This is a genomic window from Rodentibacter pneumotropicus DSM 21403, from assembly GCF_000379905.1.
GTDB classification, from domain to species: Bacteria; Pseudomonadota; Gammaproteobacteria; order Enterobacterales; family Pasteurellaceae; genus Rodentibacter; species Rodentibacter pneumotropicus.
The window spans coordinates 1-57,671 of the sequence record NZ_KB904057.1; the positions used below are offsets into that span (position 1 = coordinate 1).

The 57,671-nt window shown below is 39.4% G+C and carries 52 protein-coding genes, 1 tRNA gene, 1 rRNA gene and 2 pseudogenes (1 of these 56 running past the window's edge); 29 read left to right on the forward strand and 27 right to left on the reverse strand.

What is annotated here, in order from left to right; all coding sequences use genetic code 11:
• The first annotated feature begins 129 nt into the window (after nucleotides 1-129).
• From rrf to rnd, 6 genes are all read left to right on the forward strand, one after another.
• Nucleotides 130-245, forward strand: a 5S ribosomal RNA gene (gene rrf / locus A3GE_RS0107760).
• Nucleotides 246-552: 307 nt separating this feature from the next.
• Nucleotides 553-2,466 (forward strand): DNA repair helicase YoaA, encoded by a 1,914-nt coding sequence (gene yoaA / locus A3GE_RS0107765; RefSeq protein WP_018356696.1) that lies wholly within the window; start codon nucleotides 553-555, stop codon nucleotides 2,464-2,466.
• A gap of 8 nt (nucleotides 2,467-2,474) precedes the next feature.
• Entirely contained in the window at nucleotides 2,475-3,185 is a 711-nt protein-coding gene (gene tsaB, locus A3GE_RS0107770; protein WP_018356697.1) for a tRNA (adenosine(37)-N6)-threonylcarbamoyltransferase complex dimerization subunit type 1 TsaB, read from the forward strand.
• Nucleotides 3,186-3,213: 28 nt separating this feature from the next.
• The gene (locus tag A3GE_RS0107775) at nucleotides 3,214-3,756 is read left to right on the forward strand and encodes a Slp family lipoprotein (RefSeq protein ID WP_018356698.1); all 543 of its coding nucleotides are present in this window, start codon (nucleotides 3,214-3,216) and stop codon (nucleotides 3,754-3,756) included.
• A 46-nt stretch (nucleotides 3,757-3,802) separates the two neighbouring features.
• Complete coding sequence (gene fadD, locus A3GE_RS0107780; RefSeq protein ID WP_018356699.1) at nucleotides 3,803-5,491, forward strand: long-chain-fatty-acid--CoA ligase FadD; 1,689 nt, start codon at nucleotides 3,803-3,805, stop codon at nucleotides 5,489-5,491.
• A 65-nt stretch (nucleotides 5,492-5,556) separates the two neighbouring features.
• Complete coding sequence (gene rnd / locus A3GE_RS0107785; protein ID WP_018356700.1) at nucleotides 5,557-6,711, forward strand: ribonuclease D; 1,155 nt, start codon at nucleotides 5,557-5,559, stop codon at nucleotides 6,709-6,711.
• Nucleotides 6,712-6,775: 64 nt separating this feature from the next.
• Here the strand turns inward: rnd and pta are convergent, their stop codons facing one another.
• Both pta and A3GE_RS0107795 read right to left on the reverse strand, forming a co-directional pair.
• Nucleotides 6,776-8,914 carry a phosphate acetyltransferase gene (gene pta / locus A3GE_RS0107790; RefSeq protein WP_018356701.1) on the reverse strand — a complete coding sequence of 713 codons (2,139 nt, stop codon included), beginning with the start codon at nucleotides 8,912-8,914 and terminating at the stop codon, nucleotides 6,776-6,778.
• A 66-nt stretch (nucleotides 8,915-8,980) separates the two neighbouring features.
• Nucleotides 8,981-10,186, reverse strand: a complete 1,206-nt coding sequence (locus A3GE_RS0107795; RefSeq protein WP_018356702.1) for an acetate kinase — start codon at nucleotides 10,184-10,186, stop codon at nucleotides 8,981-8,983.
• A gap of 220 nt (nucleotides 10,187-10,406) precedes the next feature.
• Between A3GE_RS0107795 and yfbV the strand changes: the two genes are divergently transcribed.
• The 3 genes from yfbV (at nucleotide 10,407) to purF (ending at nucleotide 12,966) form a co-directional block, all read left to right on the forward strand.
• Nucleotides 10,407-10,850 carry a terminus macrodomain insulation protein YfbV gene (yfbV, locus tag A3GE_RS0107800; RefSeq protein WP_018356703.1) on the forward strand — a complete coding sequence of 148 codons (444 nt, stop codon included), beginning with the start codon at nucleotides 10,407-10,409 and terminating at the stop codon, nucleotides 10,848-10,850.
• A gap of 96 nt (nucleotides 10,851-10,946) precedes the next feature.
• Nucleotides 10,947-11,438: a CvpA family protein gene (locus tag A3GE_RS0107805; RefSeq protein ID WP_018356704.1), complete on the forward strand. Its 492-nt coding sequence runs from the start codon at nucleotides 10,947-10,949 to the stop codon at nucleotides 11,436-11,438.
• Between the two features lie 10 nt (nucleotides 11,439-11,448).
• Complete coding sequence (gene purF / locus A3GE_RS0107810; RefSeq protein ID WP_018356705.1) at nucleotides 11,449-12,966, forward strand: amidophosphoribosyltransferase; 1,518 nt, start codon at nucleotides 11,449-11,451, stop codon at nucleotides 12,964-12,966.
• A gap of 52 nt (nucleotides 12,967-13,018) precedes the next feature.
• Here the strand turns inward: purF and A3GE_RS0107815 are convergent, their stop codons facing one another.
• On the reverse strand, nucleotides 13,019-14,050 hold the full coding sequence (locus A3GE_RS0107815) for a branched-chain amino acid aminotransferase (RefSeq protein ID WP_018356706.1): 1,032 nt from the start codon (nucleotides 14,048-14,050) through the stop codon (nucleotides 13,019-13,021).
• A gap of 466 nt (nucleotides 14,051-14,516) precedes the next feature.
• Here A3GE_RS0107815 and A3GE_RS0107820 point away from each other — a divergent pair, with 466 nt between their 5' ends.
• Both A3GE_RS0107820 and rlmM read left to right on the forward strand, forming a co-directional pair.
• A complete protein-coding gene (locus A3GE_RS0107820) occupies nucleotides 14,517-15,410 on the forward strand; it encodes a transcriptional regulator GcvA (protein ID WP_018356707.1) in 894 nt (297 codons plus the stop codon).
• Entirely contained in the window at nucleotides 15,403-16,491 is a 1,089-nt protein-coding gene (rlmM, locus tag A3GE_RS0107825) for a 23S rRNA (cytidine(2498)-2'-O)-methyltransferase RlmM (RefSeq protein WP_018356708.1), read from the forward strand. Before A3GE_RS0107820 ends, rlmM begins: the two co-directional genes overlap by 8 nt.
• Before the next feature lie 88 nt (nucleotides 16,492-16,579).
• Here the strand turns inward: rlmM and A3GE_RS0107835 are convergent.
• Nucleotides 16,580-16,656, reverse strand: a tRNA-Met gene (locus A3GE_RS0107835).
• A gap of 193 nt (nucleotides 16,657-16,849) precedes the next feature.
• On the opposite strand from A3GE_RS0107835, the gene mltA reads away from it, so the two are divergent.
• From mltA to A3GE_RS0107860, 5 genes are all read left to right on the forward strand, one after another.
• Nucleotides 16,850-17,971, forward strand: coding sequence for a murein transglycosylase A (gene mltA / locus A3GE_RS0107840; protein ID WP_018356709.1), 1,122 nt, complete (start codon nucleotides 16,850-16,852; stop codon nucleotides 17,969-17,971).
• The gene (gene tcdA, locus A3GE_RS0107845) at nucleotides 17,971-18,735 is read left to right on the forward strand and encodes a tRNA cyclic N6-threonylcarbamoyladenosine(37) synthase TcdA (protein ID WP_018356710.1); all 765 of its coding nucleotides are present in this window, start codon (nucleotides 17,971-17,973) and stop codon (nucleotides 18,733-18,735) included. The genes mltA and tcdA overlap by 1 nt, the downstream gene beginning before the upstream one ends.
• 177 nt (nucleotides 18,736-18,912) lie before the next feature.
• Nucleotides 18,913-19,881: a zinc ABC transporter substrate-binding protein ZnuA gene (znuA, locus tag A3GE_RS0107850; RefSeq protein WP_018356711.1), complete on the forward strand. Its 969-nt coding sequence runs from the start codon at nucleotides 18,913-18,915 to the stop codon at nucleotides 19,879-19,881.
• A 120-nt stretch (nucleotides 19,882-20,001) separates the two neighbouring features.
• The gene (rlmKL, locus tag A3GE_RS0107855) at nucleotides 20,002-22,149 is read left to right on the forward strand and encodes a bifunctional 23S rRNA (guanine(2069)-N(7))-methyltransferase RlmK/23S rRNA (guanine(2445)-N(2))-methyltransferase RlmL (protein ID WP_018356712.1); all 2,148 of its coding nucleotides are present in this window, start codon (nucleotides 20,002-20,004) and stop codon (nucleotides 22,147-22,149) included.
• 22 nt (nucleotides 22,150-22,171) lie between these two features.
• Nucleotides 22,172-22,777 carry a cation diffusion facilitator family transporter gene (locus A3GE_RS0107860; RefSeq protein ID WP_026215441.1) on the forward strand — a complete coding sequence of 202 codons (606 nt, stop codon included), beginning with the start codon at nucleotides 22,172-22,174 and terminating at the stop codon, nucleotides 22,775-22,777.
• Between the two features lie 85 nt (nucleotides 22,778-22,862).
• On the opposite strand, the gene A3GE_RS0107865 is transcribed toward A3GE_RS0107860, so the two are convergent.
• Nucleotides 22,863-23,429 (reverse strand): aminotransferase class IV family protein, encoded by a 567-nt coding sequence (locus A3GE_RS0107865; RefSeq protein ID WP_018356714.1) that lies wholly within the window; start codon nucleotides 23,427-23,429, stop codon nucleotides 22,863-22,865.
• Nucleotides 23,429-24,409, reverse strand: coding sequence for an aminodeoxychorismate synthase component I (locus tag A3GE_RS0107870; protein ID WP_018356715.1), 981 nt, complete (start codon nucleotides 24,407-24,409; stop codon nucleotides 23,429-23,431). Before A3GE_RS0107870 ends, A3GE_RS0107865 begins: the two co-directional genes overlap by 1 nt.
• Before the next feature lie 56 nt (nucleotides 24,410-24,465).
• Here A3GE_RS0107870 and A3GE_RS0107875 point away from each other — a divergent pair, with 56 nt between their 5' ends.
• The 8 genes from A3GE_RS0107875 to A3GE_RS0107910 all read left to right on the forward strand — a co-directional run bounded on the left by A3GE_RS0107875 (nucleotide 24,466) and on the right by A3GE_RS0107910 (nucleotide 31,668).
• Nucleotides 24,466-25,035 carry an anthranilate synthase component II gene (locus A3GE_RS0107875; protein WP_018356716.1) on the forward strand — a complete coding sequence of 190 codons (570 nt, stop codon included), beginning with the start codon at nucleotides 24,466-24,468 and terminating at the stop codon, nucleotides 25,033-25,035.
• 77 nt (nucleotides 25,036-25,112) lie between these two features.
• Nucleotides 25,113-26,267 (forward strand): methionine adenosyltransferase, encoded by a 1,155-nt coding sequence (gene metK, locus A3GE_RS0107880; protein ID WP_018356717.1) that lies wholly within the window; start codon nucleotides 25,113-25,115, stop codon nucleotides 26,265-26,267.
• A 56-nt stretch (nucleotides 26,268-26,323) separates the two neighbouring features.
• Complete coding sequence (locus A3GE_RS0107885) at nucleotides 26,324-26,839, forward strand: SprT family zinc-dependent metalloprotease (RefSeq protein ID WP_018356718.1); 516 nt, start codon at nucleotides 26,324-26,326, stop codon at nucleotides 26,837-26,839.
• Between the two features lie 50 nt (nucleotides 26,840-26,889).
• Nucleotides 26,890-27,399, forward strand: coding sequence for an opacity family porin (locus A3GE_RS0107890; RefSeq protein WP_018356719.1), 510 nt, complete (start codon nucleotides 26,890-26,892; stop codon nucleotides 27,397-27,399).
• A 126-nt stretch (nucleotides 27,400-27,525) separates the two neighbouring features.
• A complete protein-coding gene (htpG, locus tag A3GE_RS0107895) occupies nucleotides 27,526-29,406 on the forward strand; it encodes a molecular chaperone HtpG (RefSeq protein WP_018356720.1) in 1,881 nt (626 codons plus the stop codon).
• 66 nt (nucleotides 29,407-29,472) lie between these two features.
• On the forward strand, nucleotides 29,473-29,817 hold the full coding sequence (locus A3GE_RS0107900) for an ArsC family reductase (RefSeq protein ID WP_018356721.1): 345 nt from the start codon (nucleotides 29,473-29,475) through the stop codon (nucleotides 29,815-29,817).
• A 30-nt stretch (nucleotides 29,818-29,847) separates the two neighbouring features.
• Entirely contained in the window at nucleotides 29,848-30,987 is a 1,140-nt protein-coding gene (gene dapE / locus A3GE_RS0107905) for a succinyl-diaminopimelate desuccinylase (RefSeq protein WP_018356722.1), read from the forward strand.
• Nucleotides 30,988-31,668, forward strand: coding sequence for a M15 family metallopeptidase (locus A3GE_RS0107910; RefSeq protein ID WP_018356723.1), 681 nt, complete (start codon nucleotides 30,988-30,990; stop codon nucleotides 31,666-31,668). It begins immediately after the preceding gene.
• A gap of 34 nt (nucleotides 31,669-31,702) precedes the next feature.
• Here A3GE_RS0107910 and rapZ read toward each other — a convergent pair whose 3' ends face one another.
• From rapZ to yjgA, 6 genes are all read right to left on the reverse strand, one after another.
• Nucleotides 31,703-32,560, reverse strand: coding sequence for an RNase adapter RapZ (rapZ, locus tag A3GE_RS0107915; protein ID WP_018356724.1), 858 nt, complete (start codon nucleotides 32,558-32,560; stop codon nucleotides 31,703-31,705).
• 17 nt (nucleotides 32,561-32,577) lie between these two features.
• A complete protein-coding gene (gene ptsN, locus A3GE_RS0107920) occupies nucleotides 32,578-33,081 on the reverse strand; it encodes a PTS IIA-like nitrogen regulatory protein PtsN (protein ID WP_018356725.1) in 504 nt (167 codons plus the stop codon).
• 2 nt (nucleotides 33,082-33,083) lie between these two features.
• A complete protein-coding gene (gene lptB, locus A3GE_RS11270; protein ID WP_018356726.1) occupies nucleotides 33,084-33,809 on the reverse strand; it encodes an LPS export ABC transporter ATP-binding protein in 726 nt (241 codons plus the stop codon).
• 3 nt (nucleotides 33,810-33,812) lie between these two features.
• On the reverse strand, nucleotides 33,813-34,328 hold the full coding sequence (gene lptA / locus A3GE_RS0107935) for a lipopolysaccharide transport periplasmic protein LptA (protein ID WP_018356727.1): 516 nt from the start codon (nucleotides 34,326-34,328) through the stop codon (nucleotides 33,813-33,815).
• Entirely contained in the window at nucleotides 34,309-34,914 is a 606-nt protein-coding gene (lptC, locus tag A3GE_RS0107940) for an LPS export ABC transporter periplasmic protein LptC (RefSeq protein ID WP_018356728.1), read from the reverse strand. Before lptC ends, lptA begins: the two co-directional genes overlap by 20 nt.
• Nucleotides 34,915-35,005: 91 nt before the next feature.
• A complete protein-coding gene (yjgA, locus tag A3GE_RS0107945; RefSeq protein ID WP_018356729.1) occupies nucleotides 35,006-35,542 on the reverse strand; it encodes a ribosome biogenesis factor YjgA in 537 nt (178 codons plus the stop codon).
• A gap of 88 nt (nucleotides 35,543-35,630) precedes the next feature.
• On the opposite strand from yjgA, the gene pmbA reads away from it, so the two are divergent.
• Nucleotides 35,631-36,986 (forward strand): metalloprotease PmbA, encoded by a 1,356-nt coding sequence (gene pmbA / locus A3GE_RS0107950; protein ID WP_018356730.1) that lies wholly within the window; start codon nucleotides 35,631-35,633, stop codon nucleotides 36,984-36,986.
• A 202-nt stretch (nucleotides 36,987-37,188) separates the two neighbouring features.
• The gene (hpt, locus tag A3GE_RS0107955) at nucleotides 37,189-37,728 is read left to right on the forward strand and encodes a hypoxanthine phosphoribosyltransferase (RefSeq protein ID WP_018356731.1); all 540 of its coding nucleotides are present in this window, start codon (nucleotides 37,189-37,191) and stop codon (nucleotides 37,726-37,728) included.
• A gap of 70 nt (nucleotides 37,729-37,798) precedes the next feature.
• Here hpt and A3GE_RS0107960 read toward each other — a convergent pair whose 3' ends face one another.
• The 4 genes from A3GE_RS0107960 to moeA all read right to left on the reverse strand — a co-directional run bounded on the left by A3GE_RS0107960 (nucleotide 37,799) and on the right by moeA (nucleotide 41,506).
• Entirely contained in the window at nucleotides 37,799-38,287 is a 489-nt protein-coding gene (locus A3GE_RS0107960) for a nuclear transport factor 2 family protein (RefSeq protein ID WP_018356732.1), read from the reverse strand.
• A gap of 5 nt (nucleotides 38,288-38,292) precedes the next feature.
• On the reverse strand, nucleotides 38,293-39,363 hold the full coding sequence (locus tag A3GE_RS0107965; protein ID WP_018356733.1) for an MFS transporter: 1,071 nt from the start codon (nucleotides 39,361-39,363) through the stop codon (nucleotides 38,293-38,295).
• Nucleotides 39,364-39,557: 194 nt separating this feature from the next.
• On the reverse strand, nucleotides 39,558-40,289 hold the full coding sequence (moeB, locus tag A3GE_RS0107970; protein ID WP_018356734.1) for a molybdopterin-synthase adenylyltransferase MoeB: 732 nt from the start codon (nucleotides 40,287-40,289) through the stop codon (nucleotides 39,558-39,560).
• Nucleotides 40,289-41,506, reverse strand: a complete 1,218-nt coding sequence (gene moeA / locus A3GE_RS0107975; protein ID WP_018356735.1) for a molybdopterin molybdotransferase MoeA — start codon at nucleotides 41,504-41,506, stop codon at nucleotides 40,289-40,291. Before moeA ends, moeB begins: the two co-directional genes overlap by 1 nt.
• Before the next feature lie 181 nt (nucleotides 41,507-41,687).
• On the opposite strand from moeA, the gene folE reads away from it, so the two are divergent.
• Nucleotides 41,688-42,344: a GTP cyclohydrolase I FolE gene (gene folE / locus A3GE_RS0107980; protein WP_018356736.1), complete on the forward strand. Its 657-nt coding sequence runs from the start codon at nucleotides 41,688-41,690 to the stop codon at nucleotides 42,342-42,344.
• Nucleotides 42,345-42,410: 66 nt separating this feature from the next.
• Here folE and A3GE_RS0107985 read toward each other — a convergent pair whose 3' ends face one another.
• Entirely contained in the window at nucleotides 42,411-43,796 is a 1,386-nt protein-coding gene (locus A3GE_RS0107985; RefSeq protein WP_018356737.1) for an SLC13 family permease, read from the reverse strand.
• A gap of 191 nt (nucleotides 43,797-43,987) precedes the next feature.
• Here A3GE_RS0107985 and A3GE_RS11875 point away from each other — a divergent pair.
• Nucleotides 43,988-44,098: pseudogene (locus A3GE_RS11875) on the forward strand (50S ribosomal protein L19); the annotation flags it as partial.
• Between the two features lie 127 nt (nucleotides 44,099-44,225).
• On the opposite strand, the pseudogene A3GE_RS11485 reads toward A3GE_RS11875, so the two are convergent.
• The 6 genes and pseudogenes from A3GE_RS11485 to nrdA form a co-directional block, all read right to left on the reverse strand.
• Nucleotides 44,226-44,806 (reverse strand): annotated as a pseudogene (locus A3GE_RS11485) (NAD(P)H-dependent oxidoreductase).
• Nucleotides 44,807-44,949: 143 nt separating this feature from the next.
• Complete coding sequence (locus tag A3GE_RS0107995) at nucleotides 44,950-47,004, reverse strand: TonB-dependent receptor (RefSeq protein WP_018356739.1); 2,055 nt, start codon at nucleotides 47,002-47,004, stop codon at nucleotides 44,950-44,952.
• 91 nt (nucleotides 47,005-47,095) lie between these two features.
• Entirely contained in the window at nucleotides 47,096-48,487 is a 1,392-nt protein-coding gene (locus tag A3GE_RS0108000) for a glucose/sorbosone family PQQ-dependent dehydrogenase (protein ID WP_018356740.1), read from the reverse strand.
• Nucleotides 48,488-48,676: 189 nt separating this feature from the next.
• Complete coding sequence (locus A3GE_RS0108005; protein WP_018356741.1) at nucleotides 48,677-49,399, reverse strand: pirin family protein; 723 nt, start codon at nucleotides 49,397-49,399, stop codon at nucleotides 48,677-48,679.
• A 260-nt stretch (nucleotides 49,400-49,659) separates the two neighbouring features.
• A complete protein-coding gene (gene nrdB, locus A3GE_RS0108010; RefSeq protein ID WP_018356742.1) occupies nucleotides 49,660-50,790 on the reverse strand; it encodes a class Ia ribonucleoside-diphosphate reductase subunit beta in 1,131 nt (376 codons plus the stop codon).
• A 65-nt stretch (nucleotides 50,791-50,855) separates the two neighbouring features.
• On the reverse strand, nucleotides 50,856-53,126 hold the full coding sequence (gene nrdA / locus A3GE_RS0108015) for a class 1a ribonucleoside-diphosphate reductase subunit alpha (RefSeq protein ID WP_018356743.1): 2,271 nt from the start codon (nucleotides 53,124-53,126) through the stop codon (nucleotides 50,856-50,858).
• Nucleotides 53,127-53,607: 481 nt separating this feature from the next.
• Here nrdA and A3GE_RS0108020 point away from each other — a divergent pair, with 481 nt between their 5' ends.
• Entirely contained in the window at nucleotides 53,608-55,728 is a 2,121-nt protein-coding gene (locus tag A3GE_RS0108020; protein ID WP_018356744.1) for a DUF262 and DUF1524 domain-containing protein, read from the forward strand.
• 189 nt (nucleotides 55,729-55,917) lie between these two features.
• Here the strand turns inward: A3GE_RS0108020 and dolP are convergent, their stop codons facing one another.
• The 4 genes from dolP to A3GE_RS0108040 form a co-directional block, all read right to left on the reverse strand.
• Nucleotides 55,918-56,499, reverse strand: coding sequence for a division/outer membrane stress-associated lipid-binding lipoprotein (gene dolP / locus A3GE_RS0108025; protein ID WP_018356745.1), 582 nt, complete (start codon nucleotides 56,497-56,499; stop codon nucleotides 55,918-55,920).
• 91 nt (nucleotides 56,500-56,590) lie between these two features.
• Nucleotides 56,591-57,175 (reverse strand): D-sedoheptulose-7-phosphate isomerase, encoded by a 585-nt coding sequence (locus A3GE_RS0108030; protein ID WP_018356746.1) that lies wholly within the window; start codon nucleotides 57,173-57,175, stop codon nucleotides 56,591-56,593.
• 14 nt (nucleotides 57,176-57,189) lie between these two features.
• Complete coding sequence (locus A3GE_RS0108035; protein ID WP_018356747.1) at nucleotides 57,190-57,549, reverse strand: YraN family protein; 360 nt, start codon at nucleotides 57,547-57,549, stop codon at nucleotides 57,190-57,192.
• Nucleotides 57,550-57,551: 2 nt separating this feature from the next.
• On the reverse strand, nucleotides 57,552-57,671 hold the 3' end of the coding sequence (locus tag A3GE_RS0108040; RefSeq protein WP_018356748.1) for a penicillin-binding protein activator. The gene runs 1,602 nt beyond the window's last position; 120 of the gene's 1,722 nt are visible here — the last part of the coding sequence; the start codon falls outside the window, past its right edge; its stop codon occupies nucleotides 57,552-57,554.

Consider the following 57,671-nt stretch of genomic DNA (forward strand, 5'->3'; position numbering starts at 1 on the left):
GAAGCCAAAGTCAAAATGAAGCGAATAAAGACTAAACAGAATTAAGTAAGATAAATAAAGTAATCAGCTTGTGACCGAGAGAACAAAGAACTAAAAGAAAAGACAAATTAGACGTTATTGAAGAATTATCTTGGCGGCGAGAGTGCAGTGGACCCACCTGAATCCATCCCGAACTCAGAAGTGAAACGCTGTAATGCCGATGGTAGTGTGGGGTTTCCCCATGTGAGAGTAGGGCACCGCCAGGTTTTATTATTAAGGAATCCCCTGAATCGAGAGATTTGGGGGATTTTGCTTTTGGGGCTATATGTTATATGTGTGGAGCAGAGGTAAAGAGCTTTATCGTGACATTAAATTGATAAAAAGTGCGGTTGAAAATCAGGAAATTTTTTTATTCTTAATATAAAATTTAAGTAGCACTTTTCCCTTGCTCAAATCAAATCTTCTTTCCTTCTATTTAATTATAGATTTATTTCTACTGTATTTTTATTCATGAGTGAAATTTGTTACACTAATGTCTAATTTAAGCGGTGATATGGTTATATTTTCTTTTTGATGAATAAAGTTACAGAGTTTTTTGCTGAAAGTGGAGCATTAAGCCAGCAAATTAAGGGTTTTTCCCCACGTGCTGAACAGTTAGAAATGGCGCAAGCTATTGAGACGGTTCTTTCTGAGAAAAGTGTATTGGTAGTAGAAGCCGGTACAGGGACAGGAAAAACTTTTGCGTATTTAGCTCCGGCATTACTTTCCGGTAAGAAGACTATTATTTCTACAGGCTCTAAAAATCTCCAAGATCAATTATTTAATCGTGATTTACCTGCAATAAAAAAAGCGTTGAATTATACAGGGAAAACAGCTTTACTTAAAGGTCGAGCTAATTATTTATGTCTAGAGCGTTTAGAACGTTTAATTACACAAGGCGTATTAGGGGACAAATCGGTATTAAAAGATTTAGTTAAAGTCCGTCAGTGGAGCATTTCAAGTAAAACAGGGGATTTGACCGAGTGTACCGATCTTGCAGAAGATAGCCCTATTTTATCCCAATTAACCAGTACGGCTGAAAATTGCCTTGGATCAGATTGTCCGAATTATACTGACTGTTACGTCGCATTAGCACGAAAAAAAGCGCTTAATGCTGACATTGTGGTAATCAATCACCATCTGTTTTTTGCAGATATGGCAGTGAAAGAAAATGGTTTTGGTGAGTTGATCCCGCAAGCGGAAAATATTATTTTTGATGAGGCTCATCAGTTACCTGATATTGCCAGTCAATATTTTGGGCAAGCGGTAAGTTCCCGACAATTTTTTGATCTTTGTAAAGATATTAATATTGTGTACCACACGGAATTAAAAGATCTAAAGCAACTAAGCAGTGTAGCGGATACTTTACAAAAAACAGTACAAGATTTTCGTTTATTATTAGGGGAAGGAAATCTACGTGGTAATTGGCGTGAAATATTAAGACAAAGTGCGGTTGAAAAATCATTTAAAATTCTTGTTGAAAAATTAGCTTTTTTATCCGAAGTGATTAAATTAGCTTTAGGGCGTTCACAAGCTCTGGATAATATTTTTGAACGGGTTGAAAATCTGAAGAACTATTTACAGCGTTTACTTGAAACGGATCGTGTCGGCTATTGTTACTGGTATGAAACCTTTGCACGTCAATTTGCTTTACATATTACACCTTTAACTGTTGCGGATAAATTTGGTGAACAGCTGAAAACGAAGCAAGCCGCATGGATTTTTACTTCTGCTACTTTAGAAGTTGATGGGAAATTTGATCATTTTTATCATCGCTTAGGCATTGAAAATGCACGCCAACTTATTTTAAAAAGCCCGTTTAATTATACTGAACAAGCATTATTGTGCGTGCCTCGCTATTTGCCAAATACAAACCAAACCAATACACAAACAGAGTTGGGGAAAATGTTATTACCTGTTATTGAAGCCAATCAAGGGCGGTGTTTTGTGCTTTGTACTTCCTATGAAATGATGCGTAATTTAGCGGGATATTTTCGTTCAAATAGTCAACTATCAGTACTATTACAAGGTGAAATGCCAAAAACAACGTTATTGTCAGAATTTACCGCTGGTAAAAATACAGTTTTAGTTGCAACATCAAGTTTTTGGGAAGGAATTGATGTGCGTGGCGAGGCACTTTCTTTGGTTATTATTGATAAGCTTCCTTTTGTGTCACCTGATGAGCCTTTGCTTAAGGCGCGTATTGATGATTGCCGTTTACAAGGTGGAAACCCGTTCAATGATATTCAAATTCCTGAGGCCGTGATTATGCTAAAGCAAGGGGTAGGACGTTTAATCCGTGATGTTACGGATCGTGGGGCTGTCATTATTTGTGATAATCGCCTTGTTATGCGTAACTATGGTGAAACATTTTTAAAAAGTTTACCAAGTTTAAGGCGTACCCGTAATCTCAACAAAGTGATACAATTTTTACAAAAGAATAATTGAGAAAAATAATGACAAATTTAACTTTATTAGCATTAGATACCTCTACTGAAGCCTGTTCTGTCGCATTGTTAAACAAGGGTGAAAAAACATATTTAAATGAATTGGCTCAACGCACTCATACAAAACGTATTCTGCCAATGATAGATGAAATTTTGGCAAACTCAGGAATTCGATTAAATCAAGTTGATGCTCTTGCCTTTGGTCGTGGACCCGGTAGTTTTACAGGAGTAAGGGTAGGTGCTGGGATTGCACAAGGATTGGCTTTTGGGGCGGATCTGCCGGTTATTCCCATTTCGAATTTAACAGCAATGGCACAGGCGGCATTTGAATTACATCAAAGAGAAAATGTTGCTGCGGCCATTGATGCAAGAATGAATGAAGTTTATTTTTCTCAACTAAAACGAGAAAAAGTGCGGTCAGATTTCGGTGAATTTTTTCAATGGCGTGAAGTGATTACAGAGCAAGTTTGTCCGCCCGAGCAGGTTATTGCTCAGTTTACAGATGAGAGTGCTTTCCGAGTTGGAACAGGTTGGAATGCCTATTTGCAGTTTTCTGAAAAACGTTTCACCGGTACGGATATTGAACTACCCAACGCTCTGTATATGCTGGAATTAGCTCGAGTGAATTGGTTACAAAAAGAAGTCATTTCAGCATTAGATATTGAACCTATTTATTTGCGTAATGAGGTCACTTGGAAAAAATTGCCCGGGCGTGAGTAATTTTCTTATAGATCGGTAGGAGGAGCTTATGAGAGTAAAAACAATACTATTTTTAACCGCACTTTCTTTCTTATTAACAGGCTGTATTACATCGCCAAAAGGCTTAGATAAAAATCGATTCTCAATTACCGATTATCGTGATATTTCACCGCAGGATCTGAATTGTCACTGTAAAACTATACGTTTAGGCGGAAAAATTATTCAATCGGAAATTTTGCCGAATAAAACGAAAATTGAGGTATTGAGTTTGCCAATTTCTAATTATTCGGGTAAACCTATTGTGGAGTCACAATCCCAAGGGCGTTTTATTGCGTATTTTAACGGTTTTATTGATCCTGAAAATCTGAAAGATCGTTATATTACGTTAGGTGGAATTTTATCCGGAAAAGAAGAAGGCAAAATTGAACAAGCTAATTACTCTTATCCACTGATTCAAATTGAAAATTATCGCCTTTGGACATTGAGTAAGCATTACTATTACCCACCAAATAATTGGGATGATTGGGGATTTTGGAGTTGGCATCATCGAGCGTGGCATAACGAGCCGGAAATTCGCTATTATTTAAATTAAATGATAGAATCCGCCGTTGATTTTCCAACTATAAGGTTAATAATAAATGGAAAAAATTTGGTTTCAAAATTATCCGGAAGGTGCTGAAAAATATCTGGATACCTCAAAATATGAATCAATTTTAGATATATTTAATAAAGCAATTCGCGAACATCCTGATCGACCTGCATATATCAATATGGGACAGGTTCTCACTTTTCGTAAATTAGAAGAACGCAGTCGGGCTTTTGCGGCTTATTTACAAAATGAGTTTAAATTAAAACGCGGTGACCGTGTTGCCTTGATGATGCCGAATTTATTGCAATATCCTATCGCACTTTTCGGTATTTTACGGGCAGGTTTGATTGTGGTGAATGTCAATCCGCTTTATACCCCGCGAGAACTTGAACATCAATTACAAGATAGCGGAGCGGTGGCAATTGTGGTTGTTTCAAATTTTGCCTCAACACTTGAGAAAGTTGTTTTTAATACGGATGTAAAACACGTTATTTTAACCCGAATGGGCGATCAGCTTTCTTTTGGTAAGCGTACATTGGTTAATTTTGTGGTGAAATACATCAAAAAATTAGTGCCAAAATATAAATTACCAGATGCCGTAACTTTTCGTGAAGTATTAAGTATTGGAAAATATCGTCAATATATTCAACCGGAAGTGTCACGTGATGATCTCGCTTTTCTGCAATATACGGGGGGGACAACCGGTGTAGCGAAAGGGGCGATGCTTTCCCATGGAAATATCATTACCAATGTTTTCCAAGCAAAATGGATCGCAGAACCTTTTATCGGTGATTATGCCCGTGCCCGTTCAGCTATTCTTGCACTACCTCTTTACCATGTTTTTGCTTTAACAGTGAACTGCTTGCTTTTCCTTGAACTTGGTGTCACCGCTATCTTAATTACAAACCCACGTGATATTGATGGTTTTGTCAAAGAATTAAAAAAATATCGCTTTGAAGCCATTACTGGAGTAAATACGCTATTTAATGCACTGTTAAATAATGAAAATTTCAAAGAAGTTGATTTTTCGGCATTAAAACTTTCTGTCGGTGGCGGTATGGCTATTCAACAATCTGTCGCGACACGTTGGCACGATTTAACCGGCTGTAACCTTATTGAAGGTTATGGTATGACGGAATGTTCGCCACTTATTGCTGCTTGCCCGGTAAATGTTGTGAAACACAATGGAACGATTGGTGTGCCTGTACCAAATACAGATATTAAAATTATCAAAGATGATGGTTCAGAGGCGGAAATCGGTGAAGCAGGAGAATTGTGGGTAAAAGGCGAGCAAGTTATGCAAGGTTACTGGCAACGCCCTGAGGCAACAAATGAAGTATTGAAAGACGGCTGGATGGCAACCGGCGATATTGTGATTATGGATGAGAGTTACAGTTTACGTATTGTAGATCGTAAAAAAGATATGATTTTGGTCTCAGGTTTTAATGTTTATCCGAATGAAATTGAAGACGTTGTAATGCTCAATTATAAGGTTGCGGAAGCCGTGGCAATTGGCGTACCGAACGAAGTTTCAGGAGAAACCATTAAAATTTTTGTTGTGAAAAAAGATGAAAGCCTTACCCGTGATGAACTTCGTCAGCATTGCCGTCAACATTTGACCGGCTATAAAGTGCCGAAAGAAATTGAGTTTCGAGACGAATTACCTAAAACAAATGTTGGAAAAATATTGCGTCGTATATTACGAGATGAAGAAATTGCCAATCGACCAACACATTAAGTTTCATTATTTAATAATGGGATAGCAATATCCCATTTTGTTTTTTTAATCTAAGAGATAATGTCATGATAAAAGAATGCCAAGAACCATTGCATTTTTCATTGATCACAACAAATCAAGGACTGTGTGAAATTTGCCAATTGGCACGTCAAAAAAGTGCGGTCGCTTTGGACACTGAATTTGTGCGCGTATCGACTTATTTTCCAAAACTAGGTCTCATTCAACTTTATGATGGTGAGCGGGTTTCTCTAATTGATCCTTTAAGCATTAGCGATTTTTCGCCTTTTATTGAATTATTGTCTGATCCCAATGTGCTTAAAGTTCTTCATTCTTGTAGCGAAGATTTACTTGTTTTTTTGCAGGAATTTGATCAATTACCCCAGCCAATGATTGATACGCAAATAATGGCACGTTTTCTTGGATTAGGAAATTCAGTAGGATTAGCGAAATTAGCATTAAATTATTTGAATACTAAGGTGGATAAAGGTGCGACGAGAACAAATTGGATTAAGCGCCCTTTATCGGAAACACAATTACATTATGCTGCAGGTGACGTGTGGTATTTATTACCAATTTACGATTGTTTACAAAAAGAATTAATGGCAACCCCTTGGCAAAATGCTGTACAAGCTGACTGTGAACTTGCCTTATCAAAAACAAAGAAATTACAAGCGCGTGATGCGGAAACTGCCTATTTGGATATTCCAAATTCATGGAAGCTTAATCCATTGGAGCTTGCTCGATTAAAAATTTTGGCTCAATGGCGACAAGAAGTAGCGATAGAACGTGATTTGGCTCTTTCTTATGTCGTTAAGTCAGAAAATTTATGGAAAGTGGCAAAATACAATCCGCGTAATACCTCGGAAATGCTTGAAATGGGGCTTTCCAATAATGAGGTCAGAGTACGTGGTAAGAAAATTTTGCAACTCTTAGCGAAAGCACGCCGAGTATCGCCCTATGATTATCCGAAACGTATCCTTCGCATCGCTGATGATCCCCGTTATAAAAAGGCAATTCGCCTCTTACAAGAAAAAACTTATGAGCTAACGCCACAAGGTCTAACGCTAGAAATTTTAGCAAGTAAGCGAAGTTTGGAGGAATTAATCAAATGGGTTTGGCGACACAATGAATCGCCGGATAAATTACCCGATTTATTAGTTGGTTGGCGTAGAGAAATAGGATTACAGCTTTTGGCTTTGTTGAAATCTATTGAGGCTTAAAAATCATAAAAAAATGACCGCACTTTGTTAATCAAAGTGCGGTCATTATCATTGCTGTTTCAGATTAGCTCTGTGTTGCTTGAATTGCAGTTAATGCAATGGTGTACACAATATCATCCACTAATGCACCACGAGAGAGGTCATTAACCGGTTTACGCATACCTTGCAACATTGGACCGATAGATACCAAATCAGCAGAACGTTGTACTGCTTTATAGGTGGTATTACCTGTGTTCAAGTCAGGGAAAACAAAAACAGTCGCTTTACCGGCAACCGGCGAATCCGGAGCTTTGGAGCGTGCCACATCTTCCATGACTGCCGCATCATATTGTAACGGGCCGTCAATTAATAAATCAGGGCGTTTTTCTTTTGCGATACGGGTAGCTTCCTTCACTTTTTCTACGTCAGCACCACTGCCTGATGTACCGGTAGAATAAGAAATCATGGCAACTTTCGGATCGATACCAAAGGCTTTTGCCGAATCTGCTGATTGAATCGCAATTTCCGCTAATTGTTCTGCATTCGGATCCGGATTTACGGCACAGTCACCATAGACTAATACTTGATCCGGTAATAGCATAAAGAAGATAGAAGAGACAATTGAACTGCCCGGTGCGGTTTTAATGATTTGCATTGGCGGGCGAATAGTATTCGCAGTGGTGTGAACAGCACCGGAGACTAAACCGTCCACTTCGTTTGCTTCTAGCATCATTGTACCCAGTACCACAGTGTCTTCTAATTGTTCGCGAGCAGCTGTTTCGGTCATTCCTTTCGCTTTGCGAAGTTCAACCAAGCGATCCACATAATTTTCACGCACATCAGCCGGATTGATAATAGTAATACCTTTACCTAATTCAACACCTTGTGCTTCAGCAACACGTTGAACGGAGGCAGGATCTGCTAATAATACACATTCTGCAATACCACGTTCTGCACAAAGTGCGGCAGCTTTAATGGTACGAGGTTCGTCACCTTCCGGAAGGACAATGCGTTTTTTCGCTGCTCGAGCCAATTCGGTTAACTGGAAACGGAATGCAGGAGGAGATAAGCGGCGTAAACGTGTTGAACCTGCTACTAGGCTGTTGATAAATTCCGCGTTGAATTGTTCGCTCATATAACTTTTAATATTTTCAATACGCTCTTTATCGTCAACCGGCACTTCAAGATTAAAACTTTGTAGGCTTAATGCAGTTTGCCATGTATTGCCTTCAATACGGAAGATTGGTAGCTGAGTTGATTCAAATACATGTTGGCAAAGTTTGTTAATTTGAGCATCAATTTTGTATCCGCCGGTTAGTAGCATACCGCCAATTTCTACGCCATTTGAAGCAGCAAGTGCCGCAGCAACGATCACATCAGGACGATCTGCCGAAACTACTAATAGGCTACCTGCGCGGAAATGTTCAAGCATATTTGGCAGGCTTCGTGCACAGAATGTGATGCCACGAATACGACGGTTAATATTACCCTCATTAATAATTGCAGCACCTAAGTGTTTCACTAGATCAACCGCACGGGTTGCAATTAACTCGGCTGACCATGGTATGCAAGCTAAAAGCTTAATTGCACTATTTGAGAATAATTTAGCTAATTCGGCTTCACTGTTACGGCTATGCTGGAAAGAATCGAAAATTTCTGTTAAATCTGGGCGGGTACGACCGGATTCATCAATTGGTGCATTAAATTTATTAACGACAACACCCAATAAATTAGGATTATTTTTTCCACCGAATAATGAGGCTGCGGCTTCTACACGCTCTTTTAATTCTGCTGGGGTTTCTGTTGCCGGAGCAGCAACTAAAATAATTTCTGCATCTAATGCTTGTGCAATTTCGTAGTTAATACTATTTGCGTAAGTGTGTTTACGGGTTGGGATTAAACCTTCAACAACGATGATTTCATTATTTTTAGAAAGTTGTTGATGGTTTTCAACGATTTTTTCTAGTAGCACATCGGACTGATTTTGACCAATTAATGATTCTGCTACACTTAACATAAAGGGTTCGACGGTTTCTAAAGTCGTATTGGTACGAACGATAGAGGTTGTGCGATCTAATTGATCTTCACCGGAGTTTGGTTGAGAAATAGGTTTCATAAAACCTACTTTCGCCCCTTTTTGTTCAAGAGATTGAATGAGACCAAGACTTACGCTGGTTAGACCTACACCGGTACTAATAGGAACAAGGATAATTGTACGGGACATAATAAACCTTAACAAATTGAGTTATAAAGAAAAACTGCCGAATTTTCTCGGCAGTTTGTAGTTAACTTAAAAACTAAGTTTTGCAGTGTCTTGAGCAATCACTAATTCTTCGTTAGTTGGAAGAACGATAGCTTTAAATTTAGAGTCATCAGAAGTGATCACCCCTTCGTTACCAAAACGGGCAGCAAGGTTGCGCTCATCATCAATTTTGATACCGAATAATTTTAAGTGATTTAATGTTAATTTACGTACTTGGGCAGAGTTCTCACCAATACCACCGGTGAATGCAATGGCATCTAAGTGATCATCACCTAATATTGCCATATAGGCGCCGATATATTTTGCTAAACGATAGCTATAAACATCTAATGCACGTTTGGCTTCAGGTTTGGACTGATCTTCGTAGTTATCTTCTGAATAACGGCAGTCGCTGGTTACTCCGGTTAAACCTAAAAGACCTGATTTTTTCACTAAGGTCTCTTCAATTTGATCCATAGACATACCTAAATTCTTGTAAAGGTAGAAGATAATTGCTGGGTCAATATCACCGCAACGGGTTCCCATCACTAAACCTTCTAATGGTGTTAATCCCATAGAGGTATCAACAGATTGACCGTGGCGAACAACCGACACCGAGCCGCCGTTACCTAAGTGGCAGATAATCGTATTTACTTGCTCGACAGGTTTTCCTACACGTTTTGCTACTTCACGAGAAATAAAGAAATGGCTGGTGCCGTGTGCGCCATAGCGACGAATGCCGTTATCTTCATATAAAGAGTATGGTAATGCGTATAGATATGCTTCTTCCGGCATTGTTTGATGGAACGCTGTATCAAATACCGCAACGTTTTTATCTTTTAGATGTGGGAACGCTTTAAATGCTTCACGAATACCAATTAAGTGTGCCGGATTATGAAGTGGTGCGAATTGTGCTGCGTCCTCAATGTTTTTAATGACATCATCATTGATTAAAACAGATCGGGTATATTTTTCACCACCGTGTACGATACGATGACCAATCGCAGCGATAGAGTTTTTAAGCTCATCGGTCATAATGTTTGATGCGATAAAATCAAGCGCTTCGGTATGTGCTGCACCAGCACCTAAATCTGCGTTACCCTTTTCACCGTTAAGTTTCCATTTAATGCGAGATTCAGGAAGGAAAAAAGCTTCGGCTAAACCAGATAATTTTTCTTCTCCTGTAGCAGGATCAAGAATTGCAAATTTTAACGAAGAACTACCACAGTTAAGGATAAGAACAAGTTTTGACATAGGAACCCTATAATTTGGTTAAAGTTAATAAAAATCCAATCGAAAAGATCGGACTGTAAAGTCGTACATAGGATACACCTTTTATGCAATAAAATAAATTCATCAAGAAAGAAAAATCTGACTTCATTTAGAGAAAAATGAAATTTGCATCAATTTGATAAGATAGAAATAAGAAGTGATCTGGAGTATCATAAGTGCGGTTATTTTTAAGGGTGTTTTTATGTCGTTTTTTTCTATTTTTAAGCAAGGACAAATTTATCTTAATACTTGGCCGCAAGAAGCTAAATTAGGAATAATTTTTCCTGAACAGCGAGTTATAAAAAGCACGCGTTTTGCACAAAATGCGATGCCGTTAATCGCAGTATTTGCTGTTGTGTGGCAACAGCTTTATGCCAAGCACGATATTATGGCATTTTCTGCAGCGATTCTAACCGCACTTTTTGCCCTACTTATTCCGTTACAAGGACTATACTGGCTGGGGAAACGTGCGATGTCACCTTTGGAAGCGCAAAGCGCAACGTGGTTTTACGATATTTGTGAGCGTTTGAGGAATATACAAGAACCCTTGCCGCTTTTACAAGGTAAACCCACATATCAACATTTAGCCGAAGTTTTAAGGAAAGCGGAGCAACGATTAGAGCGTACTTTTTGGAAAGAAATTTAGTTAAATTTATATGACGCAAACGTTTTCTTTTTTACTTTATTTTTTGTAGAATACGCAGGCTGCTTTGTGCAGCTCTTTTTATTGAGAGATTTTTTAATGATCGATTACATTATTATTGGCATCATCGCTTTTTCTATTCTTGTCAGTTTACTTCGTGGATTTGTGCGTGAAGTATTATCACTTGCCAGTTGGGTTGTCGCATTTATTGTGGCAAGTCAGTTTTATCCTTACCTTGCAACCTATTTAACACAAATTGAATCTATGTACGTGCGAAATGGCACTGCAATCGGTATTTTATTTGTACTGACATTAATTGTCGGTGGTATCGTTAATTTTGTGATTGCACAGTTAGTTGATAAAACCGGATTAAGCGGGACTGATCGTGTATTAGGAGCAGCATTTGGTTTATTACGTGGTGCATTAATTGTCGCGGCGATCTTATTCTTCTTGGATACCTTCACGAATTTTGAACAAACCGATTGGTGGAAAGAATCAACATTAATTCCACACTTTGGGTTTATTATTGAATGGTTTTTCCAACAGCTTCAAGCAAGCTCCAGTTTCTTAAATTCAACATTTAATCAATAAGGGTTATGAAATGTGTGGTATCGTCGGTATTGTGAGTCAAAGTCCGGTTAATGAGTCTATTTATGCAGCATTAACGTTGTTGCAACATCGCGGACAAGATGCTGCGGGGATCGTCACAATAGACGATGAAAATCGATTCCGTTTGCGTAAAGCAAATGGGTTAGTCAGTGATATTTTTAGACATGAACATATGTTGCGGTTGCAAGGTAATGCTGGTATGGGACACGTGCGTTATCCCACCGCTGGGAGTTCAAGTGTCTCGGAAGCGCAACCTTTCTATGTGAATTCACCCTATGGGGTAACATTGGTTCATAATGGTAACTTAACCAATTCGGCAGAATTGAAGGAAAAAGTGTTTAAAACCGCTCGTCGTCATGTAAATACCAATTCTGATTCTGAATTACTTTTAAATATTTTTGCTAATCATCTTGATAATATTCCGCAAGATCACTTGGATCCACAGGATATTTTTTATGCGGTGAGCAAAACCCACAAAGATGTGCGTGGCGCTTATGCTTGTCTTGCAATGATTATCGGACATGGTATGGTCGTGTTTCGTGATCCCTTTGGCATTCGCCCTCTTGTGTTGGGGCAGCGTGAAGAAAATGGCAAAACAGAGTATATGTTTGCTTCGGAAACAGTCGCTTTGGATGTAGCAGGGTATGATTTTGTTCGTGATGTTGCACCGGGTGAAGCAATTTATGTTACTTTTGATGGTGAACTTTACGCACAACAATGTGCTGAAAGTGCGGTCTTAAATCCGTGCGTTTTTGAATATGTCTATTTTGCTCGTCCTGATTCTATTATGGATGGAGTTTCTGTCTATGCTGCACGCGTTCATATGGGGGAACGTTTAGGCCAAAAAATTGCGCAGGAATGGAAAGATGAATTAGACAATATTGATGTTGTTATTCCCGTGCCGGAAACCTCAACGGATATTGCGTTACAAATTTCTAACGTGCTGAATAAGCCTTATCGCCAAGGTTTTGTGAAAAACCGCTATGTGGGTCGTACCTTTATTATGCCGGGGCAAGCGCAGCGTATTAGTTCTGTTCGCCGTAAACTCAATACGATCAAAGCGGAGTTTAAAGATAAAAATGTGCTATTGGTAGATGATTCTATCGTCCGTGGCACTACATCAGAGCAGATTGTCGAAATGGCTCGGGCTGCTGGTGCGAAGAAAATTTATTTTGCCTCAGCCGCACCGGAAATTCGTTATCCGAACGTGTATGGCATTGATATGCCAACGAAAGATGAACTTATTGCGAATGGTCGTAGCGTAGATGAAATTGCGAAATTAATTGGCGTTGATAAATTGATTTTCCAAGATCTTAATGCCTTAACCGAATCTGTTCAGCAAGAAAATCCGATGATTAAAGGATTTGATTGCTCTGTTTTCACCGGCGAATATATCACAGGGGATATTACACCTGAATATTTGGATAGCATCGCCTCACAACGTAATGATTCTGCAAAGAAAAAGCGTGAAAAAGACGCGACAAATTTAGAAATTCATAATGAGAGATAAAAAATAAAAAAGTGCGGTGAAAATACACCGCACTTTTTTTGTTCAATTCTTATTATTCAACTTTCACAATCCAGCCTTCCGGTGCTTCAATATCACCGAATTGAATACCGGTGAGCTCATTGTAAAGTTTACGGGTAATAGGCCCCACTTCGGTTTCGGAATAGAATACGTGGAATTTGTCTTTATGTTGAATACCGCCAACCGGTGAAATGACCGCCGCTGTACCACAAGCACCGGCTTCGACAAATTGATCAAGCTGATCGATATACACATCTCCTTCAATGGCTTCCATACCCAAACGTTCTTTCGCAATATAGAGCAAAGAGTATTTTGTGATACTCGGTAGGATGGATTCTGATATTGGCGTGATAAATTTATTGTCTTTGGTTATCCCGAAGAAATTTGCTGCCCCCACTTCTTCAATTTTAGTGTGGGTTTTCGGATCAAGGTAAATCGCATCGGCAAATTTGCGTTCCGCAGTTCCCTGTTCTGCCGCTAATTCATGGGGGAGCAAGCTGGCGGCATAGTTGCCTCCGACTTTCACTCCACCGGTTCCCATTGGGGCAGCACGATCGTACTCGGTTGTGATGAAATTAGATGGCGTTAATCCGCCTTTAAAATAAGCACCCACCGGACAGCAGAATACGGAGAAAATAAATTCCGGTGCCGCTTTTACGCCAATGTTTTCTCCTACGCCAATGAGGAATGGACGCAAATATAAGGTTGCACCGGAACCATAAGGAGCAAGCCATTCTTCATTTGCTTTGACAACTTCTTTACAGGCACGAACAAATAATTCCGTAGGAACTTGTGGCATTAAGAGACGGTTTGCCGTGCGTTGCATACGTTTTGCATTTTCTTGTGGACGGAATAAGTTAATCGAACCATCTTTACAGCGGTAGGCTTTCAATCCTTCAAAACATTGTTGACCATAGTGAAGTGCGGTTGAACCTTCGTGAATATGCAAGGTATTGTCAGTGGTGAGTTTGCCTTCATCCCATTTACCATTTTTCCAATGAGCAATAAAACGGTAGTCGGTTTTAATATAATTGAAACCAAGATTATTCCAGTCTAAGTTTTTCATTTTGCTTTCCTTAATATGATGCTGTTAGTGAACCGCTATTAATCTACATCATTATTTTGAGTATTTAAACCTTAAAACCTTAATTTTTTGTGATTTTTCAAAATTTAGTTAGTTATTTTAAACATAATCAAGTAAAACAAGAAAAGAGAGTTGTGGTATAATTCTGAGACGAAAAAAACGCCACTCAAAAAGGGTGGCGTTTAACCAAAAGGTTCAAATTATAGGAAGTAAATGAGTAACTTATTGTTACCCAAGTTCAGTTACCTGAACTATATGCAAACACAACATCATACTTAAGTCCGAAACTCATTAACTCGTAAAGAATTACCAACTACTAAGTATACGTGTATTGTAAGAATTGAAAATAAGAAGAACAAATGACGTTTTTTTATTTGAAAGATTAAAAAAATTAATCTGAGTTGAAACTGTCTAAGTATAGACGAAAAAATTATATTTTGGAAGAACTATGTATAAACGTTTGCCTCCCTTGAATTCATTGAAGTCTTTTGAATCTGCATCACGACACTTAAGTTTTACAAAGGCGGCCGATGAGCTCTTTGTTACTCAAGCTGCTGTTAGCCATCAAATCAAATTATTAGAAGATTTTTTAGGTATTGAGCTATTTAAACGTAAAAATCGAGCTTTAGAATTAACCGAATTTGGTAAGACCTATTTTGTCGATATTAATAAAATTTTACGTAAACTTAATGAAGCGACAGAGCGATTATTGACGCTAAAAGATGATCTTCACTTAAGCATTAGTGTACCTCAAACTTTTGGTATTCAATGGCTTGTACCACATTTAAGTGACTTTAATCGGCTTCATCCTGAAATTGAAGTTCGTTTAAAAGGCGTGGATCAAGATGAAGGCTTATTAAATAAAGAAATCGATCTTGCCATTTATTACGGAAAGGGAGATTGGCAGAATTTACAAGTTGATTGTCTAGGCAAAGAAAACTTATTGATTTTAGCCTCACCGGAGCTGCTTGCCCAAAAACCGATTCGTGATAAACAAGATTTAAAACATCATACGCTACTCCATACGCATACGCGTGATAACTGGAGAATTATGGCAGATTATTTAAAACTTGAAGATTTGAATATCCAGCAAGGTCCTTTATTTAGCCATACATTTATGGCATTGCAGGCGGCAAGCCATGGACAGGGTATTGTGTTGGCTAATCGTTTGATCTCGTTGCAGGAAATTGAGCAAGGTTCACTTCAAGTAGTATTACCGACAAATTTACCCGATCCTAAATCTTTTTATGTGGTGAATCATCTTGATCGCCTTGATGATGAGCAAATTCAAGCCTTTCGCCATTGGATTATTAATACAATAAAAAAAGAAGAATATGAATAAATTAGCATTATATTGCCGTCCGGGCTTTGAAAAAGAAGTGGCAGCAGAAATTACGGATCATGCTGCAAGCCTAGGCATATTTGGTTTTGCCCGGGTTCAAGAACATTCGGGTTATGTGATTTTTGAATGTTATGAATCCAATGAAGCAGATCGTTTAGCACGTGAAGTGCCCTTTAATCAGCTAATTTTTGCCCGCCAGATGTTGGTGGTATCAAATTTATTGGAAAATCTTGATCCTGCCGATCGTATTAGCCCGATTCTCTCGGCATTTGAGAAATTGTCAGAGCAAATCAATTTTAAGCAATCAACCACACTCTTTGTGGAAATGGCGGATACGAATGAATCCAAAGCGCTTTCAACTTTTTGTCGAAAGTTTACCGTGCCATTACGTCAGGCATTGAAAAAGAAAGGTTGCTTAATGGCTAACACGCCTCAAAAGTGCGGTCTGTTTTTACATTGTTTTTTCGTGAAACCGAATTATTGTTATGTGGGTTATTCCTATATCAATAACCATTCAGAACACTTTATGGGGATTTCTCGTTTGAAGTTTCCCTCTGAAGCACCAAGTCGTTCTACCTTAAAATTGGAAGAGGCGATTTTAACATTTATTCCTAAAAAGGAAGAAAAAAAGCGGCTCAATGAAAGTATGACAGGTGTCGATCTTGGTGCTTGTCCGGGTGGTTGGACATATCAATTAGTCAAACGTGGCTTATTTGTTTATGCCGTCGATCATGGAAAAATGGCTGATAGTCTGCATGAAACCGGTCGAATCGAACATTGTGCTGAAGACGGTTTTAAGTTTCAGCCACCAAAACGTAAAAAGGTTGATTGGCTGGTGTGTGATATGGTAGAACAGCCAAGCCGCATTACCAATCTGATTGGCAAATGGTTGGTGAACGGTTGGTGTCGTGAAACGATTTTTAATTTAAAGTTACCAATGAAAAAACGTTATCAAGAAGTGATGCAGTGCTTGGAAAATCTCACTGATATGCTGAATAAACAAAATTTGACCTTTGAGATTCAGGCAAAACATCTTTTCCACGATAGAGAGGAAATTACTGTTCATATTGCTATTAAATGAGAAAAAGCATTTTTCCCCACTGAGGAAAAATGCTTTTTACCGATGAGACATATGAAAAAAGCACCGATAAAATCGATGCTTTAAAAACTGGTTGCGGGGGCCGGATTTGAACCGACGGCCTTCGGGTTATGAGCCCGACGAGCTACCAAGCTGCTCCACCCCGCGTCTGATGGGGCGTACTATACTGCATTCAAGAAATTTTGCAAGTATTAAACAAAAGTTTATGTCGCGTTTGTTAATAAAATAACCAAAACGAATATAAATTAAACGCTATTGAGGAAATAGTGCTAGTGGTTTCAGACAATTTTTGATAGCGTATGCAGCCTCATAAAATTCATTTTTTGTTTAGGAATAAGATATGAAATTTTGTAAAAATCTCGGTATAAAAGTTTTTTCTCTTTTCGCAATCACATCAATTTTGGTAGCCTGTGGTGGTTCATCACACAAATCATCAAATAACGGTTCGCCTATTCTCACACCAACAGGCGATGATCCTCAAAAATTTGGTGCAAAATACAATGGACGTCCCTATCAACAAAGTATTTTATCGCCGGTTGCTCGTGTGGAAAATCAAAGTGCGGTCATTAATCAAGGTGATTTTTTAACTCAACTTTCTAATATTAAAGCTTACTCCGACAGACTATCCGAGCGTTTTTATGGCCACTATCAAAAAATTACGAATTGGGTGCTTGCCGGTGCGGATGTGCGTGAATTGTCGCAATACGGTATTTCTTCACAAATTATGAAAGGCTTTGATGGTTATCAAAATGTATTGATGACGGGCTATTACTCTCCGGTAATTCATGCCCGCCGTACACCACAAGGGAAATTTCAACACCCAATTTATGCCATGCCAACCTATAAACGTTTGTCTCGTGCGCAAATCTATGCAGGGGCATTGGAAGGGAAAGGTTTAGAATTGGCTTATAGTGATTCTATGATTGATAACTTCTTGTTAGGTGTACAGGGAAGTGGTTATGTTGATTTTGGCAACGGCAATTTGAATTATTTTGCCTATGCCGGACAAAATGGTTTTAAATATCAAGCAGTAGGGCGTTTGTTGGTGGAAGATGGGGAAATTCCAAAAGAGAAAATGTCAATTCAAGCCATTCGTGATTGGGGAAAAGCGAATCCTTCACGAGTGCAAGGCTTATTAGAGCGCAACCCATCCTATGTATTCTTTAAAAATGATCCAAGTGGAAAAGTAAAAGGTTCCGCAGGAGTACCTCTTGTACCAATGGCGGCGGTGGCTTCCGATCGTAATGTGATCCCATCGGGTTCCGTTTTATTGGTCGAAGTGCCGGATATTGATAATGACGGTAATTGGAGAGGTTCGCATAAATTACATTTAATGGTGGCATTAGATGTGGGTGGCGCGGTAAACGGACACCATTTTGATTTATACCGTGGAATCGGCGAGCAAGCAGGGCATATTGCCGGACTTTCAAAACATTATGGTCGTGTTTGGGTATTGCAATAATGGCACGTACGGATAACTACGAACAGCGATTTGGTGGTATCGGACGACTTTATACGCCCGAGGGCTTAGCCCGTCTTCGACAAGCGCATATTTGTGTGATCGGTATTGGTGGAGTCGGCTCATGGGTGGTGGAGGCGTTAGCCCGTTCCGGTATTGGGCAGATCACCCTGATTGATATGGACGATATTTGTGTGACCAATATCAACCGCCAACTTCCTGCATTGAGTGGTAATATCGGTAAGCTCAAAACAGAAGTGATGGCAGAACGGGTAAAACTGATTAACCCAGAGTGTATCGTCAATATTATTGATGATTTTATTTCGCCTGATAATCAGGCAGATTATCTCAATCGTGGTTATGACTATGTGATTGATGCCATTGATAATGTTAAAACCAAAGCGGCAATGATTGCCTATTGCAAACGCAATAAAATTAAAATTATCACTGTGGGGGGAGCAGGCGGACAAACCGATCCCACACAAATTCAAATTGCCGATTTAAGCAAAACCATTCAGGATCCCTTGCTAGCAAAAGTGCGGTCGGTTTTACGCAAGGATTTTAATTTTACTCAAAATCCGCAACGCAAGTTTGGCATAGACGCAGTATTTTCTACTCAGCCGTTGATCTTCCCTAAAATGGGTGAAGGGTGCACCGTCTCCGCTACCATGAACTGTGCCAACGGATTTGGGGCTGCCACAATGATTACTGCAACCTTTGGTTTTTTTGCGGTCTCAAGAGTCATTGATAAATTGTTGAGAAAATAAAATATCAATCTTTCATCTAGGGCAACGTAGGTTGCCTTTTTGTTACAGAAAATTCCATTTATTTTTCCAATGAAAAAATCTCATTAAGTATCCATATAAAATTATTGCAATTTATTTTAAACAGTGTAGGCTTTTGTCTCTTCTTTGAGAATCATTATTAACAATAGAGGAGACAAAATGAAAACTATATTAAAAATGAGTGCAATTTCAACCGCACTTTTAACCCTTCCTATGATGGCTAATGCGGATGTATTGGCATCGGTAAAACCCCTTGGTTTTATTGCTTCAGCCGTTGCTAATGGTGTAACCGATACACAGATACTTGTACCGGCAGGTGCTTCTCCCCATGATTACAGCTTAAAGTTATCCGATATTCAAAAAGTGAAATCGGCGGATTTGGTATTGTGGGTGGGCGAAGACGTTGATTCATTTTTAGAAAAACCGCTAAGTCAAATTGACCGCCAAAAAGTGATTACTATTGCTGACCTCGCTGAGGTTAAACCCCTATTAATCCAAGCCCATCACGAACATTTCCATGAAGAGGGGGAGCACGATCACAAACATGACCATAAACACGAACACAAAAGTGGGCATGAACATGATCACGATCATGAAAATCACGAAGGATTAAGCACCAACTGGCACGTTTGGTACTCACCGGCTGTAAGCCAGATTGTTGCACAAAAAGTGGCGGATAAACTGACCGTGCAATTTCCTAATAAAAAAGAACTGATTGCAAAAAATCTTGCAGATTTCAACCGCACTTTGGCGGAGCAAAGTGATAAGATCAAAGCCCAACTCGCCCCTTTTAAAGAAAAAGGTTTCTTTGTTTTCCACGATGCTTACGGTTATTTCAATGATGCTTACGGTTTAAAACAAATGGGTTATTTCACTATTAATCCACTGGTCGCACCCGGTGCGAAAACCCTTGCACATATCAAAGAAGAGATTGCCGAACATCGTGTAAATTGCTTGTTTGCGGAACCTCAATTCACACCAAAAGTGATTGAATCTCTAGCAAAAGGCACAGCGGTGAATGTAGGGCGTTTAGATCCGATTGGTGATGGGGTAGAGCTAGGGGCAAATTCCTACGCAAATTTCCTTCAGGCAACGGCAGACAGTTATGCGCAGTGTTTGAGTAAGTAATTGTCATGTTTTGAGAAATGGTGGGAAAACCCACCATTTTTTGTTTGTGAAATCTATGCTCGCCTAATTTGACTGGAAATTTATGCTATAATCGCAAAAATTTTTTTCTTGAGATCCCAAATGAAACAATTATTCGCCACAACCTCTCGTGGTTTTGAAGAACTCCTAAAAGTTGAGCTGACAGAACTTGGAGCCCTTGATACCAAAGTGGTACAAGGCGGCGTACATTTCCAAGCCGATGATGAAAGCCTTTATCGCACCTTGCTTTGGTCACGCCTTGCCTCACGCATTTTACTGCCATTAATCGAAACCAAAATTTACAGTGATTTAGATCTCTATGCGGCGGTTTCCACCTTTAATTGGCTTGAACACTTTGATGAGCGTGTTACTTTTTTTGTGGATTTCAATGGCACGAACCAAGACATTCGCCATACTCAATTTGGCGCAATGCGAGTGAAAGATGGTATCGTGGATCACTTTGAACGCAAGGGCAAAATACGTCCGAATGTAGATAAAGCCCAACCGGATGTGCGTATCCATGCCTATTTAAACCGAGAAGAATTAGTCATTTCTTTGGATTTGAGCGGAGAAGCCTTGCACCTGCGTGGTTACCGTGAAGAAACGGGACAAGCCCCCTTACGTGAAACTTTAGCGGCAGCTATTGTGTTGCGTTCCGGTTGGAAAGCGGGTATGCCATTGGTTGATCCTATGTGTGGTTCAGGCACATTGCTTATTGAAGCCGCACAAATGGAAGCCGGTATCGCCCCTCAATTGTATCGTTTACATTGGGGCTTTGATTTTTGGAAAGGGCATAATCAAACGGCGTGGGAAAAAGTTAAGAATGAAGCCATTATTTTAGCAGAAGAAAAACAAGGCAAAATTCAACCGCACTTTTATGGTTTTGATCTCGATCATCGCGTGTTAAAAAAGGCGCAAAGCAATGCGAAAAATGCCGGTGTCGACCACTTGATAAAATGGCAGCAAGGTGATGTAGCAGCTCTCACTAACCCAAGCCCAAATGAAGTGGGAACAGTGATTTGTAATCCGCCTTATGGCGAACGTTTAGGCACGACGCCGGCGTTGATTGCCCTTTACTCCGTCTTTGGACAGCGTTTGAAAAAAGCATTTGGTGGCTGGAATGCCTCAATTTTTAGTAGTGAATCCACATTGCTGGATTGTTTGAGAATGCGGGCAAACCGTCAATTCAAGGCAAAAAATGGACCGCTTGATTGTGTTCAAAAAAATTATCAGATTTCTGCTCGAATTAGCGAAGAAAGTGCGGTGGAAAATTCCCTTGAATTTAACCGCACTTCAGAGGTGGCGGTGGATTTTGCCAATCGTTTACAAAAGAATATCAAGAAAATTGAAAAATGGGCGAAACAACAAGGGTTAGATGCCTATCGTCTTTATGATGCTGATTTGCCGGAATATAATCTTGCGGTGGATCGTTATGCCGATCATATTGTGGTACAAGAATATGCTGCGCCTAAAAATATTGATGAAAATAAAGCACGTCAACGTTTATTGGATACGGTGACGGCAACGTTAAACGTGACCGGCGTAGAAACCAACAAGCTGATTTTAAAAGTCCGCCAAAAACAAAAAGGCACGAATCAATATGAAAAATTAGCCAATAAAGGCGAGTATTTTTATGTGAACGAATACGGCGCACAACTTTGGGTAAATTTAACGGATTATTTGGACACCGGGCTATTTTTGGATCATCGCCTTACCCGAAAAATGGTGGGGGAGTTGGCAAAAGGGAAAGATTTCTTGAATTTGTTTGCCTATACGGGCTCAGCTACCGTTCATGCCGCATTGGGCGGGGCAAAATCCACTACGACGGTGGATATGTCGAACACTTATCTCAACTGGGCGGAACAAAACCTGATTCTCAACGATCTTGAAGGCAAGCAACATCAACTCATTCAAGCGGATTGTTTGCAATGGTTGGAAAAATGTGATCGTCAATTTGATTTAATTTTTGTGGATCCGCCTACTTTTTCCAATTCAAAACGAATGGAAACAAACTGGGATGTTCAGCGAGATCACATCAAATTAATGGGAAATTTAAAACGTATTTTACGTCAGGGCGGCACCATTGTTTTTTCTAATAATAAACGGGGCTTCAAAATGGATTTTGCCGGGCTGGAGGCATTGGGGTTAAGTGCAGTGGAAATTTCCCACAAAACCTTACCACTGGATTTTGAACGCAATAAACAAATTCATAATTGTTGGTTGGTTACTGAGAAAAACTACGCTAGCTAATTCTAAATTCACGGAGATTACAATGTCATGCTCAAACTGTTGTCATTCAACACCTGTTCACATCTCTTCAGAATACCGTAAAGCTCTATGGATTGCCTTTGGGCTAAATTTCGCAATGTTTTTTGTGGAAATTCTCGTAGGTATAACATCAAGATCAACGTCATTATTATCTGATAGCTTAGATTTTTTTGGAGATAGTGCCAATTATTTAATCAGTCTATATGTTCTACCGATGGCGTTGGTTCATCGTGCCAAAGCCTCTCTAGTAAAAGGGGTAACAATGGGGGGATTCGGTATGTTCATTCTTTTTACTACTATATACCGTTGGTTCTATGGCGAAATTCCTCACTATAGTCAAATGAGTATTGTTGGCTCCCTTGCATTATTGACTAACCTTGTTGCGATGTGGGTTCTCTACCGTTTCCGAGAAGGAGATAGTAATATGCGTGGTGTTTGGCTTTGTACAAGAAATGATGCAATGGGGAATCTGGTGGTTATTTTGGCAGGTGTAGTGGTTTATTTTACACAATCCAAATACCCTGATTTAGTTGTTGCTTTTATCCTCTCATTTCTTGCGATTCAAGCGTCTAAAGCGATTATCTTACAAGCTTTGGGGGAATTAAAATAGCAATCGAGGGTTGTGAAATATTGTTTCATGAATAAAAAATATTTCTTACATGGGTGAATGATACACTCTATGGATATAAAATAGCTCACAACCCATTCATCGCATTAATCAGCCTAATTTCATCATATTTTTCAATATCTTGTGCATAAATTGTGGTTTCTCTAATTTTGCCTTGCTGCAATAATTTTTCCCGTTGTGTACCGGCTAATAATGGCGTATCCGATGTGAGCCATTGATCGCCTTGACGAAAAATAAGATTACCGATGGAGCAATCCGTCACTTTTCCGTTTTTAATAATTATAATCTCATCGCACTTTCCCCGCTGAGCTAAAAGGGAATTGAGTAAATCCCGATTGGCATATTTCAGACTGTAATCAATTTCGTCACAGACAATTGGTTGAAAAGTGCGGTAGATTTTCCGTGTGTATTCAACGTACTGAATTTGGGTGCTTTCGGCATTGTAATCAACACGACAACGTACAAGATGATTTTGTAAGTGGGGCGGCACTTGGATTAATTCAAAAAGATTAAAAATATTGACCGCACTTTTGCCGTAAAATTGTCGTAAGCTCTGTTCATAACGGGTTTGATGGTATTCAATATTTTGAATTTTGCCCTTTTCAACGGCAAGGGTTTCAAAGAGGGGAAACATTAGTTTTTCTCCTCGGTTCGATAAAAAGACGGTAGATAGACTTTTTCGAGTAATTCTTGATATTCATCTTCCAAACGGCTTTGAATCGTAATACCGCCACCGCTGTGAAAATAATATTTCTCCCCCACTTGAGAGATAAAGCGAATGGCGACCGCACTTTGTAAGTTTTTACCATCAAAAAGACCAAAAATACCGGTGTAATAACCTCGAGGTTGGTGTTCGGCCTGCTGAATAATTTGCACTGTTTTTTCTTTTGGAGCGCCGCTAATCGATCCTGCCGGCAATAAAGTGGCAAGCAAATTACCAATATTTTCTTGCCATTTTTCATCAAGTTCACCACAAATCTCGGAACTTGTTTGCAAAATCTCGCCTTTTTGTGTGGCAATGCGATCCACATAACGAAATTTTGTTACCTGAATATTGGTCGCCACCATGGCTAAATCGTTTCGCATTAAATCTACAATGGTGTAATGCTCACGCAGTTCTTTTTCATCATTTAGCAGTTGCTGTTCTGCATTGGGGAGGGCGGAATTAATTGTTCCTTTCATCGGATAAGTGAAAATTTTGTTATCTTGAATATTGATAAAACATTCCGGTGAGAAGCAAACAAATTGATTTTTTAACCATAATTTATAAGGGGCGACAGCTTGATAAAAAAGGGATTCAAAATCAATATTTCCCGTAATTTCAGTGGGATAGGTTAAGTTTAATAAATAAGAATTGCCTTGTTGTAGTTGTTGTTGCACCAATTCAAAACTTTGCCGGTATTGGGTGAAAGAAACGGGATATTTTTCAATAGAGATGGCTTGATAAGCCTGACCAATATAATTGGTTTTTCCTTGAATATCAAAATAAATGCCTTGTTTTGATGCCTCTTCTAAAGGAAAAATTAACGGTTTTTGTTGTTCAAAATCAATCAAAAAAAAGAAAGGGAGAGATTGTGCCCCATAACGATTGGCTTGACGGATAAAATGTTGCATTGTGCTATTTCTAATTTCGAGTAAAATTGCCCGATTATAACGAAAGCCAAGCAGTTATGAAATTACTCATTATTGATAATCACGATTCTTTTACTTTCAATTTAGTGGAGCTTGTTCGCCGCCTTGGTGTGACTTTTGATGTGCTAAATGTGGAAGATTTGCAGGAAAGTACGCCTGAATTTTATAGTCATCTCTTAATTTCGCCGGGGCCTGACGTGCCACGGGCGTATCCGCAGCTTTTTGAGATGTTGGAGCGGTATCATCAGAAAAAATCAATGCTTGGGGTCTGTTTGGGGCATCAAACATTGTGTGAGTTTTTTGGTGGAAGGCTTTATAACCTTGATCAGGTTCGCCACGGGCAAAAACGGAGGGTAAAAGTGCGGTCAAATTCGCCGTTATTTTCAGGTTTACCGGTGGAGTTTGATATTGGCTTATACCATTCTTGGGCGGTGCAGGATGAAAATTTTCCTGAGGAATTAGAAATTATCGCCATGTGTGATGAGAATGTGGTGATGGCGATGCAGCATAAATTTTTACCGATTTATGGTGTCCAGTTTCATCCGGAATCCTATATGTCGGAATACGGTGAGCAAATTTTGCGAAATTGGTTAAATATTAATCCATAATAGTGCTTGATTCTTCATCTAAAATTCGTATTATAGCCGTCTATACGTCAATACATCCAAATTAAAAGAGAGAAACTATGTCTAGTTATTTATTTACTTCGGAATCTGTGTCTGAAGGACATCCGGATAAAATTGCCGATCAGATTTCTGATGCGGTACTTGATGAAATTTTAAAACAAGATCCAAAGGCCCGTGTGGCGTGTGAAACCTACGTGAAAACCGGAATGGCGTTAGTGGGCGGTGAAATCACCACTTCAGCGTGGGTGGATATCGAAAACCTCACCCGAAAAGTGATTTGTGATATTGGCTACGAGCATTCCGATATGGGTTTTGACGGTCATTCTTGTGCCGTATTAAATGCGATTGGTAAACAGTCTGCGGATATTAACCAAGGCGTAGATCGCGAAAACCCATTAGATCAAGGGGCGGGCGACCAAGGTATTATGTTTGGTTATGCCACCAATGAAACCGATGTATTAATGCCGGCAGCCATTACTTATGCCCACCGTTTAATGCAAAAGCAAGCGGAAGTGCGTAAAAGCGGTAAATTAGCGTGGTTACGCCCTGATGCTAAAAGCCAAGTGACATTAAAATACGAAGATAACAAAATTGTAGGCGTAGATGCAGTGGTGCTTTCTACCCAGCATTCAGAAGATATCAATCAGAAAGATCTTCACGAAGGCGTGATGGAAGAAATCATCAAACCGATATTGCCAAGTGAATGGCTTTCAAAAGAAACTAAATTCTTCATCAATCCAACGGGGCGTTTTGTGATTGGCGGTCCGATGGGCGACTGCGGTTTAACCGGGCGTAAAATTATTGTGGACACTTACGGTGGTGCTGCACGTCATGGTGGCGGCGCATTTTCCGGTAAAGATCCGTCAAAAGTGGACCGTTCGGCGGCTTATGCAGCTCGTTATGTGGCGAAAAACATTGTGGCAGCCGGATTGGCAGAGCGTTGTGAGATTCAACTTTCTTATGCTATTGGCGTGGCAGAACCGACTTCAATTATGGTGGAAACCTTTGGTACGGGTAAAGTCGCCAATGAATTATTGGTGGCATTAGTGCGCGAATTCTTTGATTTACGCCCTTATGGTTTAATCAAAATGCTTGATTTAATTCAACCGATTTATCGCGAGACCGCGGCTTATGGTCATTTTGGTCGTGAGCAATTCCCATGGGAAAAAGTAGATCGTGCGGAAGAATTGCGTGCGGCGGCAGGATTGAAATAATCCTATATAAATGACTAAAACCGCTATTTTTGGCGGTTTTTATTTTTCTCCGTTTTATGCTTTCATCACAAACTCAATTCCGCCATTTAAAAATGCAGGTTCAGCGTAAACTTGTCGAATCTTTGCATCTTGTAGAAAGTTATTTTAAACGTGAATTTTCAATGCCGACGATAAATTATGATTTGCGGGGTGTAAAAGCCGGGGTGGCGTATTTGCAAAAAAACGAAATCAAATTTAACCGCACTTTATTGCTTGAAAATACACAGGAATTTATTCATCAAGTTGTTCCCCATGAATTGGCGCATTTAATTGTGTATCAGGTATTCGGGCGGGTGAAGCCCCATGGCAAAGAATGGCAGGGGGTGATGAATGAGATTTTTCATTTACCCGCAGATACTTGCCATCAATTTGATGTGCAAAATGTTCAAGGAAAAACCGTTGAATATCGTTGTACTTGTCAAACTCATTCCTTGAGTATTCGCCGCCATAACCGAATTTTAAAAGAAGGCGTGGAATATTTATGTCGGAAATGTAAAGGGAAATTGATTTTTGTCTGTGAAAATAAAGCGTAGCTATGCTATATTCTGAGCGTTAGTTTGCAAATTAAATGAAGGAGCTTTCCATGAAAAAATCATTATTAATAGTTTTAGGTGCTTTTGCTATTGCTTCAACGGCAAATGCCGGTGTATATGCTGAGGGGGATATCGGTGTATCAAAAACAAAAGCAAATGGTAGCAGTAAAACGAAAGTAGAACCTCGAGTAGCAGTGGGTTATAAATTAGGTAATGTGCGTGTTGCAGGGGATTACACTCATCATGGCAAAATTGAGGGGGCAAAAATCCAAGGTCTCGGTGCTTCCGTACTGTATGATTTTGAGGTTAATTCCAGTGTACAGCCTTATGTGGGGGCACGTGTCGCAGCGAATAAATTTAAATATGATAACCGTGCAGATCAACCTTATAAAAGTTCTTCCGATACTAAAGTAGGTTATGGGGTTGTTGCCGGCGCCAAATATAAATTAGATGAAAAATGGTATGCAAATGGCGGTGTTGAATATAACCGTTTAGGTAGTTTTGATGATACCAATGTGAATAACTATGGTGCAAAAGTAGGCGTAGGTTACGAGTTCTAATTTTTCTTCCTTAAAAGAGCGGTAAAATCAACCGCTCTTTTTACTTTTCTCCCCTTGAAAATTCCGTTTTCATTCTTATATCTGTGACATTCAATTTTTACTTATTTCATTTTATAAGGAAAAACTATGTCTCAAAATCAAGAAACCCGTGGTTTCCAATCGGAAGTCAAACAACTATTACAATTAATGATTCATTCTTTATATTCCAATAAAGAAATTTTCTTACGCGAACTTATTTCCAATGCTTCAGATGCGGCGGATAAACTTCGCTTTAAAGCGCTTTCCAATCCGGCGCTTTATGAAAATGACGGAGAATTACGTGTGCGTATTAGCTTTGATAGTGACAAAGGTACATTAACTATCAGCGATAACGGTATTGGGATGACCCGTGAGCAAGTGATCGATCATTTAGGTACGATTGCAAAATCCGGCACTAAAGAGTTTTTAAATGCCCTTGGTAGCGATCAAGCTAAAGATAGTCAACTTATCGGTCAATTTGGTGTGGGATTCTATTCTGCCTTTATTGTTGCGGATAAAGTGACGGTGAAAACCCGTGCAGCGGGCGAGGAAGCAGGTAAAGGCGTACTCTGGGAATCTGCCGGAGAAGGGGAATACTCGGTTGCCGATATTGAGAAAAAATCCCGTGGTACGGATGTGATTTTGCATTTACGTGAGGATGAAAAAGAATTTTTAAATGAATGGCGCTTGCGTGATGTGATTGGCAAATATTCTGATCATATCGGTCTTCCGGTGGAAATGCTAACCAAAGAATACGATGATGAAGGAAAAGAAACCGGTGAAAAATGGGAAAAAATCAATAAATCAGATGCCCTTTGGACACGTAGCAAAAATGACATTTCCGATGAAGAATATAAAGAATTTTACAAACACCTAAGCCACGATTTTGCCGATCCGCTTTTGTGGGCGCATAATAAAGTGGAAGGTAATCAGGAATACACCAGCTTGCTTTATGTGCCGTCCAAAGCCCCTTGGGATTTATTTAATCGTGAGCATAAACATGGATTGAAACTCTATGTTCAACGTGTATTCATTATGGATGATGCGGAACAATTTATGCCGAATTATCTGCGTTTTATGCGTGGTTTAATTGATAGTAACGATTTACCGTTAAACGTTTCCCGTGAAATTTTACAAGACAATAAAGTCACGGCAGCATTACGCAAAGCCTTAACCAAACGCTCCCTACAAATGTTGGAAAAATTAGCGAAAGACGATGGGGAAAAATACCAACAATTCTGGAAAGAATTCGGTTTAGTCTTGAAAGAAGGTCCGGCGGAAGATTTCGGCAATAAAGAAACCATTGCGAAATTATTACGTTTTGCCTCCACCCATAATGACAGCAGTGAGCAAACCGTTTCTTTAGAAGACTATATTTCCCGAATGAAAGAAGGGCAAAAAGCTATTTACTACATCACGGCAGATAGCTACGTGGCAGCTAAAAACAGCCCGCATTTAGAATTATTTAATAAAAAAGGCATTGAAGTCTTTCTGCTATCAGACCGCATTGACGAATGGATGTTGAGCTACTTAACGGAGTTTGACGGTAAACCGTTACAAACCATCACCAAAGCAGATTTGGATTTAGGCGATTTAGCGGATAAAGACGAAGCGGAACAAAAAGAGCAGGATAAAGCCTTTGAAAGTTTTGTTGAACGTGTGAAAACATTATTAGGAGATCGTGTCAAAGAGGTTCGTTTAACCCATCGATTAACGGATACCCCGGCGGTGGTTTCTACCGATAACGATCAAATGACCACCCAAATGGCGAAACTCTTTGCTGCTGCCGGTCAGCCTGTGCCGGAAGTGAAATACACTTTTGAGATTAATCCGGAACACCATTTAGTAAAAAAAGTGGCGGATATTGCAGACGAAGCCCAATTCGCCGACTGGATTGAATTATTGCTTGAACAGGCAATGCTTGCCGAACGTGGCTCGTTAGAAAATCCGGTGGCGTTTATTAAACGGGTGAATAAGTTGTTAGGTTAATTGGTTTCATTTAGGTTAAAATCCTCAGTCTAGTGAGATTGAGGATTTTTTATTTGAGGAGATTTTATGATTACCGTTTACGGCATTAAAAACTGCGACACAGTGAAGAAAGCCTTGAAATGGCTTGCAGATCACCATATTGAGCATAAATTGCATGATTATCGTGTGGATGGTTTGAACAACGATTTCTTGCAACAGGCTGAAGCAAAATTCGGTTGGGAAAATCTGGTGAACAAACGCAGTACCACTTGGCGGAATTTAGATAATGAGGTGAAAAAAACATTGTCAAAAACAACCGCACTTAGCGTATTAGCGGAAAATCCCACTTTAATCAAACGCCCGATTATTATGCAGGATGAGAAGGCATTGATTGGGTTTGATGTCAAAGAATACGAGAAAGTGTTCGCCTAAAGTGCGGTTAAAATTTGGGGTGTTTTTATTATGAAAGAAAAGATTGTTCAATTAGCGCAAGAATTAATCCGTCGTCCTTCTATCAGCCCGAATGATGAAGGGTGTCAGCAAATAATTGCAGAACGTTTGGAAAAACTCGGGTTTGAGATTGAATGGCTTCCTTTTAATGACACCTTGAATCTTTGGGCAAAACACGGTGTGAGTGAACCTGTCATTGCCTTTGCAGGCCATACAGATGTGGTGCCGGTTGGTGATGAAACTCAATGGGCTTATCCTCCTTTTTCTGCAGAAATTGTCGATGATATGCTTTATGGGCGGGGCGCTGCGGATATGAAAGGATCTTTAGCGGCAATGGTGATTGCTGTGGAAGAGTATGTAAAAACTAATCCGCATCATCAAGGCACTATCGCCTTGCTCATTACTTCCGATGAAGAAGCGGCAGCGAAAGACGGCACAGTCCGTGTGGTGGATACGTTGATGAAACGGGAAGAAAAAATTACCTACTGTATGGTGGGTGAACCTTCCTGTTCCAACACCTTGGGCGATGTGGTAAAAAACGGACGACGAGGTTCTATCACCGGCAATTTGTATATTCAAGGAGTCCAAGGACATGTTGCTTACCCCTATTTAGCGGATAACCCAATTCATAAAGCGTTGCCATTTTTGCAAGAATTGACGAGCTATCAATGGGATAACGGAAATGAGTTTTTTCCGCCTACTGGTTTACAAATCGCCAATATTCAGGCAGGCACCGGCAGTAATAATGTGATTCCGGGGGAACTTTACGTACAATTTAATTTACGTTACTGCACGGAAATTACTGATGATCTGATTAAACAAAAAGTTGCAAAAATGTTGGAAAAACATAGTTTGACCTATCGTATTGAGTGGAATCTTTCCGGTAAACCGTTTTTAACCAAACCGGGGAAATTGGTAAATGCCGTGCTGGACAGCATTCAAGGAATAACAGGTATTACACCGAAACTTGAAACCGGTGGGGGAACGTCTGATGGACGTTTTGTTGCTTTAATGGGGGCTGAAGTGGTGGAATTTGGGCCGCTTAATGCCACTATTCATAAAGTGAATGAATCTGTCAGTTGTGATGATTTGGCTAAGTGTGGGGAAGTTTATTATCAAATGATTGTAAATCTTTTGGATAAGGATAAATAAATGAAACTAACTACGGCAATGCTCACAGGCAAGTCACGGGAACATTTGGTTAATTTGCCTTGTCCCTTTTCGACAAACCATTTTTTGCAGAAAGAGGCTCTACTGGCATTTCAAAGTTTGCAGCAATGTGCCGTTAAAAATGGCTTTAATTTACAACCGGCAAGCAGCTTTCGAGATTTTCAACGGCAACAGTTAATTTGGAATGGTAAATTTAGCGGTGAACGAAAAGTACATGATGATGAAGGTCATGGTTTGGATTTGACTTTATTGGACGATTGGCAAAAATGCCAAGCTATTTTACGTTGGTCGGCGTTACCGGGTGGAAGCCGTCATCATTGGGGAACGGAAATTGATATTTTCGATCCTGATCTTTTACCTCAAGGACAATCGTTACAGCTTGAACCTTGGGAGTATGAAAAAGGTGGCTATTTTTTTGAGTTAAGTGAATTTCTTATTGAAAATCTACCGCACTTTGATTTTACTCTTCCTTTTATGCAGCAACCAATAGGTAAAAAAATTGGACGTGAGCCTTGGCATATCAGCTATTTACCTTTAGCGGAGCTGGCGAGGATGCAATTTTCACCTGAGATTTTATTGCATTCTTGGCAAAATGAGGAAATTGGCGGGAAAGATATTTTGCGGAAACATATAGATCAAATTTTTGAACAATTTGTGATATAGCAAAAGTGCGGTAAAAATTTACCGCACTTTTTGTCTATTTATTTTTATTTTTTTCTAAGGATTTATGCTGAATTTTTACATTTTTCCCTTTCGCTTGGAAATATTCGCCAAGTTGTTGGGCAATGTAAACCGAGCGATGTTTTCCTCCGGTACAGCCTATGGCAATTGTCAAATAGCTACGGTTGTTTTGTTCTAACATTGGTAGCCATGTTTCAATGTAATTACGCGTGAGGTAGATAAAATTATTGACATCATCATGACGACTTAAAAAACGGGCGACAGGCTCATCTAAACCTGTCATTGGACGAAGCTCAGGATCCCAGTGCGGGTTAGGTAAAAAACGAACATCAAATACGTAGTCCGCATCAAGAGGAATACCGTATTTAAAACCGAATGATTCGACAATAATTTTGAGTTCTTTTTCCGTATTACCCCGTAAAAATTCACGTAATTTTTCTGCCAAAGTGTGGGTAGAAATATGTGTCGTATCAATTACGAAATTTGCGTGTTGTAGTAAGGGCTCTAATTGTTGATGTTCGGCATCAATGGCCGCTTCAAGGGAGAGGTCATCGGCTGAAAGAGGGTGAAGCCTACGAGAATCACTATATCGACGAATGAGTGTGCTACGATCGGAGTCTAAAAAAATAATTTTGGTGGCATAGTGATATTGAATATCCGTTAGAATTTGCTCAAGGGATTGTGCCGATTCGGGTAAATTACGGATATCAAGGCTGATTGCGACAGCAGTTTGATTTTTGGCTAGAATTTCCGTGAGTTGGGGTAACAGATCCAGAGGAAGATTATCAACACAATAGTAGCCCATATCTTCCAGTGCGCGCAGTGCCACTGATTTTCCCGCTCCGGAACGACCGCTGATAATGATAATTTCCATAAAGATCCCTAGTAATATTATGTTTCAGTCCCAGCCAAAGAATGGGCTTCTTCTGCAGTTTGATCCGAAATCTCAAAAACCTGCCAAATTTCGTCCGCACTTTTCGCAGAACGTAATTGTTTAAGAAAATTTTTATCTATGAGCTTTTCCGTTAAGTCAGAAAGCACGGGAATATAAGTTTGGCACTGATTTTCAGGTACAAGGACGGCAAAAACCAAATCGACCGGTTTTCCATCTTGTGCGTCATAATCAATAGGTGTTTCTAACTGAAGAAATACAGCAAGGGCTTTATCGCTTGCTTCTGCGGGCAATTTTGCTTTTGGCATTGCCACACCATTGCCTAGCCCTGAGTTACCCAGTTTTTCACGTTCAAACAAGCACTCAAAACAGGCTTGCTCACCTTTCTCGCAATTTAATTGTTCAACGATAAAATGAGCGATGGATTCAAATAATCGCTTTTTACTTGAAAAGCTGACACCCTGACGAATATTTTCAGGGCGAAAGAGTTCTGTTAATTTCATCTTTATAATTTAAATTCTTCGCCCAGGTACACGCGTTTGACATGTTCATCGTTCATGACTTCTTCCGGCGTACCTGTGGCGATAATTTGACCTTTTCCTACAATATAAGCCCGTTCACAGACGTCTAGGGTTTCACGCACATTATGATCAGTAATTAATACGCCTAAACCACGGTTGCGTAAATCGGTAATGATCTTTTTAATATCTGTGACAGAAATAGGATCAACCCCTGCAAAAGGTTCATCTAATAAAATAAATTTTGGATTGGCGGCAAGTGCTCGAGCAATTTCTACACGACGGCGTTCACCACCGGAAAGGGATTGCCCAAGGCTATCGCGAATATGTCCGATATTAAATTCTTCAATCAATTCATCCGCTCTTTGTCGGCGTTGCTCCGGTGTGAGATCCTTACGAATTTCCAATACAGCCATCAAGTTATCATAAACGCTTAAACGGCGAAAAATCGAGGCCTCTTGTGGAAGATAGCCGATACCGCGTTGCGCACGATTATGCATCGGTAATAAACTAATATCTTCACCATCAATAGTGATTTTGCCTTGATCTTGACGCACAAGCCCTACAACCATATAGAATGTAGTCGTTTTACCTGCACCGTTCGGACCTAACAACCCGACGATTTCGTTAGAATTAACCGTAAGACTGACATCGGAAACAACTTTACGGTTTCTATAACTTTTAGCTAAAAATTCGGCATGTAATACGGACATCGGTTATTTTTTACCTTTTTGTTGTAATTGGGTCGGAATTAACACAGTAGTGACGCGTGACTTACCACCATTTGCTTTTAATTGCTGTTTTTTCACATCGTAAGTAATGCGTTCACCATTGATTTTGCTGTCAAGCTGTCTTAGTTCCGCATTACCTGTAAGTGTTAAAAATTCCGCACCGAGATCATAATGGACTTTATTTGCCTTGCCATCCACAGGTTTACCATCGTCTAATAATTGGTGGAACGTTACAGGTGTACCAAAAGCTTCCACGGTTTCTTTTTTACCGGAATTTTCAGGCGGGCGGGTGATGACGACTTTATTCGCTTTAATCAGAATTGAACCTTGTGTAATCACCACATTATCGGTGAAAGTGACCACGCTGTTTTCCATATCCAAAGACTGGTTATCAGAGACGATATTAATCGGTTGATTTGTATCATCTTTTAAGGCAAAAGCTGAAAGTGAGACCATCGCCAATGTTGTAGCGAGAAGAAATTTACGGGTTACTAATTTCATAATAGGTTTTTACCTGTTCCTTTAGAGTGGCCACTTGTTGGCGCAAATTACCCACCATTTTTAGGCCGGTGGAGTTAAAATTTTGTCCGTTAATTTTTACCGTTGTGTCGGACGTAATATCTTGGGTTTTTAAATTAACGACAGCTGATTGTGTTTCTACACGCTGGAGTCTAGAGGTCGGTTCTAGGCTTTCCGCTACGACATTTCCTTCTAAATACAGCATTTCATCTTTTGTTAAAACAGCCTTTTGCGCACTTAATTTCCAACTTTGTGATTCAAGTAATTTTGCCGTTTCGTTTTTCTGTTTTTGATTGTCGCCAGCTGTATTAAAAAGATAAACGAGCGGTGTAGTAAAATTTGTTTTGCCGTCTTGACTAAAATGTTCGACTTTGTCTGAAATCGCCAAATATTGTTTTTTACCATCCGGTGAAAATACGGTGGTTTCCATTTTTTGTCCGATATAATCAGGGCTATCCGGTGCTTTTACTAAACTTTGTAAATCATTGTTATCTTGGTTCAGTGAATAATACCAGCCAAGCAAGCAAAGTGCCGCAACACCGAGAATAATATTCCAACGAATATTCATAAAAATGTTTTATCCTGTTTAAAGTAAGGGCGAATCATACCACAAATTTAAAGGGGCACTAAAGCCAAGTGCGGTCAAAAAATAAGTTGTTTTAATCCGATAAAATAAGATCTTTTAACACTTGGTAAATTTCACGATAAGCTTTCAAGGGTTTATTTTGTGCTTTTTCTTTTTGTGCCATTCGAATTAAATTGCGTAATTGCTGGCGGTCAGCCGCCGGATAGTCATTTAACAAATCGGTAAGCGCCGTATCTCCTTGTTCGATCAACTCATCACGTAATATTTCTAATTTTTGCAGTATCGCTTGTTGTTGATTATGCTTATTTTCAATTTTATCTAGAGCTTCGCGAATCGGTTCGACATCAATCCCACGCAATAATTTGCCAATATATTGTAATTGGCGACGGCGTGCTTCCTTCTGCAAACGTTGTGCCAGTTCAACGGCTTCTAATAAAGAATCGTCTAGTGGCACTTTAGTCAGATTGGTTTTGGTTAAGTTCACCAACTTTTCACCGAGTTGTTTTAATTCCTCAGCATCACGTTTGATTTCACTTTTACTAACCCAAATGATTTCTTCCTGTTCTTCATCTTCCCAATCAAAGACTTCTTTTTTCTTACGTTTTGCCATGTTATTCCTTCTTAGAAATTTAAGGCGCATTTTAGCATAAACTTTGAAAATAAGATAAAATGCGAAAAATTTTTAACGGAAAAAGAGAATGAAAACAGCAGAAAATCAGACCGCACTTTTAAAAGCACAAGAGCAAGAATTACGTCAGGCGGTGAGTTTCGCTCTTGAGGTTGCCCAAAAAGCAGGTGCTACCGCAGAGGTTGGTGTAACAAAAGTGAGCGGTTTATCCGTTTCCACCCGTTTACAGGAAATTGAAAACGTGGAATTTACCAATGACGGCGCACTTGGGATTTCGGTTTATTTAGGACAACAAAAGGGAAACGCCTCGACTTCAGATTTAAGCGATCAGGCGATTAAAAGCACTGTCGAAGCTGCTTTGGCTATTGCGAAATATACCTCGCCGGATGATTGTACCGGTTTAGCCGAAAAAGAATTAATGGCATTTGAGGCAATAGATTTAGAACTTTATCATGTTGCTGATGTGGATGTTGAAAAAGCAACAGCACTTGCGCTACAAACAGAAAAAGCTGCATTAGGAGCTGATAATCGAATTATTAATAGCAATGGCGCAAGTTTTAATTCTCATACGGGTGTGCGTGTGTATGGAAATACGCACGGTATGCTGCAAAGTTATTTATCAAGTCGTTATTCTTTGTCTTGCTCGGTCATTGGCGGCGAAGAAGATGCACTGGAAAATGATTATGAATATACGATTTCACGTGATTTTAACCAATTGGAGCCAGCTCAATGGGTGGGGGAAAATTGTGCCAAAAAAGTGGTTGCCCGTTTGAATCCGCAAAAACTCACTACCCGTGAAGTACCGGTGATTTTCTTGAATGATGTAGCGACAGGTATTATTTCACATTTTGCCGCAGCGATTAGCGGCGGGAGTTTATATCGTCAATCAAGTTTCTTGTTAGATCATTTAGGCAAACCAGTGTTGCCGGAATGGTTTAATATCAGTGAACGCCCGCATTTATTACGTCGTCTAGCCTCAACCCCTTTTGATAGTGAGGGTGTACGCACACAAGACTTAGAAATCGTACAAAATGGCATTTTGCAGACTTATTTATTGACTCATTATAGTGGTAAGAAAATGGGGATGCAGAGTACCGGTCATGCCGGTGGTATTCATAACTGGCTGGTTCAATCCAATTTAACCGGCGGATTGACCGCACTTTTGCGTGAAATGGGAACGGGATTATTGGTCACAGAGGTGATGGGACAAGGTGTGAATATTGTCACTGGTGATTATTCTCGTGGGGCTTCTGGTTTCTGGGTTGAAAACGGCGAAATTCAATATCCTGTATCAGAAATTACGATTGCGGGGCAATTACCGGACATGCTGAAAAATATCGTGGCGGTGAGCGATGATGTGGAGCATCGTTCTAATATTCAAACCGGCTCAATTTTGTTAGATAAAATGAAAATCTCAGGCAATTAATTATTTGAGAATAATTCTTATTGACAGATTTCCTGATTCTGTTACTATGTGCTTGTCTGTTCAGATGCGATTGCAGATTGCTCCAACAGGTAGAGTAGAAAGTAAATTCGTTAGAATTAAAAAAGCTGAAGGTTTAAACTTCAGCTTTTTTTTGTATAATGAGCCAAACTAATTGATCTCATTACTTAATTTAAGGAAAAAAATGAAAAAACATCATGTTGATGTATTAATTTCTGAAGCTGATGTGAAAGCGCGAATTACATCACTTGGAGAGGAAATTACATCTTTTTATCAGCAAAAACAGGTCAATAAACTTATTGTTGTTGGGTTATTACGCGGTTCATTTATGTTTATGGCTGACTTAGTGCGTGAATTAAGGTTGCCGATAGAAATTGAATTTATGACAACCTCAAGTTACGTCAGTGGAATGACAACCAACCATGATGTGAAAATCAGCAAAGATTTAGAGGGTGATATTCAAGGCGAGAATGTACTTATTGTCGAAGATATTATTGATACCGGTTATACACTTGAGAAAGTGCGTGAAATTTTGAATTTACGTAACCCGGCAAGTTTGACAATTTGTACGTTGTTAGATAAACCTTCGCGAAGAGAGGTCAGTGTTCCTGTTGAATGGGTTGGTTTTGAAATTCCGGATGAGTTTGTTGTTGGTTTCGGTATTGATTATGCTCAACAGTATCGCAACTTAGGCTATATCGGTAAGGTTGTATTGGAAGAATAAATTTTCAGCATAAAAGTGCGGTCAATTTTAATGAAGTTTATGGTACATTGTTTTTGACCGCACACCATTTTTAATGGCTGAGTGACTTTTCAGCATTTTTATCCCAATTAATCCACATTCTCTGGATTTTATGTTCCCCGTCTTGCATTTTTGTACGAAAGTACATTTTTATTTTCATCACCTCAATCTTTTCACCCAAAAAAGATGCCTTTAAATCATAGGTAGCAGTTAATCGGTTTTTACCAATCGGTAACACTTTAATTGCCTTTAGCATATCATAATATAGCGTGCCGTCTTTTAAATTGTTTATCCAGTCAGTTTTAGTAAAACGTTTCCGTTTTGAATCACGAATAACAGTTAATAGAAAATCATCAGAGAGTAATTTATCCAGTTCAATGTAATTTGCGTTTTCAAGAGCAGTAACAAGCTGTGAATATAAATCAGCCAATTCAGCCTGCTCGGTCTCCCGATTTTGCAGATCATAAAGAGCGGGGGCAATTGCTATTATACTGACAGTAAGTGATAGCAATAGTGAAAAGAAAATATGACGTAACTTCATTTTGCCTACCAAATTAAAAAAACGACAGGAATAATATTCATCACAAGGGCTGTTGTACCGGCCAAGAGGAGCTTTGATGTGCCAAACATCAATCCTTGATTAGTGCCTTTATCCAATTTCACTAACATATTTGCCATGGCAGTATTGGCGAATAATCCTACAAAAGCGAAGATAATCAAATAAATATATGCTGTCATAAATGAAAGAAAATCAATAACATAGAACCATGGCACAATGAGTGTTATTACTAAGAGCGGTGCAATATAAGTCAGTTTTACAACGCCAAAATTTAATTTTCGAGAAAAATGAGCTTGAAATAGTACAGCAATCAGATTGTTGACAAAAAAGGCAATAGGGATGGATTCAGGATTATCTAATAAGTTACTGAAAATATAGGGGAAGATGATATAAAACGAAGTCCCCATTGCCAATGGAATAAACAATAGTAAATGAGTAAAAACAAAGCGTTTGCTTAATACTTGTCGGATATGACTCAGCTGAAACCGGGTTGCCCGTACGGTGCATGGTGTTTCTTTTACCGTTAGCAGCATAAAAATAAGCATTGTTACTTCAATACCACAACTGACCCAAATTAGCATTTCAGGCAGTTGAAACTGTAAAAAGGGTAAAGCAAGTAACGGTGCAAACATTGAGGCTAGGCTTTGGATACGTAAAAATTTACCCTGAGCCTTCGCTTTATCATGGTAATTATTTGCTGCGGTAGAAAGTAATAGGGCACGAGCGTTTGTACCAAACAGCGTGCTACCAAAACCAAAAAAGAAGGTTGTTAAGAGCAAAAGTGGGTAGTAATCCGTTGTGATAAGTAAAATATAGGCAATCGCATCCATTAAGCAGCCGAGTAACATCATTTTTGAGCGACCGAAACGATCGCCCCAATATCCGGCAAATAAAGAGAAAGCTTGACTGGCAAATACCAATAAGGAAAATGCGCTGGCAATTTGAACGGTATCAAAGCCTTTGTTGCCTTGCAGGTAGATGAAAAAAACACTTTGCATGGCAGTGTAAGCGACACCGGAGAAAAAACGTCGCCATAAAATTACATTTTGAATATTCATTTTAAGATACTTTCCGAAACTAACTGGCGAATAATATCAAATTATGGCGAATTTTCACTTAAAAAAGTTCAGTTATTCTAGGTTAGGTAATTTGGTGATGGGGCAGTATATAAATGCCCCATTGTTTATTTGATATGATAAAGATTAACAGTATAACCTATGATTTTGAGTGTTTTCGTTGAAATAAAAAATATTTAAACCGTTTTTATCGGTAATTTGATTTCCCTGATTTTCATTGTCATCCCATCGATCATTAGTAAACGACCGGATAAATTCTCACCAATGTTTAGCCGAACTTTAATCGCCTCTAACGCTTGAATAGAACCCACAATTCCAACAATCGGTGCGATCACACCGGCTTCTACACAGCTCAGTACATTTTGTCCAAAAAGTTGGCTGAGATCATAATACGTAGGCGTATTCGGTTCGTAAGTAAAGACAGAAACTTGCCCTTCCATACGAATTGCCGCACCGGAAATGAGCGGAATTTGGTTTTTCTTACATTGACGATCGAGCTGGTTACGGATCTCGACATTATCGGTACAGTCAAGAATGACTTGAAAGTGCGGTATAATTTCGCCAAGTTTTTCTTCATCCAATTTATCGTTGATTGTCTCAATTTCAATATGCGGATTGATTTGCTGCAACGCAATTTTTGCAGAATCTACCTTCGGCATATTCAGTCTTGCATCACAATGTAGTATTTGACGTTGAAGGTTGGAAAGCGAAACTTGATCAAAATCCAAAAGCGTTAAATGTCCCACACCGGCAGCCGCAAGATATTGTGCAGCTGCACAGCCTAAACCGCCTAAGCCTACAATCAGCATTTTGCTGTCTTTTAGCTTTTCTTGACCATCAAAATCAATAGATTTCATAATAATTTGACGGTTGTAACGCAGCTCTTCTTCATAACTTAGTGCAGACATTATTGCCCCAATAGATGATTAAAGGGTTCAATAGTCACGGTTTCTCCGGTGGTAACATTACCGCGATCTTTTTCTAATACGATAAAGCAATTACTTTTCACAAAAGAGCTGAACAAATGAGAACCTTGGAAACCTACCGGTTGTACTTCAAGTTGCCCGTTTTCATTCATTCGATAATAACCCCGTTGGAAATTTAAACGGCCCGGTGTTTTTTTCAAATTGGTTGTGGTAATGGCAGTAAAGTGCGGTTGTTTTTTGAGATGTTTTTGCCCGCTTAATTGTAAAATTGCCGGTTGTACGAGCTGATAAAATGTGACTAAAGCGGAGACAGGATTACCCGGTAATCCGCAGAACCAAGCGTTTTCTAACTTCCCAAAAGCAAAAGGTTTACCCGGCTTCATGGCAATTTTCCAGAAATTGACCGTGCCGACTTTTTCTAATACGGTTTTCGTAAAATCTGCTTCACCTACGGAAACGCCACCGCTAGTAATAAGTAAATCCGCTTGACGTTGGGCTTCAACAAAAGTTTTTTCAAATTCCGCTTCGTTATCGGGTAATAGACCAAAATCCAACACTTCACAATTTAATTGTTGCAACATAAGTTTGATCGTGAAACGGTTGGTATCGTAAATTTGCCCCTCTTTTAACGGTTGCCCCACTTGTACCAGTTCATCTCCGGTAGAAAGTATCGCGACTTTTAAACGGGGATGAACTTTCACTTCGGCAATGCCGAGTGATGCAAGTAACGGCAAGGACACCGTATTCAGTACTTCACCTTGTTGCAAGACTATATCACCTTTTTTTACATCCTCACCAATGCGGCGAATATTTTGGTTGGGTTTAGGGAATTCGCTTAATGTGATCGTACCATCTTCATTGATGATGGCCTGTTCCTGCATGACCACTGCATCTGCACCTTGTGGGATCATCGCGCCGGTCATAATACGCACTGCACTTTGCGGAATCCATTCGCCTTTGAAAGGATTTCCGGCAAAAGATTTTCCCGCAACGGAGAGCGTTAATGATTGTGCTAAATCGGCTAAACGCACGGCGTAGCCGTCCATAGCGGAATTATCAAAGGAAGGAACATTTATTGGTGATACCACATCTTCAGCGCATACACGATTTGTTGCATCGGTTAAAGAAAGGGATTCACTTTGTGTTGGAAAGGGGAGTTGGCTGAGCATTTTGTTCAACGCTTGATCTAACTGAAGCATAAGAATCCTGTGTAAACGGTTGAGAAAATTTGTCGGGCATTCTATCGCGAAATGATCTCTAATTTAAGGGGTAAATTCTGAAATGATGAATAATATCAATCAATATTGGTGATTTTTCTCATTTTACGATGTACTTATATTTTGCTAGAATGCCGCATCATTTTTTAGGAACGGAAAGTAAATGAGCGATATTTCTCAAGATGCACTAAATGTGCGTGATGCCCTGATTGCTAAGGGTATTGAAACCCCAATGATTACCCCCTGCCAAAATAAAGACGAACGCCGTTCCGGTATTTCCAAGCATATGCGAGAGGTGATGAAACTGATCGGGCTGGATTTGGGAGACGATAGTTTAGAAGAAACGCCGAATCGTTTGGCAAAAATGTTCATTGACGAAATTTTTAGTGGAATGGACTACGCCAATTTCCCTAAAATGACAAAAATTAAAAATCAAATGAAAGTCAGTGAAATGGTACAAGTTAATGATATTACGCTTACCAGCACTTGCGAACATCATTTTGTGACCATTGATGGTAGCGTTGCTGTTGCTTACTATCCAAAAGATTGGGTAATCGGACTCTCTAAAATTAACCGAATCGTTGCCTTTTTTGCACAGCGTCCGCAAGTACAAGAACGTTTAACTGAGCAACTTTTAACCGCGTTTCAAACCATTTTGGAAACTGACGATGTTGCCGTTTATGTGAAAGCGACCCATTTTTGTGTCAAAGCCCGTGGGGTGAAAGATACCAACAGTTATACGGTGACTTCCGCTTACGGTGGCGTATTTTTGGAAGATCGTGAAACCCGCAAAGAGTTTTTAGCATCAATCCAAAAATAAAAATGTTAAAAGAAATGACCGCACTTTGAGCCATTAAAGTGCGGTCATTTTTTTGTGATTTTATCTTTAGATCCACATAAAGTAGGCAAATCCTCCGATGACAGCGATACAGAATAAATTCAGGATAAAACCGACTTTTGCCATATCAGCTTGTTTAACATGTCCTGTTGAGAAAACAATGGCATTAGGGGGCGTAGCGATAGGAAGCATAAAAGCACAGCTGGCACCGCAGGCAATAATTGCAGCAAGCGCAATAGGTGGTAGTCCCATAGATTGTGCGACGGAAATAATAATTGGCATAATTAACGCAGCACTTGCCGTATTAGAGGTAAATTCCGTTAAGAAAATAATAAAACTTGCGATCGCGAAGCATAGTACCCAGAGCGGTTTTTCTTGTACAAATTGTACGATGGTATCCGCCATAATTTTACTTGCACCTGAATCTTTCATAACAATGCTGAGTGTTAAGCCACCGCCAAATAGTAAAAGTACACCCCATTCCACCCGTTCTTGGATTTCTTTCCAGCTGGCAACCTTTGAAACACAAATTAAAATAACAACGAGAAGTGCAATAACCGTATCGAAATTTTCAATTTTTTTCGGTAGCTCTAAAACTTGGCTGATCCATGGATTAATAATAGAGCCAAACAATAATAAAAGGGTCATAAAAATAAAAATACCGAGGGTAAGTATATTTTTTTGATTGAGTTCTACTTTTTCGATTGACGGTGAAAATTCGGCAGAAAAGTCAGGACGTAAAATAACCCATAATGCAAAAATCATAGATGGGATCAAGAGCAACATTACAGGAAATCCATAAGCTAACCATTCTGTAAAAGTCACCTGAATTTGAGAGGCTAAAATGGCGTTAGGGGCACTGCCGACAAGTGTTCCAATACCGCCAATATTCGCACTAAATGCCATTCCAAGTAATACAAAACAATAGAGGCGATAATTTTTTTGGGCATTAATGCCTTTTAGCATACCCACGGTAAGTGGTAACATCATGGCTGCGACGGCGGTATTATTTATCCACATAGAAAGAAAAATTGTCACGCCAAACAGATAAGCGACAGATAATTTTAAATTACCTTTCGCTAGGCGGATAATGTAGTTAGCGATAATTTTGTCGAGATTCTGGATTTGTAAAACTGCGGCAACAACAAATCCTCCAAAAAACATATAAATGATAGGGGTTGAAAAAGGAGCTAGTGCTTTTTGTGTGTTAATTAATCCCAAACCAATAGCAACTATCGGCACCATAAGTGATGTTACGGTAATATTAAAGGCCTCGGTCAGCCATAAAATCCCGACAAAAATCAGTAAAGCAAGACCACGATTTTCTTGTGGGGAGAAAGGGAGATGCTTAATTAAAACAAGCATGAGAATAAAATCCAAGGCAAGGATAATTAAGCTTTTATATTTGGAAAGATATGTTGTGTTTTTTTGCATTGTAGAACCTCCATAATGAAGCCTTTTGTTATTAGATTGTATATTTTCCAACTAAGCTTTTAACAGAATTTATAATTTAGATCAAATTGTTTTAACAAATTATGGATGGTTAAAAAGAGCGGTCAAATTTTCATATGAATTTATGAAATTACCCAGCATTTTGTAGCAATACACAAAATAAAAAATTTATACAAAATGTAGGCGTTGAGTACGTATTTCAAACACTGTGCCCGATAATCGACAGTATTGTTGTTAAACGTAACGGTACGGTTTACAAAGCAAAACTTTATTATTTACGCTAGTCTCCGAATAAATTAGCTCATATCAAAGCGTATTTAGGTGACTAATTTTTATCAAGTAAAAAAGGCTTGGGAAATCCCGAGCCTTTTTGTTTTCGATGTTAAGCCTAAATTCAAAATGTTTGCTAAATTAACCAAACACGCGGTTTAAATGTGTTTTGTAATCGGCGATGTATTTTGGTACATCAGGCGATTTAATCACATCATTACATATAAATGTCGGTAAGCGCTCGGTAATGCCAATAAACTCATTGGCTTTATGGAAATGTAAATAAACACCGTCCACTCCTTGTGCTTCAAAGAAATCCCCTTCACGGGTAAAGGCTTCTATCGGTGCATTCCAAGTAAGCGAAAGCATATGTTTTTTACCATCCAATAAACCGCCCGTGCCATATCCCTCTGTCGGATTAACACGGTGACGACCATCGCTTTGATATAATTTGCCGTGTCCTGCGGTAAATACTTCGTCAATGTATTTTTTACCGTCCAAGGTTCGCCCATCCACCAGCCGGGCATTTGCCAAATTACCGCGTCCATCCATAAAAATTTTTCGATTTCCGCTGTAATATCATAGCCCTGCTCAATAACAGTTTCTTGTACTTGATGCCCCATGTTTACCAACACTTCGCGTGCTGTGGCGTGCAGGGTATGATTTAATTGTCCGTTAGAATGACCAAAGGTTTTTCCACCGTCTAATAATAAGATGTTCATTATGCTCTCCTGATAGGTTTAATAATAATTAAGCGGTTAGATTTTTTGATTATTTGGTGTTAGCACAATATCCTAGATATCCAATTTTGTATATCTCCGATATTGTGCCAAAACTTCTCCAAAATTAACCGCTCTTTTAGTCGTTAGAATGCATATTTTACATTCATTCCAATGTTAAAGTTACGTTTTAGTGCTGGTTCGTAATAGCGACCGCTGGCATCGTTGATGACCACATTGGCATAATCTTTATCGAATAGATTATTGACATGCAAGTGGTGATCAATTTGCCAGTTACCTTTTTCCCATAAGTAGCCCGCATAAGCTCCCACTACGGTGTAGCTTGGGGCGTATTCGCTGTTCGCATTATTGACCGCTACTTTGCCGTGATAACGGGCATCTGCGCCTATGCGCCAGCCTTTTTGGTCGTGCCAACCAAGGCTTGCGTAGGCATTATGCTTCGCTACACCGGCAATACGGTTGCCTTGGGTAATATTTGTTCCGACAGTTTGGCGGAAGCGAGCATCCACAAGGGTATAGCTTAATTGCATTTTTAAATCTTGCCAAAGCGTACCGTTCCAAGCCATTTCCGCACCTTGTCGGCGGGTTTTACCGGCATTGCGGAAGGTTGCCCGACCGTCCATTGTGCCTGCTGAAACAATATCATCTTTGCTGTCGGTACGATAAAGTGCCATAGTTAGCATACCATCACCTAAGCCTCGCTTCAGACCGATTTCATAATTATCCGTGGTAAGCGGTTTGAGATCGAAATTCAAGCCGGATTGCCCGTCTGGGCGATAACTTAACTCTAAAAATGTGCCTGTTTCAAAGCCGCGGCTGTAAGAGGCGTAGAGATTGGTATCTGCCAGCCCTTGCCAACTTAGCCCAATACTTGGAAGCCATTTTTCATCTTTTTTGTGTCCGCTGTCATCGCCGTTGCGAAGATAGTGATCCTTTGATTTAAACGTGGTTGTGCTGTGTCGCAAGCCACTGTGAAAGGACCAATTCGGCAAGAATGCCCATTGTGCTTGCATATACGGATCGAGGTTGTAAATTTTATTGGTCTCATCACGGCGTAAAGCGCCTTTTATCCCATTGATCGTGCCGTTAAAATTTTCATAGCCTTTACGTTTGTCTTGCATATAGTCGAATGCCACACCGGTGATCACATTAAAGTTGTTGGTAAAATCGTGCTGTAAATGCACATCTGTACCTGCATAATAGCGAGTGAAGTCAATCACGCCGCCAGCGTGCCCGGCGTTACGGATTTGGGTAATGCGAGGAATGGACAAATACTGTTCAAGACGGCGTTCGCCAAGGTAAGCAGTCAAATTCAAGCGGTTTTTTTCATCCAATTTTTGGCGATAACTCAAGCCAAGTTGAGTTTGACGTACATTTTTGCGTGCATTAAACATTTCAAGATTCATCGCAACTTGATTACGGTTTTCTTTCCATTGTTCATAGCTTAATGCTCCCGGATCTTGCGCTTTAATATCGCTATGGTTGAAAGTAATGCCTACTTCCGCTTGATTTTCTGTTGTCCAATCCGCTTTAAAATTGACTTGATTTTTGCGTGCGGCACTGTGATCTCGTTCGCCTTGGATAGTGAAGCGATTAACGCTCAATACATACGCAGGCATATATTTATTGTCGCCTCCACCTTGCGCTTTTAAGCCGTAATGCCATGTACTATTGCTACCACCGTCCACGCTGGTTTCAATACTCGGTGGGTTTTGTCCTTTTTGGCTATGCACTAAAATTGTGCCGGCTGATGAATTACCATAAAGGGAGGAAAACGGCCCTTTGAGCATTTCAATGCGACTGAGTGAATTAAGATCGATGTGGGACGTTACCCCTTGACCGTCCGGCATTGTGGCTGGAATGCCGTCCACATATAACCGTATGCCGCGCACCCCCATACGAGAACCGCGCGTAGAAAGATTAATATCTTGTGCATAATTATGCCGATCTACTGCTACTAAACCGGCAATGCCTTGCAAGGCTTCGCTTAAGCTGATATTCATTCCGCTTTTTTGGCGCACATCCTCTCCTTCAATAACATCAACGGAAGCAGGAGTACTAAAAGGGGTCATTTCTGCGCGAATAGCGGTTACAGTAATTTCATCTAATGCTGTTTCATTGTTAGCAAAACTATTGACTGCACTAGAGGCAATCAACGTTGCGATAACCGTTTTCTTCATTTGCTTATCCTTTAAAAGAAAGGCATCTTTAAAGATGCCTTGAAATATTTACAAATTTTGGTCAATATCCGCCCGTTTGTGAGCGTTAGGATTATTTACCGGTGTATTCAAACACGACAATTGCACCTTTATTTTGCATTTCAGTGTTCGGCTTGCCGTTTTTACCTAAACCGTAACCGACCGCATCGGTCGCCACATAGATTTTACGTGTGTCCGGACTGATTACCGCATTACGGTAACGGTTATCGGTTCTGAAGTGTTTACTAAAATCACCTTGTACTTGCTCCGATTTGCCATCTAATTTCACGCGATAAATCGCACCGCTCTTTAAGGTTGTGATTAACAAGGAATTTTGCCATTCTTTGATCGCGCCGTCTTTCGGATAGTAAATTATGCTTGACGGAGCAATCGTCGGCCAGCATAAAAATGCCAATTTACCGCAGTTCTCATCGGAGTAGTTATAACCTGTTGGTACGGTAAAGAAAGTTTTCTGCGGCGCTTTAAAGTTTGGTGCATTAAATTCGCTCTCTTGTTTAACCGGTACGCCTTCCGGAATGACATTAGAATCAAATTTTGCTTGTAATTCTTTCGGTGCTTTAAACCATTCTGCGTAAACATAAGCTTCGTTATCTTTATAGCCTGCAACATTTGGCCAGCCATAGTTACCGCCTTTTTCAATAAGGTTTAATTCATCGTCGCTAGAAGGGCCGTGCTCCACTGCAAATAATTTATCACCAACAAAGGCTAAACCTTGTGAGTTACGGAAACCATAAGCGTAAACGTGGCTTTTCACCCCGTTTAATTCTGGGTTATCCGCAGGAATCGAACCGTCTACATTTAAACGGAGAATTTTACCCGGATAAAGTGAATAATCTTTGTTTGCAACCTGCTCAGCGGTTGGTAAGTATTGTGATTGGATTTCTTTATCAACGTGTTTACCTTGTCCAAAGCCCTGATCGCCAATGGTATAGAATAATGTCCCATCCGGTGCAAAACGTAAACGTCCCGAGTTGTGGTCGCCGCTTGCCGGTAGTTTGTCAATGACAATGGTTTCATTTGCCAATTTATTGGCTTTTTCATCGTACGTTAAACGAACAATGCGCGCGAATTTTTTCTCGCCTTCATTATACGTGTAGGCGGTATAAAGATGGTTTTCACCTTTACCTGATAAGAAGTCAGGCGCGAATGCCATACCGAGAACACCTTGATGTGGCGGTGCAGCAAACACATTTTCAAAGTGATAAAGCTGTGTACGTTTACCGGTTTTTGGATCGATTTTTGCAATGTTCTTGCCTTGACGTTCAGTCACCCAAATTTGGTTATCCTTACCCCAAAGCATTTCCCATGGGCTTTCCAAACCTTCTACTAAAACCGTGGCTTTGAATGGCTCTGCAATATCCACTTTATCACCGGCTTTCGCATAAAGATTGTTGCTTGTTAAAGTTAATGCGCCCAATGCAAGCGCAAGTGCTGTTTTTTTCATTTAATCTCCTAAATAAGATTATGGTTGATAAAATTACCGAGTAAAAGAGCGGTCGGAAAATGCAATGGATTTTAGATATTGAATTTACCAACCGACTAAAATCAAGGTGCGTATTCTAATGATTTATAAAATACTGGGGAAGATGTTGTGCAAATGAGCGGCCATCACCGCTCATTATTTATCATCTTATTATGCTATGGCGACTTCCATTGGAACTTCCATCAACAAAATTTCGGCATCATCGGTAGCTTCCACATTGAAGTTTTCTACATCCCAAACGCCTAAGCCATCACGTTCGGAAAGATCAAATCCAGCCACTTTCGCCGAACCTTTGATCACAAACGCATAGACACCGTTTTTTGTATCATTTAAGCGGTATTCTTTCGCCGTGCCTTTGTCAAACTTCGCCAAGTTGAACCAGGCATTTTGGTGAATCCACACACCTTCATCATTTGCATTTGGAGAAAGAATTTGTTGGAAATCGTTTGGTTTTGCACCTTCCGCAAGGCTAATTTGTTGATAACGAGGCTCAACATTGCGTTTGTTTGGGAAGACCCAAATTTGTAAAAATTTCACCGGCGTATTCGCATTCGGGTTCATTTCACTGTGGGTAATTCCTGTACCTGCCGACATCACTTGAATATCGCCGTGGCGAATCACACTGCCGTTTCCCATACTGTCACGATGTGCTAAATCACCGCTTAATGGAATGGAAATAATCTCCATATTATCGTGTGGGTGTGTACCAAAACCGCGACCGCCTTCAACGAAATCATCATTAATCACCCGTAATGCCCCAAAATGAATGCGGTCAGGATCATAGTAGTTTGCGAAACTAAAAGTATGACGGCTTTTTAACCAACCGTGATCCGCATTGCCACGAGAATTTGCAGAATGAAATACAGTTTTCATAAATATTCCTTAACTTTTTAAAAATGAGTTGCACATTGCTGTGTTTTTGATGTGGCGTATATTACGCTTTCCTGAAAAAAGAAAAATATGGTTTTTGTAAAAAGATTATTTATTAATAGTGAATAATTGAAGAGAGATTATTTGAGTGTTTTTGTATTTTTATTAGGTAGAACATAAGATTAATTGGAGATATAAAAAAGAGCCAGCAAAGCCAGCTCTTTTATCGACTAAATAAATTCAGAATTTTGCTCAGTGCATAATTAAAGATCAAAATCTCCGAAATCGTTGGTATCGACTTTTGAGTCTATTTGACCTACAAGATAGGAACTCACTTCCACTTCTTGTGGTGCCACTTGCACGTTATCGGAAACCAACCAAGCGTTAATCCAAGGAATTGGGTTGGAACGAGCTTGGAACGGCAACGGTAAACCAACGGCTTGCATACGGATGTTGGTGATGTATTCTACATATTGCACCAAAATATCTTTATTTAAGCCGATCATTGAACCGTCTTTAAACAAATAATCCGCCCATTCTTTTTCTTGTTCCGCTGCGGCGAGGAATAAATCATAGGCTTCTTGTTTACATTCTTCGGCAATTTCTGCCATTTCAGGATCATCTTGGCCTGCCGCCATAATGTTTAAAATATGCTGTGTGCCGGTTAAATGTAATGCTTCATCACGGGCAATAAATTTAATGATTTTTGCATTTCCTTCCATTAATTGACGTTCTGCAAAAGCGAAAGAGCAGGCAAAAGACACATAGAAACGAATCGCCTCTAGGGCATTGACACTCATTAAGCAAAGGTAAAGTTGTTTTTTGAGATTGCGTAAAGTAACGACACATTCTTTGCCGTCCACTGTGTAAGTGCCTTCTCCATACAAGCCATAAAGTTGGCTATCACGGATTAAATCATCATAGTAAGAAGAAATATCACGCGCACGTTTGATAATCTCTTCATTGGTGACGATGTCATCAAAAACAATAGAGGGATCGTTCACAATATTACGAATAATATGGGTGTAAGAACGGCTATGAATGGTTTCAGAGAACGTCCAAGTTTCGATCCAAGTTTCTAATTCAGGAATGGATACCAACGGTAACAATGCCACGTTCGGGCTGCGACCTTGAATAGAATCCAATAAGGTCTGATACTTTAAGTTACTAATAAAAATATGTTTTTCATGTTCCGGTAAAGCCGCATAATCAATACGATCTTGCGACACATCCACTTCTTCCGGACGCCAGAAGAAAGAAAGTTGTTTTTCAATGAGCTTTTCAAAGGTCTCATATTTTTGTTGATCGTAACGAGCAACGTTTACGTTTTGACCAAAGAACATTGGCTCTTTTAGTTGGTCGTTTTTGGTTTGTGAGAAAGTGGTGTATGCCATTTGGGTTTCCTCTGTTTTTAAAAAAGTGCGGTCAATTTTAACCGCACTTTTAAAGGGTTGATTAATTAGATTTTACATGCCCCGCCTGCGCAGCCATCATCAAGATCTTCTTGGGCATCTTCTGCGCCGTCACGGGTGTTTTGGTAGTAAAGGGTTTTTAAGCCGTATTTGTAAGCGGTTAATAAATCTTTTAATAACACTTTCATCGGCACTTTACCGTCTTCAAAGCGTTTTGGATCGTAGTTCGTATTTGCGGAAATCGCTTGATCCACGAATTTTTGCATAATGCCGACTAAGTGTAGATAACCATCATTGTTTGGAATATCCCAAAGTAATTCATATTGATCACTTAAGTTTTCGTAATCAGGTACCACTTGTTTTAAAATACCGTCTTTTGAGGCTTTCACACTCACATGACCACGAGGCGGTTCGATACCATTGGTGGCGTTAGAAATCTGTGATGAAGTTTCTGACGGCATTAATGCAGTGAGCGTGGAGTTACGCAAACCAAACTCTTGAATGTCTTTACGTAAACTTTCCCAATCGTAATGCAGGGGTTCTTGTGTGAGCGAATCCAAATCTTTTTTATAGGTATCAATTGGTAAAATACCTTGTGAATAGGTGGTTTGATTGAAATATTCACATGCACCTTGTTCTTTGGCTAAATTCATTGAGGCTTTCAATAAGTAATATTGAATGGCTTCAAAAGTGCGGTGGGTTAAATCATTCGCACTACCATCAGAATAACGCACTCCATTTTTCGCCAAGTAATAAGCATAGTTAATCACGCCAATCCCTAAAGAACGACGGGCAAGGGAACTGCGTTTTGCCGCGGCAACAGGGTAGTCCTGATAGTCCAATAGGGCATCTAACGCACGAACGGCAAGATTTGCTAACTCTTCCAATTCATCAAGATTTTCAATTTTGCCTAAGTTAAATGCAGAAAGGGTGCAAAGAGCAATCTCACCATTTTCATCATGAATATGGCTTAATGGTTTGGTTGGTAACGCAATTTCTAAGCATAAGTTAGATTGGCGTACCGGTGCCACTTGAGGATCAAACGGAGAGTGAGTATTACAGTGATCCACATTTTGAATATAGATACGACCGGTTGAAGCGCGTTCTTGCATTAATAGAGAGAAAATTTCCACCGCTTTGACTGTGCGTTTACGGATGTTTGGATCTTGCTCATATTTGACATAAAGCTCTTCAAATTTATCTTGATCGGCAAAAAAAGCTTCGTAAAGTCCCGGTACATCGGAAGGGCTGAACAAGGTAATATCACCGCCCTTAATTAAGCGTTGATACATCAATTTATTTAATTGCACACCGTAGTCCATATGGCGAACACGGTTATCTTCCACACCACGGTTATTTTTTAACACGAGCAAGCTTTCGGCTTCTAAATGCCATAATGGGTAGTAAACCGTTGCCGCACCACCACGAACACCGCCTTGTGAACAAGATTTTACCGCTGTTTGGAAATATTTATAGAACGGAATACAACCGGTATGGAAGGCTTCACCACCACGGATTTCACTGCCTAAGGCTCGAATTGCGCCAGCGTTTACTCCAATTCCTGCACGTTGGGAAACATATTTCACAATGGCAGAGGCGGTAGCATTGATAGAATCCAAACTGTCGCCACATTCAATTAAAACACAAGAACTGAATTGGCGGGTTGGAGTACGCACGCCTGCCATAATTGGTGTTGGTAAAGAAATTTTGAAGGTGGAAGTGGCATCGTAAAAACGCTTGATATAGTCCAAGCGGGTTTCTTGCGGATATTTTGAGAATAAACTCGCTGCGACCAATAAATAAAGGAATTGTGCGGATTCGTAAATTTCACCGGTTACACGGTTTTGCACTAAATATTTGCCTTCCAGTTGTTTTACGGCAGCATAAGAAAAGGTCATATCACGCCAGTGGTCGATAAAACCATCCATTTCATCCCATTCTTCGCGAGTGTAATCATCTAAAAGGGCATGATCATATTTCCCCATACGCACGAGTTTTTTGACGTGATCATATAAACGAGGTGGCTCGAAATGACCATAAGCCTTTTTGCGCAAATGGAAAATCGCCAAACGAGCAGCGAGGTATTGATAATCAGGGGTATCTTTACTAATTAAATCTGCTGCGGCTTTGATAATGGTTTCGTGAATATCGGAAGTACGAATCCCTTCGTAAAACTGGATATGCGAACGCAATTCTACTTGAGAGACAGAAACATTTTCTAATCCTTCTGCGGCCCAAGTAATGACACGGTGAATTTTATCAAGATTGATTTGTTCTTGCGTACCGTCACGCTTGGTAACTTTTAAACTTTTGTTCATGAATATACGAGCCTTTTTATATTATTTTAAAACACAATATATAGTGTTTGTGAAACAACGATACACAAGATAGTGTGTTTTTTTTGTCAGATCAAGTAATAAATTTTTTATCAAAATGATTGACAAAAAATTTATTATTAAAAAACAAATACTTTTCCGAGAATTGTAAATATGAGAATTTTTGCTTGAAAAAAACAAAAAAGTGCGGTCGAAAATCGGCTATTTTCCGTTATTCTGACTCGAAAAGGGGATGGTCTCATAATGGAAGGGAGAATAATCTACATTTGTGCGCATAAGCATTTTTTTGTACGTGAAACTTGGTTTTCCCACGCTTGGTTATGGAATGGGGAACTTTTATGAACTGTATCGTATAATTGTACAAGGATGGAATATTTATAAATCCTAATATCTAATATGTTGGAAAAGTGTTACTCTGTACAATTTCCAGGACTCTATAAATAAAAGATTAATAGGATTTCTTATGAAAGCTAGTGAAGCAAATTTATTGAAATTTTTGAAAAAATCGCCGCAATTTATAATCCCTATCTATCAAAGAAATTATTCATGGACAGAGACTCAGTGTCGTCAACTATGGGATGATATTTTACGTACAGGTTCGGATGAACAAACTAACGCCCATTTTATTGGTTCAATTGTATATATTGAACGTGCGCTTTCTACCGTAACAAGTCATGAATCTTTACTCGTTATCGATGGGCAACAGCGCTTGACTACTTGCACCTTGCTTATCGCCGCTTTGGCAGATTATTTGGAAGAGCAGCAAATCCCTGAATTGTTGGATACATTTTCTGCTAGAAAGTTGCGAAACTATTATTTGTTTAATCCTGAAGAACAAAACGACCGTCATTTCAAATTGCTTTTGTCAGAAACGGACAAAGAAACATTATTAGCAGTATTAAAGCAAGAACCTCTACAAGAATCTGCAAGCATACGAGTTACAGAAAATTATGATTTGTTTAAAAAATTAATTTCGGATAATAGTGATAAATTGGATAAAATCTGCCAAGGCATAGATAAACTGATTATTGTAGACGTTGCATTGGAGCGAGATAAAGATAACCCACAGCTAATTTTTGAAAGTATGAATTCTACAGGGTTGGAACTCAGTCAGGCTGATCTTATTAGAAATTATATTTTAATGGGATTGAGTCCTGATCTACAAAATGAACTCTATCGTTCTTATTGGAGAAAAATTGAAAAATTGTTTGGACAAGAAGCATATAGTCAATATTTCGATGACTTTATGCGTCATTACTTGACTGTAAAAACAGGTACAATTCCTAATATTCGTAAGGTTTACAATGAGTTTAAAAGCTTTTCCATAAGCTATTTCAAGGGCGATTCCAAAGGTTTGGTTGACGATATTTATAACTATGCTGGTTATTATTGTGCCTTTGCCTTGGACAAAGAAAGTGATCCTAATTTGAAACAGGCATTTTCTGATTTACGAGAATTAAAAGTGGATGTTGCCTATCCTTTCCTATTGAGCACCTACCATGATTACAAACAAGGTCGCTTGAAAAATGGTGAAGTGCTGCAAGTTGTTCGCTTGATAGAGAGCTATGTATTCCGCCGATCGATTTGTAATATTCCTACTAATTCACTTAACAAAACGTTCGCTTCGCTTGCTAAATCATTGAACAAAGAGTTTTATTTAGAAAGTTTGCAAGCTCAATTCCTGCTTATGTCATCCTATCGTCGTTTTCCGAGAAATGGGGAGTTTTTACGCGAAATTCAAATTAGAGATGTATATAATTTTGGACGGAGAAGCTACTTTTTGCGTAAATTAGAAAATTACGGTCGTAAAGAGACAGTCAATATCGGTGAATATTCCATTGAACATATTATGCCGCAGAACAAAAAACTCTCTATCGAATGGCAAGCGGAATTAGGAGAAAATTGGCAGAAAATACAAGACACTTATCTACACACATTAGGCAATTTGACCTTAACTGGATATAACAGTGAATATAGTGACCATTCATTTACTTATAAACGGATTGAAATTTGTAATAAAGAAGGTGAAAAAATAGGATTAGCTTACAGCCCTTTAAGATTGAATAATGGTTTTAGTGAAATAGAAAAATGGAATGAAGAACAAATTAAAGGTCGAGCCGAAAAGTTAGCTGAAAAGGCAGTTTCTATTTGGGCAATGCCGGACTTGGATAGTGAACAACTTGCCAAGTATGAAGAAGCAAAAAAATCTGAAAATTTGACTTACAGCATAAATAATTTCCCTAATCTGTTGAATAATGAAGAATTAAATAATTTGTTTCAGAAATTACGAAGCAGCATACTGATGTTGGATTCTTGTGTCAGCGAAGAATATTTGAAACTCTATATAGCCTATAAATTCGAAAATAATTTCGTAGATATTACCCCACAAGCGAAACAGTTGAAGCTTGTATTAAATATACGTTTTGCTGATATTCAAGATCCACGTGGATTGTGCCGAAATATTACCGATATAGGGAAATGGGGAAACGGAGATGTAGAAGTGAAGTTGAACAATATGGATGACTTACCTTATATAATGGGGTTGATACGTCAGGCATTTGAGTATCAAATGGAAAAAGGTTAAATTATTCAGTAGCAAGAGCAGAATAAGTGAATAATTTATCATTCATGCACACATCAATAAAAATCTCCATTAAGTGGTTAATTCAATGGAGATTGTAGAATTTTCAAGCTGTTAGGTCTTTGTGTAATTACTATAACACTGTATTTTTCGACCGCACTTTTATAGAAAAAATAATTTTTAGAGTGAAAATTAATTCAAGTATTTGAATACTTTAACCACTTTTTGTACCCCACTAATTTTGCTGGCAATTTCAGCGGCGGCATCCGCTTGGGCTTGTGTCACATTACCTAATAGGAACACTTCGCCATTTTCAGTGATGACTTTCACATCTGTTGATTTCACCCGATCATCCACTAACATTTTGGATTTCACTTGTGTGGTGATCCAACTATCTTTGCTGATTTGCCCGATAGTAATTTTAGGGTTCACGCGTAATTCATTATAGACATCGACTACACCATCCACGCCCTTTGCCAAGCCGGTCGCGGTTTCCTTGGTATTTTCACTTGGTACTTGACCGATTAGTAATACACGGGCGCTGTAAGATACGGCATTCACACGCGCTTCGGATTTAATTTGTTCGTCTTTATCTAAGGCATTTTCTACCTTAAATTCAAGAGTCTCATCATCGACTTGAGTACCCATTGTGCGTGGGTCCGTTGCAACTTTTGTTCCTGCTGCGGCTCCGCCAAGTACAGCGGCGACACAGCCTTGGAGCAGAATGGAAGCACTTAGAATAAATGCCAATTTTTTAACTGGGGTTAGTTTCATTTCTCTCTCCTTTATTTAAATGAATCAATTAGTTAGTCAAATAAATAGTGAAATAGTTTAGATCTAAGATTCTAGGATAATGAACATTCTATCAAACTCTTGGAAATAATGTGTGATCAATCAGTTCACAAACAGCATTAATTACAAATAAATGATTTTCCAAAATACGGCTTTCTTTGTTGGTAGGAATGGAAATTTCCAAATCTTGTGCTGCTAATAAGCCTTGAATGGCGTCATTATTTGAACCGGTTAAAGCAATCACGCTAATTTCTTTGCTTACTGCATTGGCAATGGTGTTGAGTACGGCTTTTTCCACACCAAGCGGAGCAAACGCAATAAGTAAATCTCCGGGTTTTGCTATTGCATTAAATTGATGTTGATAGAGATTTTCCGCTGAATGATCAAAAACTAAGGAAGAACCGACCGCACTTTCTAGGCTGAGTAGTGCCGAAGGAAAGCTTGGGCGCTCAATATCATAGCGATTAAGCAGGTTAGAAACCAAAAATTGTGCATTGGCGTAAGAGCGTGCGATACCGCAAGCAATCACTTTATTGCCACCCAGTAAGCATTGAATTACCTTTTGGCTTGCATTGGCGATATTTTCCGTGAGCAAACTGGAGGCGGAAATTTGAATTTGGATGCTTTCGCTATAAATGTCTTTAACTTGTTGTAACATAATTGAAAATAAAATTAGTCGAGAAAATTAGGAATCCATTGAATATCTTGCGCATTCTTGCCGAAAGCGATGAGATCAAAACGACAGTCAGCATCCTCTAAACTGAGATTCTGTTTCGCAAGCCAGAGATTTGCCGCATCAAGCCATTTCTGTTGTTTATACCAATCTACACTATCAATAGCAGAACCAAAATGTGCATTTGAACGTTGGCGAACTTCCACAAATACGATAGTTTGCCCATCTTGCATAATGAGATCTAATTCGCCACATTTAAAATACTGATTTGCCGCAATAAAATGCAATCCTTTTGATTCCAAAAAAAGGCGGGCTTGATGCTCAAAGCCCGCTCCTTGTTGGCGTTTTAATGAAAACATAGTTAGTTGGCTACCGGAACTATGTTACTGTCTTGGTATTGGAACCAAGTCATATCACGTTCTACATTACAATTCGGTCCTGCGCTGAGTATGCCGGTTAAGCCGCTTAATTGATAGCCCGG

Excerpts from the sequence above, each read along its gene's own strand:
- yoaA (WP_018356696.1), top strand. The coding sequence starts at position 553 with ATGAATAAAGTTACAGAGTTTTTTGCTGAAAGTGGAGCATTAAGCCAG.
- tsaB (WP_018356697.1), top strand. The coding sequence starts at position 2,475 with ATGACAAATTTAACTTTATTAGCATTAGATACCTCTACTGAAGCCTGT.
- A3GE_RS0107775 (WP_018356698.1), top strand. The coding sequence starts at position 3,214 with ATGAGAGTAAAAACAATACTATTTTTAACCGCACTTTCTTTCTTATTA.
- fadD (WP_018356699.1), top strand. The coding sequence starts at position 3,803 with ATGGAAAAAATTTGGTTTCAAAATTATCCGGAAGGTGCTGAAAAATAT.
- rnd (WP_018356700.1), top strand. The coding sequence starts at position 5,557 with ATGATAAAAGAATGCCAAGAACCATTGCATTTTTCATTGATCACAACA.
- pta (WP_018356701.1), bottom strand. The coding sequence starts at position 8,914 with ATGTCCCGTACAATTATCCTTGTTCCTATTAGTACCGGTGTAGGTCTA.
- A3GE_RS0107795 (WP_018356702.1), bottom strand. The coding sequence starts at position 10,186 with ATGTCAAAACTTGTTCTTATCCTTAACTGTGGTAGTTCTTCGTTAAAA.
- yfbV (WP_018356703.1), top strand. The coding sequence starts at position 10,407 with ATGTCGTTTTTTTCTATTTTTAAGCAAGGACAAATTTATCTTAATACT.
- A3GE_RS0107805 (WP_018356704.1), top strand. The coding sequence starts at position 10,947 with ATGATCGATTACATTATTATTGGCATCATCGCTTTTTCTATTCTTGTC.
- purF (WP_018356705.1), top strand. The coding sequence starts at position 11,449 with ATGTGTGGTATCGTCGGTATTGTGAGTCAAAGTCCGGTTAATGAGTCT.
- A3GE_RS0107815 (WP_018356706.1), bottom strand. The coding sequence starts at position 14,050 with ATGAAAAACTTAGACTGGAATAATCTTGGTTTCAATTATATTAAAACC.
- A3GE_RS0107820 (WP_018356707.1), top strand. The coding sequence starts at position 14,517 with ATGTATAAACGTTTGCCTCCCTTGAATTCATTGAAGTCTTTTGAATCT.
- rlmM (WP_018356708.1), top strand. The coding sequence starts at position 15,403 with ATGAATAAATTAGCATTATATTGCCGTCCGGGCTTTGAAAAAGAAGTG.
- mltA (WP_018356709.1), top strand. The coding sequence starts at position 16,850 with ATGAAATTTTGTAAAAATCTCGGTATAAAAGTTTTTTCTCTTTTCGCA.
- tcdA (WP_018356710.1), top strand. The coding sequence starts at position 17,971 with ATGGCACGTACGGATAACTACGAACAGCGATTTGGTGGTATCGGACGA.
- znuA (WP_018356711.1), top strand. The coding sequence starts at position 18,913 with ATGAAAACTATATTAAAAATGAGTGCAATTTCAACCGCACTTTTAACC.
- rlmKL (WP_018356712.1), top strand. The coding sequence starts at position 20,002 with ATGAAACAATTATTCGCCACAACCTCTCGTGGTTTTGAAGAACTCCTA.
- A3GE_RS0107860 (WP_026215441.1), top strand. The coding sequence starts at position 22,172 with ATGTCATGCTCAAACTGTTGTCATTCAACACCTGTTCACATCTCTTCA.
- A3GE_RS0107865 (WP_018356714.1), bottom strand. The coding sequence starts at position 23,429 with ATGTTTCCCCTCTTTGAAACCCTTGCCGTTGAAAAGGGCAAAATTCAA.
- A3GE_RS0107870 (WP_018356715.1), bottom strand. The coding sequence starts at position 24,409 with ATGCAACATTTTATCCGTCAAGCCAATCGTTATGGGGCACAATCTCTC.
- A3GE_RS0107875 (WP_018356716.1), top strand. The coding sequence starts at position 24,466 with ATGAAATTACTCATTATTGATAATCACGATTCTTTTACTTTCAATTTA.
- metK (WP_018356717.1), top strand. The coding sequence starts at position 25,113 with ATGTCTAGTTATTTATTTACTTCGGAATCTGTGTCTGAAGGACATCCG.
- A3GE_RS0107885 (WP_018356718.1), top strand. The coding sequence starts at position 26,324 with ATGCTTTCATCACAAACTCAATTCCGCCATTTAAAAATGCAGGTTCAG.
- A3GE_RS0107890 (WP_018356719.1), top strand. The coding sequence starts at position 26,890 with ATGAAAAAATCATTATTAATAGTTTTAGGTGCTTTTGCTATTGCTTCA.
- htpG (WP_018356720.1), top strand. The coding sequence starts at position 27,526 with ATGTCTCAAAATCAAGAAACCCGTGGTTTCCAATCGGAAGTCAAACAA.
- A3GE_RS0107900 (WP_018356721.1), top strand. The coding sequence starts at position 29,473 with ATGATTACCGTTTACGGCATTAAAAACTGCGACACAGTGAAGAAAGCC.
- dapE (WP_018356722.1), top strand. The coding sequence starts at position 29,848 with ATGAAAGAAAAGATTGTTCAATTAGCGCAAGAATTAATCCGTCGTCCT.
- A3GE_RS0107910 (WP_018356723.1), top strand. The coding sequence starts at position 30,988 with ATGAAACTAACTACGGCAATGCTCACAGGCAAGTCACGGGAACATTTG.
- rapZ (WP_018356724.1), bottom strand. The coding sequence starts at position 32,560 with ATGGAAATTATCATTATCAGCGGTCGTTCCGGAGCGGGAAAATCAGTG.
- ptsN (WP_018356725.1), bottom strand. The coding sequence starts at position 33,081 with ATGAAATTAACAGAACTCTTTCGCCCTGAAAATATTCGTCAGGGTGTC.
- lptB (WP_018356726.1), bottom strand. The coding sequence starts at position 33,809 with ATGTCCGTATTACATGCCGAATTTTTAGCTAAAAGTTATAGAAACCGT.
- lptA (WP_018356727.1), bottom strand. The coding sequence starts at position 34,328 with ATGAAATTAGTAACCCGTAAATTTCTTCTCGCTACAACATTGGCGATG.
- lptC (WP_018356728.1), bottom strand. The coding sequence starts at position 34,914 with ATGAATATTCGTTGGAATATTATTCTCGGTGTTGCGGCACTTTGCTTG.
- yjgA (WP_018356729.1), bottom strand. The coding sequence starts at position 35,542 with ATGGCAAAACGTAAGAAAAAAGAAGTCTTTGATTGGGAAGATGAAGAA.
- pmbA (WP_018356730.1), top strand. The coding sequence starts at position 35,631 with ATGAAAACAGCAGAAAATCAGACCGCACTTTTAAAAGCACAAGAGCAA.
- hpt (WP_018356731.1), top strand. The coding sequence starts at position 37,189 with ATGAAAAAACATCATGTTGATGTATTAATTTCTGAAGCTGATGTGAAA.
- A3GE_RS0107960 (WP_018356732.1), bottom strand. The coding sequence starts at position 38,287 with ATGAAGTTACGTCATATTTTCTTTTCACTATTGCTATCACTTACTGTC.
- A3GE_RS0107965 (WP_018356733.1), bottom strand. The coding sequence starts at position 39,363 with ATGAATATTCAAAATGTAATTTTATGGCGACGTTTTTTCTCCGGTGTC.
- moeB (WP_018356734.1), bottom strand. The coding sequence starts at position 40,289 with ATGTCTGCACTAAGTTATGAAGAAGAGCTGCGTTACAACCGTCAAATT.
- moeA (WP_018356735.1), bottom strand. The coding sequence starts at position 41,506 with ATGCTTCAGTTAGATCAAGCGTTGAACAAAATGCTCAGCCAACTCCCC.
- folE (WP_018356736.1), top strand. The coding sequence starts at position 41,688 with ATGAGCGATATTTCTCAAGATGCACTAAATGTGCGTGATGCCCTGATT.
- A3GE_RS0107985 (WP_018356737.1), bottom strand. The coding sequence starts at position 43,796 with ATGCAAAAAAACACAACATATCTTTCCAAATATAAAAGCTTAATTATC.
- A3GE_RS0107995 (WP_018356739.1), bottom strand. The coding sequence starts at position 47,004 with ATGAAGAAAACGGTTATCGCAACGTTGATTGCCTCTAGTGCAGTCAAT.
- A3GE_RS0108000 (WP_018356740.1), bottom strand. The coding sequence starts at position 48,487 with ATGAAAAAAACAGCACTTGCGCTTGCATTGGGCGCATTAACTTTAACA.
- A3GE_RS0108005 (WP_018356741.1), bottom strand. The coding sequence starts at position 49,399 with ATGAAAACTGTATTTCATTCTGCAAATTCTCGTGGCAATGCGGATCAC.
- nrdB (WP_018356742.1), bottom strand. The coding sequence starts at position 50,790 with ATGGCATACACCACTTTCTCACAAACCAAAAACGACCAACTAAAAGAG.
- nrdA (WP_018356743.1), bottom strand. The coding sequence starts at position 53,126 with ATGAACAAAAGTTTAAAAGTTACCAAGCGTGACGGTACGCAAGAACAA.
- A3GE_RS0108020 (WP_018356744.1), top strand. The coding sequence starts at position 53,608 with ATGAAAGCTAGTGAAGCAAATTTATTGAAATTTTTGAAAAAATCGCCG.
- dolP (WP_018356745.1), bottom strand. The coding sequence starts at position 56,499 with ATGAAACTAACCCCAGTTAAAAAATTGGCATTTATTCTAAGTGCTTCC.
- A3GE_RS0108030 (WP_018356746.1), bottom strand. The coding sequence starts at position 57,175 with ATGTTACAACAAGTTAAAGACATTTATAGCGAAAGCATCCAAATTCAA.
- A3GE_RS0108035 (WP_018356747.1), bottom strand. The coding sequence starts at position 57,549 with ATGTTTTCATTAAAACGCCAACAAGGAGCGGGCTTTGAGCATCAAGCC.